Source organism: Methanoregula sp. (genome assembly GCF_050010295.1).
Classification (GTDB): domain Archaea; phylum Halobacteriota; class Methanomicrobia; order Methanomicrobiales; family Methanospirillaceae; genus Methanoregula.
The window spans coordinates 1-57,671 of the sequence record NZ_JBEKLH010000007.1; the positions used below are offsets into that span (position 1 = coordinate 1).

Annotated in this window: 49 protein-coding genes (1 of these 49 running past the window's edge); 24 read left to right on the forward strand and 25 right to left on the reverse strand. The window is 54.1% G+C overall.

Annotated elements, in window-relative coordinates; all coding sequences use genetic code 11:
- The 4 genes from ABSB80_RS09435 to ABSB80_RS09450 form a co-directional block, all read right to left on the reverse strand.
- A partial coding sequence (locus ABSB80_RS09435; RefSeq protein ID WP_428370367.1) for an ice-binding family protein occupies window positions 1-647 on the reverse strand: 647 nt, incomplete at its 3' end.
- Between the two features lie 363 nt (window positions 648-1,010).
- Window positions 1,011-2,459 (reverse strand): ice-binding family protein, encoded by a 1,449-nt coding sequence (locus tag ABSB80_RS09440; protein ID WP_428370368.1) that lies wholly within the window; start codon window positions 2,457-2,459, stop codon window positions 1,011-1,013.
- 67 nt (window positions 2,460-2,526) lie between these two features.
- Window positions 2,527-3,945: a WD40 repeat domain-containing protein gene (locus tag ABSB80_RS09445; RefSeq protein ID WP_428370369.1), complete on the reverse strand. Its 1,419-nt coding sequence runs from the start codon at window positions 3,943-3,945 to the stop codon at window positions 2,527-2,529.
- A 31-nt stretch (window positions 3,946-3,976) separates the two neighbouring features.
- Window positions 3,977-7,105, reverse strand: a complete 3,129-nt coding sequence (locus ABSB80_RS09450; protein WP_428370370.1) for a PKD domain-containing protein — start codon at window positions 7,103-7,105, stop codon at window positions 3,977-3,979.
- Between the two features lie 415 nt (window positions 7,106-7,520).
- Here ABSB80_RS09450 and ABSB80_RS09455 point away from each other — a divergent pair, with 415 nt between their 5' ends.
- Both ABSB80_RS09455 and ABSB80_RS09460 read left to right on the forward strand, forming a co-directional pair.
- On the forward strand, window positions 7,521-8,027 hold the full coding sequence (locus ABSB80_RS09455; protein WP_428370371.1) for a hypothetical protein: 507 nt from the start codon (window positions 7,521-7,523) through the stop codon (window positions 8,025-8,027).
- A gap of 641 nt (window positions 8,028-8,668) precedes the next feature.
- Window positions 8,669-10,057, forward strand: coding sequence for a COG1361 family protein (locus ABSB80_RS09460; RefSeq protein ID WP_428370372.1), 1,389 nt, complete (start codon window positions 8,669-8,671; stop codon window positions 10,055-10,057).
- A 313-nt stretch (window positions 10,058-10,370) separates the two neighbouring features.
- Here the strand turns inward: ABSB80_RS09460 and ABSB80_RS09465 are convergent, their stop codons facing one another.
- The 3 genes from ABSB80_RS09465 to ABSB80_RS09475 all read right to left on the reverse strand — a co-directional run bounded on the left by ABSB80_RS09465 (window position 10,371) and on the right by ABSB80_RS09475 (window position 16,709).
- Window positions 10,371-11,537 (reverse strand): ice-binding family protein, encoded by a 1,167-nt coding sequence (locus ABSB80_RS09465; protein ID WP_428370373.1) that lies wholly within the window; start codon window positions 11,535-11,537, stop codon window positions 10,371-10,373.
- 398 nt (window positions 11,538-11,935) lie between these two features.
- A complete protein-coding gene (gene leuS / locus ABSB80_RS09470; RefSeq protein WP_428370374.1) occupies window positions 11,936-14,716 on the reverse strand; it encodes a leucine--tRNA ligase in 2,781 nt (926 codons plus the stop codon).
- 31 nt (window positions 14,717-14,747) lie between these two features.
- A complete protein-coding gene (locus tag ABSB80_RS09475) occupies window positions 14,748-16,709 on the reverse strand; it encodes a PINc/VapC family ATPase (RefSeq protein ID WP_428370375.1) in 1,962 nt (653 codons plus the stop codon).
- Window positions 16,710-17,083: 374 nt separating this feature from the next.
- Between ABSB80_RS09475 and ABSB80_RS09480 the strand changes: the two genes are divergently transcribed.
- The 4 genes from ABSB80_RS09480 (at window position 17,084) to ABSB80_RS09495 (ending at window position 22,398) form a co-directional block, all read left to right on the forward strand.
- Window positions 17,084-19,909 (forward strand): restriction endonuclease, encoded by a 2,826-nt coding sequence (locus ABSB80_RS09480; RefSeq protein ID WP_428370376.1) that lies wholly within the window; start codon window positions 17,084-17,086, stop codon window positions 19,907-19,909.
- 474 nt (window positions 19,910-20,383) lie between these two features.
- Window positions 20,384-20,572, forward strand: coding sequence for a hypothetical protein (locus ABSB80_RS09485; protein WP_428370377.1), 189 nt, complete (start codon window positions 20,384-20,386; stop codon window positions 20,570-20,572).
- Window positions 20,569-20,898, forward strand: coding sequence for a type II toxin-antitoxin system PemK/MazF family toxin (locus ABSB80_RS09490; protein WP_428370378.1), 330 nt, complete (start codon window positions 20,569-20,571; stop codon window positions 20,896-20,898). Before ABSB80_RS09485 ends, ABSB80_RS09490 begins: the two co-directional genes overlap by 4 nt.
- A 1,212-nt stretch (window positions 20,899-22,110) precedes the next feature.
- Window positions 22,111-22,398: an AN1-type zinc finger domain-containing protein gene (locus ABSB80_RS09495; protein WP_428370379.1), complete on the forward strand. Its 288-nt coding sequence runs from the start codon at window positions 22,111-22,113 to the stop codon at window positions 22,396-22,398.
- A gap of 69 nt (window positions 22,399-22,467) precedes the next feature.
- On the opposite strand, the gene ABSB80_RS09500 is transcribed toward ABSB80_RS09495, so the two are convergent.
- Window positions 22,468-22,986 carry a hypothetical protein gene (locus ABSB80_RS09500; protein ID WP_428370380.1) on the reverse strand — a complete coding sequence of 173 codons (519 nt, stop codon included), beginning with the start codon at window positions 22,984-22,986 and terminating at the stop codon, window positions 22,468-22,470.
- A gap of 163 nt (window positions 22,987-23,149) precedes the next feature.
- Between ABSB80_RS09500 and ABSB80_RS09505 the strand changes: the two genes are divergently transcribed.
- Window positions 23,150-23,677: a HEAT repeat domain-containing protein gene (locus ABSB80_RS09505; protein WP_428370381.1), complete on the forward strand. Its 528-nt coding sequence runs from the start codon at window positions 23,150-23,152 to the stop codon at window positions 23,675-23,677.
- Between the two features lie 715 nt (window positions 23,678-24,392).
- Here ABSB80_RS09505 and ABSB80_RS09510 read toward each other — a convergent pair.
- From ABSB80_RS09510 to ABSB80_RS09530, 5 genes are all read right to left on the reverse strand, one after another.
- Window positions 24,393-25,694 (reverse strand): COG1361 S-layer family protein, encoded by a 1,302-nt coding sequence (locus tag ABSB80_RS09510; protein ID WP_428370382.1) that lies wholly within the window; start codon window positions 25,692-25,694, stop codon window positions 24,393-24,395.
- 52 nt (window positions 25,695-25,746) lie between these two features.
- Window positions 25,747-27,036, reverse strand: coding sequence for a COG1361 S-layer family protein (locus tag ABSB80_RS09515; RefSeq protein WP_428370383.1), 1,290 nt, complete (start codon window positions 27,034-27,036; stop codon window positions 25,747-25,749).
- 34 nt (window positions 27,037-27,070) lie between these two features.
- Window positions 27,071-29,392 (reverse strand): efflux RND transporter permease subunit, encoded by a 2,322-nt coding sequence (locus ABSB80_RS09520; protein ID WP_428370384.1) that lies wholly within the window; start codon window positions 29,390-29,392, stop codon window positions 27,071-27,073.
- 47 nt (window positions 29,393-29,439) lie between these two features.
- A complete protein-coding gene (locus ABSB80_RS09525) occupies window positions 29,440-30,831 on the reverse strand; it encodes a COG1361 S-layer family protein (RefSeq protein WP_428370385.1) in 1,392 nt (463 codons plus the stop codon).
- A 768-nt stretch (window positions 30,832-31,599) separates the two neighbouring features.
- On the reverse strand, window positions 31,600-32,985 hold the full coding sequence (locus ABSB80_RS09530; protein WP_428370386.1) for a PAS domain-containing protein: 1,386 nt from the start codon (window positions 32,983-32,985) through the stop codon (window positions 31,600-31,602).
- A gap of 194 nt (window positions 32,986-33,179) precedes the next feature.
- Here ABSB80_RS09530 and ABSB80_RS09535 point away from each other — a divergent pair, with 194 nt between their 5' ends.
- The 3 genes from ABSB80_RS09535 (at window position 33,180) to ABSB80_RS09545 (ending at window position 35,322) form a co-directional block, all read left to right on the forward strand.
- Window positions 33,180-33,851 carry a mechanosensitive ion channel family protein gene (locus ABSB80_RS09535; RefSeq protein ID WP_428370387.1) on the forward strand — a complete coding sequence of 224 codons (672 nt, stop codon included), beginning with the start codon at window positions 33,180-33,182 and terminating at the stop codon, window positions 33,849-33,851.
- 262 nt (window positions 33,852-34,113) lie between these two features.
- Window positions 34,114-34,371, forward strand: a complete 258-nt coding sequence (locus ABSB80_RS09540) for a hypothetical protein (RefSeq protein WP_428370388.1) — start codon at window positions 34,114-34,116, stop codon at window positions 34,369-34,371.
- A 168-nt stretch (window positions 34,372-34,539) separates the two neighbouring features.
- Window positions 34,540-35,322, forward strand: a complete 783-nt coding sequence (locus ABSB80_RS09545; protein WP_428370389.1) for a PEGA domain-containing protein — start codon at window positions 34,540-34,542, stop codon at window positions 35,320-35,322.
- 70 nt (window positions 35,323-35,392) lie between these two features.
- Here ABSB80_RS09545 and ABSB80_RS09550 read toward each other — a convergent pair whose 3' ends face one another.
- A complete protein-coding gene (locus ABSB80_RS09550) occupies window positions 35,393-36,145 on the reverse strand; it encodes an acyltransferase (protein ID WP_428370390.1) in 753 nt (250 codons plus the stop codon).
- A 236-nt stretch (window positions 36,146-36,381) separates the two neighbouring features.
- On the opposite strand from ABSB80_RS09550, the gene ABSB80_RS09555 reads away from it, so the two are divergent.
- The 3 genes from ABSB80_RS09555 (at window position 36,382) to ABSB80_RS09565 (ending at window position 37,192) form a co-directional block, all read left to right on the forward strand.
- Window positions 36,382-36,642, forward strand: coding sequence for a hypothetical protein (locus ABSB80_RS09555; protein WP_428370391.1), 261 nt, complete (start codon window positions 36,382-36,384; stop codon window positions 36,640-36,642).
- 206 nt (window positions 36,643-36,848) lie between these two features.
- Complete coding sequence (locus tag ABSB80_RS09560) at window positions 36,849-37,031, forward strand: hypothetical protein (protein WP_428370392.1); 183 nt, start codon at window positions 36,849-36,851, stop codon at window positions 37,029-37,031.
- Window positions 37,032-37,042: 11 nt separating this feature from the next.
- Window positions 37,043-37,192 carry a hypothetical protein gene (locus ABSB80_RS09565; protein WP_428370393.1) on the forward strand — a complete coding sequence of 50 codons (150 nt, stop codon included), beginning with the start codon at window positions 37,043-37,045 and terminating at the stop codon, window positions 37,190-37,192.
- Window positions 37,193-37,437: 245 nt separating this feature from the next.
- On the opposite strand, the gene ABSB80_RS09570 is transcribed toward ABSB80_RS09565, so the two are convergent.
- Window positions 37,438-37,572: a hypothetical protein gene (locus ABSB80_RS09570; RefSeq protein WP_428370394.1), complete on the reverse strand. Its 135-nt coding sequence runs from the start codon at window positions 37,570-37,572 to the stop codon at window positions 37,438-37,440.
- A 283-nt stretch (window positions 37,573-37,855) separates the two neighbouring features.
- On the opposite strand from ABSB80_RS09570, the gene ABSB80_RS09575 reads away from it, so the two are divergent.
- The gene (locus tag ABSB80_RS09575) at window positions 37,856-38,518 is read left to right on the forward strand and encodes a DUF4013 domain-containing protein (RefSeq protein WP_428370395.1); all 663 of its coding nucleotides are present in this window, start codon (window positions 37,856-37,858) and stop codon (window positions 38,516-38,518) included.
- 22 nt (window positions 38,519-38,540) lie between these two features.
- Here the strand turns inward: ABSB80_RS09575 and ABSB80_RS09580 are convergent, their stop codons facing one another.
- Window positions 38,541-39,389 (reverse strand): SdpI family protein, encoded by an 849-nt coding sequence (locus ABSB80_RS09580; RefSeq protein ID WP_428370396.1) that lies wholly within the window; start codon window positions 39,387-39,389, stop codon window positions 38,541-38,543.
- Window positions 39,390-39,414: 25 nt separating this feature from the next.
- On the opposite strand from ABSB80_RS09580, the gene ABSB80_RS09585 reads away from it, so the two are divergent.
- The gene (locus ABSB80_RS09585) at window positions 39,415-39,726 is read left to right on the forward strand and encodes a hypothetical protein (RefSeq protein WP_428370397.1); all 312 of its coding nucleotides are present in this window, start codon (window positions 39,415-39,417) and stop codon (window positions 39,724-39,726) included.
- Window positions 39,727-39,983: 257 nt separating this feature from the next.
- Here the strand turns inward: ABSB80_RS09585 and hisI are convergent, their stop codons facing one another.
- Both hisI and ABSB80_RS09595 read right to left on the reverse strand, forming a co-directional pair.
- Window positions 39,984-40,352, reverse strand: coding sequence for a phosphoribosyl-AMP cyclohydrolase (gene hisI, locus ABSB80_RS09590; protein WP_428370398.1), 369 nt, complete (start codon window positions 40,350-40,352; stop codon window positions 39,984-39,986).
- A 7-nt stretch (window positions 40,353-40,359) separates the two neighbouring features.
- Window positions 40,360-41,547 (reverse strand): A24 family peptidase C-terminal domain-containing protein, encoded by a 1,188-nt coding sequence (locus ABSB80_RS09595; protein ID WP_428370399.1) that lies wholly within the window; start codon window positions 41,545-41,547, stop codon window positions 40,360-40,362.
- Between the two features lie 168 nt (window positions 41,548-41,715).
- On the opposite strand from ABSB80_RS09595, the gene ABSB80_RS09600 reads away from it, so the two are divergent.
- From ABSB80_RS09600 to ABSB80_RS09610, 3 genes are all read left to right on the forward strand, one after another.
- Window positions 41,716-42,327 (forward strand): hypothetical protein, encoded by a 612-nt coding sequence (locus tag ABSB80_RS09600; RefSeq protein WP_428370400.1) that lies wholly within the window; start codon window positions 41,716-41,718, stop codon window positions 42,325-42,327.
- A 101-nt stretch (window positions 42,328-42,428) separates the two neighbouring features.
- The gene (locus tag ABSB80_RS09605) at window positions 42,429-43,538 is read left to right on the forward strand and encodes a V4R domain-containing protein (RefSeq protein ID WP_428370401.1); all 1,110 of its coding nucleotides are present in this window, start codon (window positions 42,429-42,431) and stop codon (window positions 43,536-43,538) included.
- Between the two features lie 54 nt (window positions 43,539-43,592).
- A complete protein-coding gene (locus tag ABSB80_RS09610; protein WP_428370402.1) occupies window positions 43,593-44,387 on the forward strand; it encodes a response regulator in 795 nt (264 codons plus the stop codon).
- 590 nt (window positions 44,388-44,977) lie between these two features.
- Here the strand turns inward: ABSB80_RS09610 and minD are convergent.
- The 3 genes from minD to ABSB80_RS09625 form a co-directional block, all read right to left on the reverse strand.
- Window positions 44,978-45,772: a cell division ATPase MinD gene (minD, locus tag ABSB80_RS09615; RefSeq protein ID WP_428370403.1), complete on the reverse strand. Its 795-nt coding sequence runs from the start codon at window positions 45,770-45,772 to the stop codon at window positions 44,978-44,980.
- Between the two features lie 70 nt (window positions 45,773-45,842).
- Window positions 45,843-46,319: a hypothetical protein gene (locus ABSB80_RS09620; RefSeq protein ID WP_428370404.1), complete on the reverse strand. Its 477-nt coding sequence runs from the start codon at window positions 46,317-46,319 to the stop codon at window positions 45,843-45,845.
- Window positions 46,320-46,448: 129 nt separating this feature from the next.
- Window positions 46,449-47,213 (reverse strand): hypothetical protein, encoded by a 765-nt coding sequence (locus ABSB80_RS09625; protein ID WP_428370405.1) that lies wholly within the window; start codon window positions 47,211-47,213, stop codon window positions 46,449-46,451.
- A 225-nt stretch (window positions 47,214-47,438) separates the two neighbouring features.
- On the opposite strand from ABSB80_RS09625, the gene ABSB80_RS09630 reads away from it, so the two are divergent.
- The 6 genes from ABSB80_RS09630 to ABSB80_RS09655 all read left to right on the forward strand — a co-directional run bounded on the left by ABSB80_RS09630 (window position 47,439) and on the right by ABSB80_RS09655 (window position 54,165).
- Window positions 47,439-47,786 (forward strand): roadblock/LC7 domain-containing protein, encoded by a 348-nt coding sequence (locus tag ABSB80_RS09630; RefSeq protein ID WP_428370406.1) that lies wholly within the window; start codon window positions 47,439-47,441, stop codon window positions 47,784-47,786.
- Window positions 47,787-47,802: 16 nt separating this feature from the next.
- Complete coding sequence (locus ABSB80_RS09635) at window positions 47,803-48,522, forward strand: roadblock/LC7 domain-containing protein (RefSeq protein WP_428370407.1); 720 nt, start codon at window positions 47,803-47,805, stop codon at window positions 48,520-48,522.
- Between the two features lie 177 nt (window positions 48,523-48,699).
- Window positions 48,700-51,114 carry a type II/IV secretion system ATPase subunit gene (locus tag ABSB80_RS09640; protein ID WP_428370408.1) on the forward strand — a complete coding sequence of 805 codons (2,415 nt, stop codon included), beginning with the start codon at window positions 48,700-48,702 and terminating at the stop codon, window positions 51,112-51,114.
- Window positions 51,107-52,030, forward strand: coding sequence for a type II secretion system F family protein (locus tag ABSB80_RS09645; protein WP_428370409.1), 924 nt, complete (start codon window positions 51,107-51,109; stop codon window positions 52,028-52,030). Before ABSB80_RS09640 ends, ABSB80_RS09645 begins: the two co-directional genes overlap by 8 nt.
- A gap of 2 nt (window positions 52,031-52,032) precedes the next feature.
- Complete coding sequence (locus tag ABSB80_RS09650; protein WP_428370410.1) at window positions 52,033-53,067, forward strand: type II secretion system F family protein; 1,035 nt, start codon at window positions 52,033-52,035, stop codon at window positions 53,065-53,067.
- 714 nt (window positions 53,068-53,781) lie between these two features.
- On the forward strand, window positions 53,782-54,165 hold the full coding sequence (locus tag ABSB80_RS09655) for a hypothetical protein (protein ID WP_428370411.1): 384 nt from the start codon (window positions 53,782-53,784) through the stop codon (window positions 54,163-54,165).
- Between the two features lie 33 nt (window positions 54,166-54,198).
- Here the strand turns inward: ABSB80_RS09655 and ABSB80_RS09660 are convergent, their stop codons facing one another.
- The 4 genes in view from ABSB80_RS09660 to ABSB80_RS09675 are tightly spaced (at most 13 nt apart) and all read right to left on the reverse strand, a layout consistent with a single transcriptional unit that may run on beyond the window.
- Window positions 54,199-54,531 (reverse strand): hypothetical protein, encoded by a 333-nt coding sequence (locus tag ABSB80_RS09660; RefSeq protein WP_428370412.1) that lies wholly within the window; start codon window positions 54,529-54,531, stop codon window positions 54,199-54,201.
- Window positions 54,532-55,734: an ABC transporter permease gene (locus tag ABSB80_RS09665; RefSeq protein WP_428370413.1), complete on the reverse strand. Its 1,203-nt coding sequence runs from the start codon at window positions 55,732-55,734 to the stop codon at window positions 54,532-54,534.
- Window positions 55,731-56,402, reverse strand: coding sequence for an ABC transporter ATP-binding protein (locus ABSB80_RS09670; protein ID WP_428370414.1), 672 nt, complete (start codon window positions 56,400-56,402; stop codon window positions 55,731-55,733). Before ABSB80_RS09670 ends, ABSB80_RS09665 begins: the two co-directional genes overlap by 4 nt.
- 13 nt (window positions 56,403-56,415) lie before the next feature.
- Window positions 56,416-57,671: the 3' portion of a COG1361 S-layer family protein gene (locus ABSB80_RS09675; RefSeq protein WP_428370415.1), read on the reverse strand. It continues 13 nt past the right edge of the window; only the last 1,256 of its 1,269 coding nucleotides appear in the window; the start codon falls outside the window, past its right edge; its stop codon occupies window positions 56,416-56,418.

Consider the following 57,671-nt stretch of genomic DNA (forward strand, 5'->3'; position numbering starts at 1 on the left):
ATGGACGTGGTGGCAATAACGGTTCCCAGGAACTGGGAGCCATCGATAGTCGCGGAGGAACCAACAGCCCAATACACGTTCGAACCGCAAGACGGACTGCCGGTGCCGGTGTTGATGGCGACGACTTTTGAATTAGCCATCGTTACCAGCGTACTGCCCGTCTGGAAAATAAACACCGCATTGGGGTTTCCCTGGAAATCAAGAGTAAGTGTTCCACCCACCTGCAAATTAGCAGCCGATGGAAAATTATAAACGCCGGGCGTCAACGTGAGTCCATCCAGCTGAATAACAGCATCCGGGTAGGTCGTAGTGGGAGCCTGGGCTAAGAGAGCATTGTACGCGGTGAGTGCATCAGTTTGAGCCTGAGCTGCGACCGTATCTCCCGCATATATCGTCCCGCTTACGAGCCCCGGCGGGAAGCCGGTGACTGCGGTACCCGGACTGACACCCAGGTCTCCGGTGATCTGTGATGCCCCGGTATTGGTGACCGTCGTCGCACCCAGGACCCCGAAATTACCGGCCGTCCCAAGATTCACGGCTGAAGCGCCCATAACGCCGGGAATTATCGCGGCGGTCATCAGGCAGATCAATGCTATGGTAAAAACCATAGAGAAACGTTTTCCTGCACTTTTTTCTGTACCTGTCATGGTATCACTCCTTGATAGTTTCCTTCATGCCGGGAGTTATCACGGCAGTCATCAGGACGATCAACGTTACGGCAACAACCCTGGAGAAAATGTTTCCTGCCTTTTTCTACGGCCATTGAAATATATTTTTCTGATTATTGCATTTATTGCAATGAAACAATGAAATTAAAATACCAGAATAATATGGTTTGAATCTCTTAACCGCAATGGATACCGGTACGGTTCTGGAGTCCGACCTCACGCCCATATGGCTCAGTTGACAAATCCTGCAATGGTGAACCGGCTCGACCAGCGTCCGGTACAGATCGTACGAACAACTTCGATAAAAAATGAAAAAAAAATACCAGAGAGAAAAATTTCCGGTCAGGACTTTTTCCCTCTCCGGCCGGAAAGGAGTGCCATGATCAGCAGTGCACTGATCGCGGCAATTACCGGCACCCAGACCGGAACGGGTGATTTTGTTGTCGGCAGAGGCGTGGGCTGGGCGGGTGTCACGGGAGATACTATGGGGGGGGACTGGCTCGGGGGTATGGCGGTCTCCACCGTAGTGACAGGTGATGTAAACTGTCCGGCGATCGCAAACTGATAGAAGCCGGGGCTTACTGCGGTGAAGTACGCCTCTCCGCCATCCGTTTTTACGAGTGTTGTCGGCAATGCCATCCACGAATGACCGTCGAGATGATAAAGTATGACATTCTGCGGGGTGATATTATTGCCATCGAGCCACGAGAGCGGGACGATGAATGAGAGCACCGCCTGATCGATAGAAGTATACTGTGCCGGCAGGAGATCGAGATACTGGTACACGGTGCCGGGAGGCTGACTGATACCCTTCCCGGGGCCGGATGCTACGATGCCGGTGACAATGAGCCCGTTATGCCCGGTGCCCGTGAGCTCCGCCCGGTAGACCCCGGAATCTCCGACGACATTCACGGTGATCGTGGTGCCGGCTGTTCCTGTGGGTGCCGTTGTCGCTGCATTTTCCCCCGGGGTTGTTGCAGCGGTTTCTGCAGTTATGGATGGTAGTGCTGTTATGGTATTTGCGTCCAGGGTAACTGCGGTCTGTGCCAGTGCCCTGCCGTTTAATCTTGCACCGGTGTTCAGCACAATCGCTGTCTGGTCCAGAATATTTCCATTGAACGTAGAGTACCGTGCGAGTGTTGTCTGGCCGGCAACCACCCAGTAGATGTTCTGTGCCTGCGCACCGCCAGTAAGGATCACGGGCTGATTCTCGCTGATATCGAGATTTTGTGCTATCTCGAATATCCATACATCATCCGGGCCGCCCGAAAGGGTGATAGCGGTTGGTATCCGCACGTTAGTTCTCCATTTGTAGACACCGGGAGCGATGGTCATCCCCCCGATATATCCGTCGCCCAGTTCAGTTACGTCGGGAGTCCGTCCGGCTGCATCGGTATAGGCTGTCTCCATGTCGCTTACAGCAGTTGTGAGGAGAGCAGGAGTGGGAAACGAATAGTCGGCTGCATATACATCTCCTGTCACCAGAGACGATTTCGAATACTGACGTGAGGGATCCAGGGTCAGTCCAAATCCCGCAATGGCCGTCGAAGCGATTGGGCTGACTCCAATATTTCCGATGATCATGGTAGTCCCTGTGGTCGTGATTCCTGATTCTGCCAGAATCGCATAATTGCCGGCCGACCCGAGATACACGGCTGAAGCGCCGTTCACTCCGGGAATTATCGCGACAGTCATCAGGCAGACCAATGCTACGGTAACAACAATGGAGAATAGTTTTCCTGCGCTTTTTTTTGTACCGCCCGGGGGATACTCCTTCATGTTCACCTTCATGTCGCCTTGGGAAATATACTTCCCGGGTTATTTCATTTTTTGCAATTCGTTCTGCAGGGCGGGATTATCACCCATTTCTCCGGATAAGAATCCCCAGCCCCGCCACCGTGCACAGCACCAGTAAGGGCTCGAGCGGGGACTTCGGGGTACCTGATGTCACCGGCGTCTCTTCAAGGGTCGGGACAACCGCGGTACCTGCCGCTGAAACGGTGGTGATCCCCCCCGCCAGCCGGGTTGTTTCCGGGACCGGGTTCAGCGGTGCGGGGCTGAAGGTCTCAATCCCGGAGATACCTGACATGTCACTGACCGCCCCGAACCCGTAGAGGTTATGCTCGTCTGCAACCACGATCCTCCTCCCGTCCCCGCTCACGGCGATAGACCGCGGCTGGATGATGGTGTCAGTCTGCTTCTGCGCCAGGAGATGTCCCCCGTGGTCGAGGACGAACAGGGTGCCGTCGATCCCTCCTGCGGCGATGACCGATGCGTCCTGCGAGGCCCCGACTGCAGTGATCCCGTGCCCGGCTGTGTACGTCCAGTGGATCTTCCCGTACCGGTCGATGGCAAGGACCGTGTCGTCCTCGCTCCCCACGAGGATGGTCGAGCAGTCGTCCGAGCAGGCGAGGTCGGTGATCGCGTTCCTGGTCACGTCAGTCTGCCATCGGAGATCGCCGCCGGCAGTGTGGGACGAGAGCCGGGTGCCCCCGGCGGTGATGATGGTGGACCCGTCGGAAGAGATCGCGATGTATTCGTCGATGCTGCCGGAGCGGTTGTCAGTCCAGACCGGATCGAGTGCGGGAGTATAGAACCTCACTCCCCCCTCAGTCGCGACGACCACGAGGTTCCCTGCCGGCGAGATGGCGATCCTTTTTACCAGGTCGGTTGTAGTCCTTCCGAAGAATCCCCCGCTGCTCCCCCAGGACATGATAGTCCCTTTGTCATCGGCAGCAACGATGAATGAACCGTTTGCCGAGATCGCGGCTGCACGGATATCCCCCCCCATCGTCTGTATCCCGAGCGTCGCATCGCTGCTGTCGACCAGGTCAAGGCTCTGCCCGGAAGTCCAGACAATCTCATTCCCGTCAGCAGTCATGGCGGTGACCATTCCCGGCGGCCCGACCCAGTGCCGGTCCCCTTCCCAGGTGCGGAAGAGCAGCAGGCTCCCCCCTCCGATGACCTTTGAGCCGTCAGCGGAGATGGCGGCACTGGAGAACGGGCTTCCCGTAGGAGAACTCTCTTTCCAGTCCGTTGTAAGGACCAGTGCCGTAGCAGGAGCGGCGAGGCATGCGGCAAGAAGAATGGCTGCAACAACAGGAGGGATCCCGATCCGGGCACTCATGAACGTTCCTGAACAGAGTTTTGTCGCCGGGCATATCTTGTTTGCGGACGGGACGCGGGGCCGGATGGCCCGTTCCCGGACGATAGAGGACCGGGAGAGGAGCTCTTCCGCGAGCACGGTCTTCCCGTTGACGAGCCTTCGACTACCCACGCGGCGGACCCGGCTTCGCCTCCTCAGACTCTCACTTTTTACCCTTTTGGGCCGGTTTCCGTGTCTGCATTCTTCGGTCTCTCCAGAGAATGCAGCCGGTTACCAGCGCGACGATGAGGATGATCAGGATCGCGATTCCTGCTATTCCGATGGTGGCGATAGTATACTTCACTGCACCCAGAACCGTCGAAAGGACCGGGTTCTCAAGTATCAGGGTCATGAATGCCGGCTGCCCTGCGCGGGCCTGAAGTGGTCCCCTGGCGGCGATGAGCCCGAACACCGAGAGTCCCGCAGGAGAATCCGCCACAAATTTCATGTTCCCGTCCGGGTCATATCCTGAAAAAGAGGTTTTCAGGACAGAGGATGTCTGATCATCGGCAATCCTTCCGATCACGACGGAAGTGGAGCCGCCGTGGGCGGTCACCCATGCAGCGGGGATGCTCATCGTTATCGTGGCAGGAAGTGTCGCAGAGATATTTGTTTTCTTGACGGTCAGCGTATAAGCAATGGCCTGAACTTCGTCTCCGTCGTTTACAACAGCCCGCTGGAACGCTTCGACCACAACCGGGTTTACCGGTTCTGCAACGGTCATCGTAAGCGCTGCATCCGGAGGCAGCGATGCGAGACCTGCGGTGAAGGATGCGGCAACCCGCCCTGCCCCTCCCGCATAGGCTTCAATCGGGGTCGTTGCAAGCAGGATGGACTGGATATTTTCTGTCTGTACGACCCCGTTCGCCTCGGTCACCGTCCCGGCAGTTATACTCAGGGTGAATGCAGGACGGATGATCTCCACGGTTTTACCGGAGACGGAGATGACGGCTCCTGACTGCTCTGCCTTGTTCCGGTCGATCGTTGCTCCCAGACTGCCGGATGAATCCGTGTACATATACTGGCTGAAGGGGGAGAGATCGATGGTCTGGGATACCAGACTGCCCTCTGCCGGGGCAAGCAGATTCTTCTCCTGCCCCACCGGAGGTGCTTGTACCGGCTGCTGTACCGGTTGAACCGGCTGGACCTGTGGCTGAGGTCCTTTTCCGGCCGCCGGAACCCCGATCCCGGTGTCAGTGCCACTCCCGGAACCTGATGATGGCGGGGACGGCGGAGGAGGTGCCGAACCCTGGAGCGAGATTATGGCGAATATGGACAATCCGTACGGTGACCGGGCGGTATAGATCGCGTTGCCGTTGGATCCGTCAAACCCGGAAAAGGTCGTGTCAAGCATCGAGACGGAACCCGTGCTGTCGAGCCGCATCACTCTCACGGTGTTTGAACCATAGGTGCTGTACCAGGATGCAGGAACTTCCATGGTGATCTCGGCATTTGCGATGGACGAAGATGGGATATTGTCTGAGACCACCAGTTCGTAGTTGGTGTTGACCACCGAAAGACCATTGGACGCTGCAAAGGTCTGGAATTTATCGTTGCTGCTCGTGTCGGTGCCCTGGATGATTGTCGAAGTGATTGCTGTTCCGGCTGAGGGGAGTGAATTTAACTGGATATTCAGCTGCGTGCCACTGACTGAGGTGGTCTGCAGTGCTACGGAACTGACCGTTCCGGAAATGTCACCGTTGGAAGTATTGGCAGAGTCCAGGTTGATCGTCATCTGGCTGAAGGGAGAACCGGCAGGATAGGTCAGGGTAAGGGCATTCCCTGACAGGGACGGGGTCCCACCGGATGTAGTAAATTGCGAGATGTTGAGCGAGACGGCTGTTGTCCCGGTCAATCCTGCCGGGGGGGTGTAGGTCAGGGTTTTCTTCGAGGCATACGCGGTGATGTACTTCTCCGATGATGCTGTGGATGTTCCTCCGGCATTGGTCACGGTCAGGTTGACGGTATAGATCCCGCTTGCATAGGTGTGCGCGGGGTTCTGGTCGGTGGAATTCGTGCCGTCACCGAAGTCCCAGAACCAGGATGTCGGCGCGCCCGTTGACTGGTCCGTAAACTGCACGGGAAGCGGCGCTGCCCCTTGCGTTACATTGGCGGTGAACAGGACGACAGGGGGGGGCTGCGAGACAAACGCGGTGATATAGTTCCCGGATACTTTTGTGGAATTTCCTGCTGCATTGGATACGGTCAGGGTGACGGTATAGATCCCGCTTGCATAGGTGTGCGCGGGGTTCTGGTCGGTGGAATTCGCGCCGTCACCGAAGTCCCAGAACCAGGATGTCGGCCCACCCGTTGACTGGTCCGTAAACTGCACGGGAAGCGGCGCTGCTCCTTGCGTTACATTGGCGGTGAACAGGGCGACAGGGGGGTTCTGCGAAGCGAAGGCGGTGATGTAGTTCCCGGATACTTTTGTGGAATTTCCTGCTGCATTGGATACGGTCAGGTTGACGGTATAGATCCCGCTTGCATAGGTGTGCGCGGGGTTCTGGTCGGTGGAATTCGCGCCGTCACCGAAGTCCCAGAACCAGGATGTCGGCGTGCCTGTTGACTGGTCCGTAAACTGCACGGGAAGCGGCGCTGCTCCTTGCGTTACATTGGCGGTGAACAGGGCAACAGGGGGGTTCTGCGAAGCGAAGGCGGTGATGTAGTTCCCGGATACTTTTGTGGAATTTCCTGCTGCACTGGATACGGTCAGGTTGACGGTATAGATCCCGCTTGCATAGGTGTGCACGGGGTTCTGGTTGGTGGAATTCGTGCCGTCACCGAAATCCCAGAACCAGGATGTCGGCGTGCCTGTTGACTGGTCCGTAAACTGCACGGGAAGCGGTGCCACTCCTTGCGTTACGTTGGCGGTGAACAGGGCAACAGGGGGAAGCTGCGGGACAAACGCGGTGATGTAGTTCCCGGATACTTTTGTGGAATTTCCTAAGGCATTGGATACGGTCAGGGTGACGGTATAGATCCCGCTTGCATAGGTATGCGCGGGGTTCTGGTTGGTGGAATTCGCGCCATCACCGAAGTTCCAGAACCATGATGTCGGCCCGCCCGTTGACTGGTCCGTAAACTGCACGGGAAGCGGCGCTGCTCCTTGCGTCACATTGGCGGTGAACAGGGCGGTGGGATTTTGGATAATTCGTGCGCTGAGGACGATCTCCGCGTTCGAGTTCCCGCTACCCGGGTGAGGTAAAATAAGAAGAGCACAGAGAATAATGAGAATACCTACGGCGAAGGATCTCCGGCCGCGCATTCTGGTTATTATCGTATCCGGGTGCATAACGTATGACCAATTACCCCGACAACGTGCGGGATTCGTGAGCAAAATCAACCTGTGCTAACCTTCTCTTCAACTCAATATATTGTCGTTCGGAATTTGTATATAATATGTTATAATGTTTTGGACAAATGAAAAATCCTGGCAAAATCACCCCGTATGCTCCCTTTCTTGTACGCAGGACATTATCCTCCAGGATTTATATATACACTATCTTATAGTACTACTTTTACAAATAATCCGGGAACAACCACGCTTCATTTTCCTTTTCTTTTATATAATATAATCGCATTCAGGATATTCATTTATCCTTTCTTATAGCAGTTTTTGAAATAAATGGAAACTCTTATATTGTCCCAAATATACCTAAGTCTGTCCCGAGGTGTGGATTATGATAAAAAAAACATGGTTAATGGTAATGGTATTCCTTGTGTGCTTCCTTGCATTTGCACAGGGAGCCCTTGCAGCAACTTCTGCAACGTCAGCGACCCTGACTGCATCACAGACTGATACTATACAAATTACCGTCACTGGAACAGAAGCTCCATGGACGCTGGTACCCGGCACTACTTTTACGCATTCTCCGTCATCATTGAGTGTCGTCGTTAACAGTACGGCAGACTGGAGTGTAGCCGCCAGTGATACGAACACAACCACGGCCGGTTTCATGACATCCTACGCTCCCGATACCTACACTCCCGCCACACATCTGACGAACGCGTTAACTGTTGAGGCTACTTCAGGAACGGGTTCAGGAAGCTATAAAACATTACCGACTGGCGGAAATATCGTAACCGGGGACGCAGGTACGAATCAGGTTTCGTATGGACTCGGATTCCAGCAGGTGGTATCCTATGCCGACCCGGTTCTCTCCAATCCGAATGTGTATCGTATTGTCGTGACACTAACCGGTACATCGGTTTGATCACTTCTCTTTTTTTAACCTCTTCCTCTGAAAAAACCGGATGAAATATCTGCGTATGTTATATCGGTATACATTGAGGAGATCGGGTATGTCCTTCGCGACCGATACTCGTCCGGTAAAATCAGAAGTATTTGCCTAATTCGTGAGTATGTTTCCCTTTCTGGGCACTAAACCCTCCCCATGATTTGGAGATAGCACCCTTAGTCTGAATACAACCCCCGATAGTACTTGGCAGTTGACTGCAGCGGACCGCGACGTCTCGAATGGTAAACCCAACAACGGCTGCCTGTCCGACTGGTCTCCGGGAACTGGAAATGAGACGGTACCGGATTAGCTACCCATTTGCATCGTTCTCTCAAGGATCAGGTTGGATCCGGCTCGCAAGTTCAGGATTTTACGACATCGCCTCAAGTCCTCACTGGTATCGGAGATTCGCCGGGGAATACGATAACCTTCACGCAGCCGGTATCCTGTCATGATCCCGTCCTCCCGTCAGGGTATTCGTATCCCATGAATGTCACCTTTACCGCGACTACCATTTGACCTCTTCATCTGCTTTTTTTTACTCTGGGGACGCGGCTTAAAAATCTGTATATATTTTATAGTATGAACAGAGTAGTATACAACGAGGAAAAGTGTATATGAAATCCCGGTATGATAATCGTCTGGCAATTTGTCTGGTCATTGCGATCCTGGCCGGTCTCATCCTGCTGCCTGCCCCGGTTGGCGCCCTGAAAGTCATCGGCTCCATCTATAAAGGGACGGCCTCGCCAGGGCAGACCATCGTCTTCCCGATAACCATCAGCACGGATGCAACGGATCCTCCCATGGATATGGTCGTTGACGTCCTGGGATTCGGGCAGAACCCGGATATGAGTTATATAGGTCTCGCCCCGTCTTCTGATACCAGCCCCTACTCGGCGCGGGGCTACATCTCAATCAATACCCCGACACTCCATCTTGACCCCGGTGCGTCGAAGACGATTAACGCGACGATCTCAGTGCCGAGTAATGCCGGTGCCGGCGGGGGATACGCAATTATTTCCATCCACAGCCAGCCGCAAGGTACGGGATCCGCGCTGGTCGTTACCGCGGTAAATGTCCCGGTGATGCTGACCATCGGCGGCTCCGGCCTGACGCAAACGGGGATGATCACGGGTCTGACTACGGGAGAGATTGTTGCCGGCCAACCAATTACCATCACAACAGGATTCAAAAATACCGGCAATAACCGTTATACAGAAACCTTCAACAACGTAACGGTAACTGACAGCGGCGGGAAGCAGATTGCCCAGTTGTCAACCAGTCCCACGCCATTCTCCATCATCCCCGGCAACACGGTCGATTACGTGGTGAATCTCAACACTCCTCTGTCCCCGGGGACCTATACGATGCAGTCCATTGTATCCATAAATAACGGAGCAGTCCTCGACTCAAAAACCTCTACGTTTGAAGTGAAGAGTGCCTACGTAGCCGCTCCGCAGGAAGCGAGTATCACCCTGACCCCCCAGAATTCCGCGGTTCTGGCATCGTCCGACGGGAGGATATCCGTCAGTTTCCCGGCCGGAGCGGTACTGTCGGATGTCGCGGTTACCCTCAAACCTTTCGAACTGAACCAGCTTCCACCCCTCCCGGAGGGTTCAAAAGCCGGCGGCACCTGTTTCGAGATAGACGGGCTGTCAGGTCTCCTCTCGAAGGACGCGAAGATCAGCGTCACCTATTCCGGTGCAGATCTCAATGCTGCCGGCGGGGATGCATCGAAACTTGTCCTCGCACGTTACGACCAGCCTGACGGCAAATGGATCCTGCTCCAGACGAGCGTGGACACGGGCACGACGACCCTCACTGCCACATCGAACCAGTTCAGTACCTGGGCCGTCCTGGCCTCGTCCGGGCAGCCTTCACAGGCCGCTGCTGGCAAAACCGGAGGTTTCCTCGGAGGCATCCTTGCCCTGGATGGAACTACGGTCCTCCTCTCGCTTGGCCTGGTGGTCGTGATCTTCGGGATATGGAAGAGAAAGAAAGAGTAAATCCCTTTTTTGAATCTTTGTTAACCTGTGGGTCTGAGGAAAAATCTTCCGAACCACTAGTAACGGAGGCCGATACCCGCACTCCCGGAAACCATGACTCCGTACCGGTCCTGCAGGATGATCCTTGCTCCGGTACCGGCACGGGAATCTGCAGGGTGCCCGCGAGAACAGAAAAACCATAAAATGTTACCTGGCCCTTGCATGAGTTGAGGTACACAGGTGCATATAGTCGGTAACACTCCATTCTCCGGACGATAAAATATATACCGTTTTTTATCCGATTACCCGAGAAGAATCTCAAAAAGAGGGGATATCAACCAATATTCGTGGCAGTCAGTGCCACCGTGATGCGGTAGACATTAGTCCCGGGAAGGATCGGATCTGCATATTTGGAGCGCTGACTGATGCCAAGGTTATAGGTAGTGCTCGACACTTCTGCCTCACCGGTCATTAACGTTTGACTTGTAGTCAAATTCGCATATGCCGAATTCGCCAGCTGTACCCGGAATGGCAGGGAAAGGTGATCCGATTGAAAACCGTTAACATTCGAATAGTTGTACATATAACCCGGTGTTGGGTTTCCGCCCCCATCCGATGCCGTGACTTGCCAGTTGGATGAGCTGTTGATAAAGTATTGGGTTGCAGAATTCGTCGTGGCTGTATCCGGATTAAGCGACAAAGCATCAGCGGGCACATTTGCGACAGTAATTTCAATTGCTGATGCTGGTGCTGTTACGGTATTCGCCCCGTCGAGGGTAACCGCTGATTGCGCCAATGCTCGTCCATTTAATGTTGCGCCATTATCCAGCGTAATCGCTGCGGAATCCAGAATAGTTCCATTGAAACCAGATCCCGTTCCGAGTGTCGTTGCGCCACCGACCACCCAGAAGACGTTCTGTGCCTGTGCACCGTCAAGGAGGATAACGTTTGTACCAGAGCCGGAAGTGAGAGCTGAAGTTCCTGGTATCTGGAATATCCATACATCATTTGAGTTTCCACTGAGGTTGACATCGCCGGATATCGTCACGGCAGTATTAAACCTATAAAGACCAGGACCGAGTGTCAGCCCACCAATCTCTCCACTACTACCAACGTCAATATAATTCGGACTAGATAGGCCCATAGCAGTATTGTTCGCTGCTTGCATGTCGCTTACCGCTGCGGCCAGTAAGCCCGAGTTTTCCACAGTGCAACCAGAAGGACCCCCAGCACCAGGACCGACCGTGTAAATTGTCCCAGTCACTTCCGGGCAGGTTAATGTGGAAATAGTTCCACTGGTTCCAACATTTCCCATAATATCAGATCCAGTGGCGCCGGTGATTGCTGTTTCTGCCAGAATCGCGAAATAATTGGCCGAACCAAGATCCACGGCTGAAGCGCCCTTCACGCCGGGAATTAGCGCGGCAGTTATCAGGCAGATCAACGCGAGGGTAAAAACAACGGAAAAAAGTTTTCCTGTATTTTTTTTCGTACCGGTCATGGGACACTCCTTGATGGTCATCCTTTATGTTGGAGAATATATTTCCCGGATTATTTCATCCTTTGCAATAACGAAACCCTCCCATCAGAATACTTAAAGACGGACTACTCCCCGATTTAAAAACCTCTCCTTTTAACGTGAAAAGCAGCTGCGTTGCCCTTCCGCAGGAAACCCGTGTTACCCGGACTCTCCAGAATTCCGCGGTACTGGCATCGTCCGCCGGGGGGATATCCGTCAGTTTCCCGGCCGGTGCGGTACCGGAAATACGAACGAACATGCAGCTACCCGGAAAAATACATGAACCGGAGATCCGGGGAATACAAGAAAAGCTCCCTGCCGGGACAGAGCTGGTTCTCAAGAAAACCCGGCGTTAAAACCAGAACGCCCGGAAAAAAGGATTATTCGATGATGATCGCCGGCTTGAACGGCAGGGCCGTCAGCGCTTTGACATGCCCGCTCGACTCGGCCTCCGTGACGTGGACCGGGACCCCGAACTCCTGCTCGAGGAAGGTCCGGGCGGACTCGAAGACGGCCTGCTCGCTGATGGGCTCCCGTACGAGCGGCCCGACCACTTGCGGGGGGAGGCGGTGGATGAGCGTGGTGCACTGCTTTGCGGCATCGGTCGCGTCCTTCCCGCGCTTCCGCATGGCCTCGTCCTTCATGATCTCCCTGATCACGGTGTTCCTGTCGCTGGCCTTGGCGATCGTGCGGAAGACCTCGTGCTTCCACTCCGGGGCAAGGGCGATGGTGATCGACTTGGGCGTGATCTGGATCAGCTTCTGGATGGACTCGATATCCTCCACGGTGCGGGAGAGGAGCTCCTCCGCGAGCTCGATCTTTTCGTTGACGAGTTTTTCATCCGCGACCGGCCAAGGGGCGAACGAGACGAGCCCCTCGCCCGCCAGTTCCTTCCAGAGGTGCTCGCCCGTGAACGGGATGAACGGGGCGAGGAGCCGGACCCAGGCCGAGCAGAGCGTATGCAGTTCCCTGCTCCCGTCGTTCCCTTCCGGGAGCCTGCGGCGGTACCACTTCAGGTCGGTCTCGATCCCGAAGTAGGCCTCCTGCAGGGCCTGCCGGGTCTGGAAGTTCATGAGGGCCTCGGTGGTCTTCGCGACGTGCGACTGGAGCCGGCTGATCAGCCAGCGGTCGATGTCGTGCGGTTCCCCGCCCGCGTCCTTCACGTCCATGACGGTGTTGTAGAACCGCTCGATCTGCTTCTTCGTGGAGAGGACGAGTTCGTTCCTCCAGTCAAAGTCCTGCCAGGGCTCGGCGCTGCCCATGAGGAACATCCGGACGGTGTCGGCCCCGAACTCCTTCACCGCGTCCTCCAGCAGGAAGACGTTGCCCTTCGAGGAGGACATCTTGGCGCCGTTCAGGAGGCCCATGCCGAAGACGACCATGCCCTTCGGAAGCTTGTCTTTCGGGAAGATGGTGACATGGTGGAAGAGCTGGAAGGTGAGGTGGTTGGAGATCAGGTCCTTTGCCGAGAACCGGAAGTCGTAGGGGTACCAGTAGAGGAACTCCTTCCTCATGGCCTCGAGCTTCTTCCTCTCGGGGAGTTCCTTGTTCTCTTTCCCGAGGAAGATGTACTCGAAGATCTCCGGGGTGAGGAGCTTTGAGTCGATCTCCCGGATCCGGTGGGCGATGGTGTAGTAGGCCATGTAGATGGTCGAGTCCGAGAGCGGCTCGATCAGCTGGGCCGGGTCCCACGGGAAGCGGGTGCCGAGGCCGACCCGCCGGGTGCAGGCCCAGTCCTTGAGCCAGTCGACCGTGCGGTCGAACTCGAGCCGGACCTCGGGGGGTACAAGCGTCATGTCCTTCAGGTGGTCGGAGACCTGCTGCTTCCATGCAGGGTCGGAATATCTCAGGAACCACTGGTCGTGGAGGATCTTGACTTTTACCTTGTTGCCGCAGCGGCAGACGACCGGGCGGACGTCGAACTCGTACATGACTTCGGAGTCGTACTTCGCAGTCATCAGGTCCGCGACCTCGTCGCGGGCCACCCGCACCGGCTTGCCGCCGTACTTGTCGAAGAGTTTCCCTTTCGAGAACTCGGCCGAGTAGATCTCCTGGGTGAGCGCGTCCATCCGGCTGTCCATCTGGTTCTTGATGCCTGCCTTCTCGACCGCAGACTGGGCGGGGACCTCGCCGTAGCCTTCGACCCTGATGAGGGGAATCGGCCTGATCTCCGTGTATTTCCCTGCCTGCTGGAGGTCACGGAGGGCGATGTAGTCGAACGGGGCGTGGGCGGGGACGCTCATGACGAGGCCGCTCGCCATGTCCGGGTCGACAAAGCCGGCCGGCAGGATGGATATCTCGCCGCAGAGCGGGTGAGAGACCTTTTTGTCTACGAGCTCTCTTCCCGGGACCTCTTCCTGTACCTCGACCGTGTGGTCCTGGAGGGCGAGCTTCTCGGCTGCCTCCTTCGAGACGATCCAGGGCCTGCCGTCCACGAGTGCCTTCACGTAGGTGACCTCCGGGTTGGCCCAGAGGTTGGTGACGCCATGGATGGTCTCGGGGCGGAGGGTCGCGGTCGGGATGAAGGCGTCCCCGAACCGGAACATGACCAGCGTGAATTTGATCACTTCGGCCTTGTCGCCTTCGAGCAGGTCGTGGTCGCCGACCGGGTTGTCGTCCACGGTGCAGTAGCGCACGGGGTGGACGCCCTTGATGACGTGCCCGGCCTCGTAGAGGTGCTTCCACTGCCACTCGATGAATTTGCTGTACGTGGGGTCGACGGTGGTGAACCGCCGCCGCCAGTCGATCGAGAGCCCGCACGCAGTCATGACCCGCTGGTACTCGCTCGCGAAGTGGCGGACGATGGTCAGCGGCTCGACAAACCCGTCGAGCACGTCCTGTGGGACCTTGTACAGGTCGCGGTAGAGCCGGATCGTTTTCTCGTCCCTCCGGGCGATCCGTTTCGAGATGCCGATGACGGGGGCGCCGGTGACGTGGAATGCCATCGGGTAGAGCACCTGCCTGCCCCGCATCCGCCAGAACCGTGCGATGACGTCGGGGACGATGTAGGTCCTGCCATGCCCCACGTGCATTGCACCGCTCGGGTACGGGTAGGCAACGTTCAGGTAGAATTTCTCGAGGTTGCCGGGATTGGACTCGAACGCGTGGAGCCATCTCTCGTGGGCCTCTTCCTCGAACTTCAAGAGATCGAATTCGCTCAATCTGATTCACCTTCCAAAGAGAGGGTTGTCCTTATACCGGCCTCAGCTTGATGACCTCGTTGTTGGCATGGCGCCGGATCATCTCCTGGGCGATGCTCGAGTTCTTCGCGAGGTGGATCTCGCCGCTCTCGTTGACGGTGGCCGTGAAGAGGTACTCCTTGCCGGCAAAGACGTCCACGATCCTGCCGCTCTCACCGGGGGCGATGATCGTGAGCTGTTTCTTGTCGGTCTGGATCTTGATGCCGCCGCCGAGGCTGAACTCCTCATCCGCCCTGGGCTGTGCCTGCTGGCGGTCGAACTCCGTGCGGGGCTTGATGTCGATCCCGATCCCGAGCTTGTTGACGATCGCCGAGACGTTCTTGCCGCCCTTGCCGATGGCAGCAGGTACGTCCTTGTCGTCGATGTAGACCACGGCCTTGGTGTCGCTGATCATCTGGACATCGACGAATCCTTCGGTGTACCTGCCGATCTCCCGCTGGATCTCCTTCTCGGTGAGTTTCCAGCCGGTCCGCTCCTCGGGTTCCTTCTTTGCCGCATCCGGGGCCTGCGATGGCATCCTGACCGGCTGGGAAGAAAGTACCGGCTGCCCGACGTGCTGCACCTGGATCTGGGCGGAGCGGGGAGCCGGGGCTGATGCAGGGGCCGCTGCCATGACCGGCATCACGATGGTCTCGCCGTCGTACCGGAAGACGTCGAGGACGAGCTCGCCCGTCTCGTGGTCGGTGATCGTCGTGACCGGGCGGAGGTGCATCTCGCTCGCCATCCCCTCGGGGACCTTGATGGTGAACCCGACATCGTAGACCTTGGTGATGATGCCCTGCCTGACGAATATGACCGTGTTGAAGATCTGCGAGAGGACCGAGAAGTCGGCCCGGTCGGAGAAGCGCTGGATCGCGTCCTGCACGCCGTTCGCGTGGATGACCCCGACCATGCCGAGGCCCGCGAGGCGCATGTCGGCAAAGACGTTGAAGTCCTCGTTCTTCCGGAGCTCGTCGAAGATGACGAAGTCGGGCCGCACAAGCAGGAGCACGTCCGCGGTGTTGGCCATGCTCCCGTCCAGCATCGTGTACTGGGTGATCTGGTCGGGGACCTGGAGCTCGCGGGGGGCTTCCATGGTCTTGACCACGAAGCCGCTGTCCGAGAGGTAGGTCGCGAGGCTCTGGGCGAGCGTGGTCTTGCCGGAACCGGGGGCGCCGATGATGAGCATGCCCCGCTTCTCGCTCGTGATCCGTTTTGTAATAATATCGGACTTGGCATAGTCCTTCAGGGTCACGTCCACGATCGGGCGGACAGCGGTGATCTCCATGCCGTCGCTGAAGGGGCGGCGGGCGATCGCGATCCGCATCGAGCCGATCTGGACCACGGTGATGCCGCGTTTCTCGACTTCGATGAACCCGTCGGGGTCGCGCTTCGCCCGCTCAAGGATCTCCTGCGCCATCATCCTGAGCTCGTACTCGCTCGTGGGCTGGTCCCGGATCTTCACGAGTTTCATGTCGCTGATGGTGCCCTTCTTGCCCATCGGCTGGACCCGCTCCTTGAGGTACACCGCGATGGTGTGCTCGTCGAAGAACTGGTCGATTGCCAGCGGGACAAAATCGGTTATCTGGGGTTTTAAGTAGATGACATCGAGCCCCTTTGCCCGTGCCACCTCGGCCTGCACGTTGTCGCTCGTGATGAACCGTGCAGCATTCTCAATCGCGATGTTCCGTATCATCGCGTCGATCTCGCCGCCGCTCGCGAGCTTCACCTGCTCGAGGGACGGCCTGATACCGGAGAACTTGAGCTCTATCGTCTTCTCTTCCGCCATCCTGCACAGCGACTGCAGCTCGTTCAGACCCGAGAACCCGATCTCGCGCCCGTTGTTTGCCTGGGCCTCCAGTTCTGCGATCACTGCTTCCGGAACGATTATTGTCGCACCCTTGTATTCACCGGCCTTTATCATCGAGGTTATGCGCCCGTCAATAAGGACGCTCGTATCTGGTACTAAAATCATATGATATCCTCTTGTATGGTCTTTTATCGTATGCTATACCTATGGTATGCTATACTATTCTCTTGACTTTGTATCGGGGAACCTGCGGGTGCCCGCCGTTTCCCGCAACCGGCCACGAGCGCCCTGCAGGCCGCCCGTGCCGGACAGTATGCAACGACCTGAAGATCGTTGATGAGTAGATATTATTCCGCAGGGTTTATAAGGGTGAGGGCACGCACGGAGAAGACTCATCAGAGTCTTCGTAGTGCGGGCACGAACGCGAGAAGAACGCAAAGCGTTCTTCGAAAGGTGAGGGGAAGGGGGGGAGAGGGTTGTGGAAAAGAATCGAATATATTAATATCTGAACCTAGGAATGGTATTATTTAGAGAGAATTATGGGAAAAATAAAAATTTTTTCTGAGGGTGATTCGCTTGGTGCTCAAGCGAATGCTCGCGGTCATCTTTTTGAAAATCTAATGACAGATGTCTTAGGTCATTCAGGATATATTATTGAAAAAAAACCTAATGTGAATTATGCTGGAATGGAAATTGACATCGAAGGAAAGTCTCTGATAAATGATGTAAAGCTTTATGCAGAATGTAAATGCTACGATAAAGAAATAGATTCGACAAAGTTCCAAGCGTTTTTTGGAAAATATATGTCAATGTGGGTTAATGATTCTCATTGTCAAGGTCTTTTTATTGCGATCCCGGGAATAAATAGTCATGCAAGAGGTTTTTACAATACTTATTGTAAGGATAATTCACAATTCAATGTTAGAGTTCTGGATGAGAATGACGTTTTAAAAACAATTATTGATGCCAAGTTAACTGTCTCTCATGATATTATTGCCGATTTTATTGACAAATCAATTTTTGACATCGGTGATTGGAGCATAATGTATACAAATATTGGATTATTCTGGGTTCAGTATATTTTACGAAAGGGTGAGGGAACTCCTTCCTCGATAATCATTTTTGATTCAAAAGGGAATTTGATAAACGATTTAAAAACAATTGAATATTTAAAAAATTTAAACTCTGAGTTATCAAACTTTCAAATAATACAAACGTCAGGCAAAAAACCCGGATCGATTCCAATAATTCAAGAATTACATGATGAACAAATTGTAAAGGTGCGAGGGAGTTCATCTTGTTTTGAATATCAATTCCCTGCGTCACCAGATTTTCTTGTGGGTCGAAAAAAAGAAAAAATCGAAATTTTGTCTTTTATTAATCAAGTGATTAATAATGAAGTAACTTCGAGGGGATTACTTTTCGAAGGAAATTCAGGTTGGGGAAAAAGCTCGTTGGCTCTTACCACTGTAGACATGCTTGAAGGTATGGGACATTTTGGGATAACGATAGATTCTCGAACAGCTTCCTCTTCCCAATTTGTGCTGAAGGCGATTGAATACAGTTTAAACTCATTTAAAGATTTTAATGGAATTATTGATAGACCAAATGAACCTTATGTGATTTCTGGATTTGATGGTGGAGTTTCTGAATTAATAAAGATAGGAAGCAAATTAGAAAAACATGGAAAACTGCTAGTCATAATTTTTGATCAATTTGAAAATATTTTTTATATCCCTGATATATTAAATCGCATTCGAGATTTATTTGTGCAAATCACTGATGCACAATCTAACGTTATCCTAGGATTTTCTTGGAAAACTGATTTAATCGGGTCTACAAATGAATTTCCCTATGAAATTCGTGATTTCATCAGAAATTCCAGCAAGCAAATCATATTACGTCCTTTTAATGATCAAGATACTACCGAATTATTAAACCGTCTAGAATCAGAATTTAAGCCAAAAAGAAAATTAACAAAAGATCTAATTTTTTTCCTTTCAGATTTCTCTCAAGGTTTTCCGTGGAGATTGAAAAAATTATGCTCTCATGTGAAATCTCAAATAGAAAGTGGCTTAACTCAAGAAGAAATTGCCACCCGGCTTTTAAACATTGAAGACTTGTTCCACGATGATATCGAAGGTCTTAGTCAAAAAGAATTGGATACACTGCATAGGATTGCAAAAGTCGCCCCTATAAGTTATCAGGAATTAAGCAGTGAAGATTTTGATCCGGATATTGTGCAAAATCTTGTAAATTCGAGATTGTTAATCAAAATTGGACCTAAATTTGATATTTACATGGATAATTTCAGAGATTATCTTAACACCGGTCATTTACCTTTCCAAGAAAATTATCTTTTAAGAATGTCCCCTGGAAGCGTAATCAAAATGATTCAAATTTTGAACGAAAATGCTGGAAAAATTTCTGTATCTGAGTTTATGAAAAGGGCGAATCTAAAACAATATTCATATTATAATGTGGCCAGAGATATTAGATTACTTGGATTAGTACAGATCGAAAATAACGAAATCACTTTGAATGTAAAATTGCCTGATGATGCAATTAATCTTAACATTGAGTTAAAACCTCTTATAAAAGAAAAAATAAAAACTAATCGTTTAGTTACACAAATATTGGATCAGATAAGCCAAAAAGCACAGTTATCACTTCGTGAAGTTTCTAATCTACTTATAAAATTATGTCCTTATATTGTTGCAAGTTCTACCACTTGGGATAAGTATAGTACAATTTTATTAACATGGATCGATTTTGCAGATCTTGCAATATACACTAAAAATGATAAAATCGTTCGCCCCTTATTGGCAGATAGAGAAATTAAAAGACAAAATATTATTATCCCTCGAAGACGGACCGGTTTTCGCACGCCCACAATTCAGATATCTGTAATTGAAAAATTAGCAATTCGAATCTTTGAAGCGGTTAAGACGAATACTCCTTTAAATACCGAAGGATTCAAAAAAAGTACTCGTAATAAAGCAATAAACATGATGGAAGATCTCGGATTTATTCAAAAGAAAGCTTCTACAATAGAAATAAAACAACCGCTCATCGATTTTGTAACAAATGAGAATGAACGGTCAAAAATATTTTCCGAATGTGCCAATAACTTTGAATCCTACCGAATTGTTGTGAATCTATTTAGAGAAAAACCTGATATTACTTTTAAAGAATTATGTCTTGAATTTGAACTAAAAGTACCTATTAAACTTTCAAAACCAACGATAAAGTGGAGTTTAAAGATATTATTAAACTGGGCCAGGTACGCAAAAGTTACTAGCAATAATTACTCGCGTGGTTTTAAATTATTAAATATTGATAAAAAACAACAAAAAATTATTTGATCATATCATTTTTATATCAATGAATTTTTTCAAATCATTCTATCAGATAACCTTTTGAAAGCGTTGAATCCCATTTGTAGTAAAATCTCGTAATAAAGTTCGAAAATCCTCAATAATTCTATAGGGGGATTCACACTTCCTATCTTTCTCTCCTTTCATTTGATCTGAAAATTGCAGTTTCAAATCTCCCAAATATGGCGATCACTCCTCCCCCTCACCGTGTAACGCCCTTCTCTTACAGGCAAGGAAATCCCTTTTCGAATAAGAAATGCCTATGCCCCCGAGACCGCTCTCCGCCCCCAGTGCACCACCTTCGGAACCTCTACGACCGGGAACCCTTCAATGAACCGGGTGGGGGGGTCACGGCCTTTCCCATCGTCAGGGCGTCGCACCGGGCCGGCATAGGTGACGGTGACCCCCTTCCGCTACGCCAGTACCACAACCCTTATGGAGCCGGACGGCGAGAAGACTAGTATGACTGCAGAGGCCGCCCCCCAGGTGCCAAAGGATCATCACGGGAAAAAAACCTCCGGCAAATCGGCGAACGCGAAGGAAAAAAAGAAGGACACGCTCTATGCAGTCTCTGAGCAATCCCTGTCAGGGTTCCTTGAAGATGAACCGGATCTCTATTCTGTCGCAGACCTGAAAGTCAGGTACCGATGAAGGGAAAAGTTGTCCTGGTCCATTTCCCGTTTACGGACCTGACCGCTGCCAAACTCCGCCCCGCTCTTGTCATTCACGAAACCGAGCGGGATGTAATCGTCGCGTTCATCTCATCCCGGTTTCCGGCGCATCTGACCGGCTCCGATCTTCCCGTGCCGGAAGATCATCCTGCATTCCCGGATACCGGGCTCAAGGTCTCTTCGGTAATAAAATTCGATAAGATTGCAACCGTCTCAAAGGATCTCGTTGAAGGAGAGATCGGGATGGTCCCCCCGATCCTTGCCGAAGAATGCAATACAATTATGAGAGGTCTTTTCCATCTCTGATTTCTTGGCGTCATGGTAATTTCTGCCCGGTAATTTTCGTGTCTTTGGGTCACGGCCTTCCCAATCACCCAAGGCGTCGCACCGGGCTGGCATGGGTGGCGGTGACCCCCCCCTTCGGGTACCTCATCCCCACAGTAGAAGAACCGGATAATCGCTGTTCTTCTCCATGGGAGGATACCCTCTCATCCCCCACTCTCCGTCGGAGACCCCGCAGCCGGAACCCCAACTTTCCGGAAAACCGTGTCAGTTTCGCGAAAAAGCGTGTCAATTACCGTGTCTTAATGGGGCAGTTATGGCCATTTTTACGTCGGAAAAGGGCCGTGTCAGTTACCGTGTTAATATGGGTGAGTTAGGGAGGCGAAATGAGAGTGCCGGGGGGTTTAGTATAGGTACGATAAAAATCCCTTGCTGGAATGCACCCAAATAGCGTCTCCGGGCTACCGACGTGAAAATGAGCAAATCTTATCAAATTAATGTCTCATTTTACCGAAATACCTCCTCTGGAATGGAAAGTTGGGAGAATCCGGGGCAAATGCGGGCCCGGATGGATGCATGTCATGATCGGGGGTCAACCACTTACTTTGCCGGCTATGGCAATGCCCCCTCCCATATCAGCCCAAGCAATCCCCCTATCTCCCCCTCATTTGCCATTGAGGTACCCCACCCCCCTACCCCACCGGCAACAGAAGGGGTACCCCCACCCACCCTGAGAGAGGGGTAGCTACCCCCCCTTATGGTAACCGCAGCACCGACGCCTCCTATGGAAACTCCGACGGCAGAGATACATCTGGCCGTCCCGGATAACCGGGGGAGGGGGGTACCCACCCCACGTGTGTTCAGAGGGGTACCCCCATCCTTTGGCGAGAAGGGGGGGGCCTCCCCCCACCTCTCCTTGATCAGGACCACCCCCCTCCTCCCCCACCCCTACCTGAGTGAGAGGGGTACCCACCCCCCTCCGGTTGCAGGAACGTGACCTGAAGTTCGCCTGGAATCCTCGTCAGAGAACTCCGGTTCCGGCCCGGAGCCGGGCAGGGGGAGTACCCACCCCTCTTGTGCCCGGAGGGGTACCTCCCCCTCCCTCAGTGGAGGTGCTACCCCCCTCCTCCCTCGCTCAGGAGGAGGGGTGGGTACCCCTATGCCGGCCAATCCCGGCCCCTTTCAACGCACTTCCGTATCGAAACCTATTTCGTCCCCTGCCCCGATTCAGGCATAATGCACCGTTGCCACGTTTGCAGGAAAATTCTCGGCGAACTCCCGTTCACGTGCCAGTGGTGCGGACACATTTTTTGCTTTGATCACTTCATGCCGGATAACCACCAGTGCTCCCGGCCCCGCCAGTACGATCAGAATCTCCACCTCAAAGTATGCCGTAACTGCGGACGCGAGCTGAAAGGGAAGCTTGTCCCGTGTCACTGGTGCGGCAGGGTCCTGTGCGATTACTGCCGGTCGGCGGAAAACCACATCTGCCGGAATAAATTCCGGTGGCTCACGCCTCCGTAATCCCCCGGCCCCGGCGATGCCCGTACATAACGCAGCCTGGCAATTCCCTGATGATGGCCCGGCGAATGGTTACGGTTTTTTTGTTTTATTGAACAGCTGCTCAGCCGGACAACCGATCTCCCTCTGCTTACAATACCGGCAGGCCAGGTGTCCTCTCACCAGAGCGTTACCCAGGAAACCCAGGAGGAAGAGAGCGATGGTGAGAATGAGGACCGTCCAGGTAAATTCCAGTATCAGGAGCAGTATTCCTGCGAGAACGGGGACCATGAACGCCAGAAAATCCGGGAGAATATCTTTCCATGTCAGTTTCATCCGGCTGAACTTCTCCGGGTCGCCCCTCCGGAAAAACAGGGAACTCAACCGCCCTTTACCAAAAGCACAGGTTTTACCGTAATAGTAACAGTCTACGCAATGTCCGCTCAATAGCCGGAACTCTAAGAGAAGAATAAAAATTACATAACAGATGACCCAGATGATGCTGAACTGGAAGAGGATTATTGCACCAATTACGTAGATCAGGAGCGATAAAAGATTTGATCCGATAACAATCGCGATTGGATAATTTTCTTTGCAGCCCGGTTCCTGCATACCGGAACTGACGAGTTAAAATTATAATAAAATTCCGCATATTCTTCTTCTCTGCTGGTACACTCATTGCCCCCCCCTACCTGTGATGTAAAATGACATCGTGCCCCTTGAAGATGATTTAATCACTCCGTAATGATATTGATCATTTGATGGTGACACAATTATGAAAGGTGAAAAAAATAAATGGGATTGGAAAGATCAAAATCTTCCCATTTCGGAAATTATTCGGCAATTAGATACACTCCCAACAGAAGCTGCATATGCATTAGGCTCTCGTGGGGCAGTTGAAGCTGTAAAACCTCTTATTAATAAATTGGTATATCCACCTGATGACACAGTCTGGAATAATCTAAATAATTTGGCAATTGCGTGGGCATTAGGAAAAATCAAAGATAAAATGGCTATTGAACCATTGATCAAGTTATTAAAATCCAAGTCCGATGACGTTCGCAAAGTATCTGCCTGGGCATTGGGGCAAATTGGTGATAAATCTGCAATACCCGCACTCGTTGAAGCATTAAAAACAGATGAACACAATTCAAGGAAAGAGGATTCGACACTCTGTGAAATTCCTGATCTTGATAATCCGGAAATCAAATCAATAATACCCTATATCGTATCAACATGCACGTTAAGTAGAAAAGGCTCGTCAATTAAACAAGCACTGAAGGAATTGGGGTATTTTAGTTAGATTTGGTATAAAAATTAAATCGTGTCTGTTTTGATGGAACCAAAGAAACTATCTTTCTGACTTATCATTCCTTTTTTCAATCCAATCCTCGATCCAATTTAAACATCCGGCGATCGCAATAACAAGCAAGACGGAACCGGCTACAATTATAATGCCGCCAGTCCAACCGAAAAATCGCGGGAATGCCGAGCCTATTGCAATCACTATTACACCTAAGATCATTAACCAGAAACATGATTTTCCAGACGGTATATCAGGTATTTTTAACATATCGTATCACTTGAAGAAAGGTTGGGTTATTAGACGATAAAATGAGGGCATCGGATTTTGGGGCCTCGCTGAGAATGTGCCGCCAGCCCGCCATTCTTCCAATTTTAGAGAGGAGCGATATCAAAAGCAGTGGTATTGAATCTGCAGGAAGCCTATAACCTGAAATAGCGATGCGGAGTAATCAGATGAGAGGTTGATGCATGGCAGGAAAATCTGAAAAACAACCGAAAGAGAAAGCAAAACCGGTATCCCCCTGTGGAAGCGGCTGTCAGTATTTTGTGCAAAAAACCTGTCCCGGCGAAGATGCCAGGTGTGCATTATACTGGCGTTTTTCGCAAGGTCTCCGGTAACAAAAAACCGGGAGAGGATACCGCGGCGGTCTCAACCCGCACGCGGCTTATACCAGGTCATCTCCTCCGGGTCCCGTCAACGCACCGGCACCCGTTCATCTCCGCTTTTTCCTGAAGTACCAGACTGCATAGACAATGCCGATGAGGGCGGCAACGATGATGGACAGGGCGACGTTGTTGGACAGGATGCCCGCGACACCGGTGCGGTTTTTCACATCGACTGCCACCTTCAGGGGGTCGGAGATGTAAGTATCGTCGAGGGCGTCGCGGTACCGGATCTCGGAATCGATGCCGTAGAGCTTGGTGACCGCGTCGCTCGCCACCCCGATCTGGTAGGTAGCGACAGCAGACTGGCCCGGGGCAAGGTCCCCGAGGTCTGCCACGCCGTCAGAGCTCGTGAAGGGGGTGACTGCGCTGATCCGGGCCTGGGCGCTCCTGATCATGGAGCTGCCGGTATTTTTGTACACCACCTGGATCGTCCCCCTGCTGCCCGGGCTCATCGTGATCGTTGGCGAGGTGATCGCAAAATCCACTTTGCTGCCCACGTTGACCCCGGCAGTCTCGGTCCGGGAATCGACAAAGTCGCCTTCGTTATTCTGGTAGACTACGACCACGTCGACCGGGTAGGACTTGTTGATCGCCGTGCTGTCGACCGACACCTTGAACGGGCAGGTCACAGTACTGCCGACCGGGAAATCGCCGATATACACGCTGCTGTCGACCGGAACGATCGGGCTTTCGTCATCCCGGAGGATGTTGACCGTCGCTTTTGCACCATCCAGCGACCCGGTATTTTTCAGCGTGATGTTGATGTACCCGTCCGCGCCGGCGACCAGGTGATCCGGCACCGCCGAGATCACCTGCGGGATCACTTCCGCCTTTATGACCAGCGGCACCACCAGGGTCACGTCGTTCTGCTGGTAGTAGTTCTTGACCGTTGGCACAAAAGTGAACTCACCGACCGCCGACAGGGTGGTGTACCTGATCTCAACCGGGAGCATATACGTCCCGGCCGGGGCATCGGCATTGACCGTGGCCGAGAAGACCACCGTTTCCGTGGCCTGGCCCGGCATGTCGCCGATCATCTGGGGATCGGATTTTATCTCGATCGGTGCGTCCCCGGCAGACAGGCTGACCGTGACGAACTTTGCCGTATTGGGAAGGTCTTCGGGTGCGACGGTGTTCTGATCGACCTGCATGTACTGGTTGAGGCCGGTGTTCTTCAGGACAACCGGGATCGATATATCGCTCCCGGCCGTGAACTCATTTATCCCGGCGATATATGCACTCAGGTTCGGGCTCCCCCCCGTATATTTCGTATCGGCAAGCGCCGGCGCAGCGATGCAGCAGGCCATGATGAGCAGCAGGAGGACTGCACGGGTCCGGACTGGCCTCATCAGCACACCCGGTGCATCGGGTGCCAAAAGCATATTTCTCGTCATTGCCATCTCACTTCTTCCTCCTCATCGCAAACACATAGTAACCTGCGCCGATAAGGACTACCGCGGCCAGGATTGCTGCGGCGGGCAGCAGCAGACTTCCGGATCCGGGTGGGACAACCTCGACCGGAGCACTGACGGTGTCTGAGGTGAGGCTGTTATCGAGAGAATCGCGGTACCTCACGTTGGTGTCGAGCTCGTAGAGAGCAGGGGCAGCCTTGCTGTCGGCAGAGATCGCGTACCGGGCGGTGACGCTCTGGCCCGGGGCAACATCGCCGAGGTATGCCTGGGTGTCGGAGCTGCTGAACGGTTCTACAGTCGTCAGCCGGGCCTGCGCGTGATAGGCGGTGATCGACCCGGTGTTCCGGTATTCCACCTCTATCACCCCGGACTCTCCCGGGTAAAGGGACGCGGGGGCGGAGGTGACCGCGAAGCCGAGTTTTCCTCCCACCGGCACGCCCACGGTATCGGTTGCCGAGTTCACCGTAAAGCCTTCGGAGTTGGTGTAGGTGACCATCACGTCGATCGGGTAGGACTGCTGTTGTGCATCGTCAGAGACCGAGACCTTGTACAGGCAGCTGACCGCCTGGTCCTGCGGGAAATCCCCGATGTAGACGCTGCTGTCGTCAGGGATCAACACGCTGTTGCCGTGCCTGATGAGTATGACGGATGCTCTGGTTCCGGCCTCCGGCCCGGTGTTCTCGATCGTCAGGTTGACGTAGCCTTCCGTTCCCACGATCAGGTTCCCGGGGACGGCATCGAGGACGTCGATCCTGACTTCCGGTTTGATCCTGATCGTGAGCGGGATGACCGTGGCCACATCAGTATACTGCGACTGGACCGTGTCGCTGGACGGCTGGGGGGTGTTGCTGTTTGCGAGATACCGGTAGCTGAGCGTGAGCGGGAGCTGGTAGTCCCCGAGCGTTGCATCGGACGTGATCTTTGCCGCGAACGTGGCGGTGACGATCCCCGGGCTGGCAATATCGCCGAGGTCCTGGGGGTCGGTCTTGACGATGATCGGTGCACCGTCTGCGGACAGGCCGGCCGTCACCAGCTTTGCGGTCGTCGGCAGGTCATTCTGGGCCAGCATGCCGTGACCGACGAACTTCACGGCGTTCGTCCCGCTGTTCTGGATCACCACCGTGATGGTTGCGTCCTGCCCGGGAGAAAATTCGTTGACGCCGGAGATGTATGCCGTCATCTGCGGACTTCCCCCGAGGTATTGGTCTATTCCCGTAACCGGCACGGCGAAGCATGCTGCCATGAGGATCAGGAAGATCAGTGCTGTATTCTGTTTCATCGGGATCACCTTTTTTCTGTCTCTGTTCGTGGATTCATTCGCCGCTCTCCGGGAGAAGAGCCAGGGGTTCTCTCTGTATCTCTGTCCGTGCATGTCTCGTCTCCCACCATTCGGTGAACCTGCCCATGAGGGAGAGGATAGCGGGCATGATGAATATGGCCCCGCAGAGGGAGAAGCCCACAGCGATGAGGGTAGAGACGCCGAAGTTGCTGGTGATGGGGAAATTGGAGAGGCAGAGGGCCGAGAAGCCAAAGAAGGTGGCGAGCCCCGAGACCGTGATGGCGGTCCCGATCCTGTTCACGCTCTCCTGGATAGCAGCGATATGGTCATGGAGCCGCTCCTCCTCCTCGCTGTACCGTTCCATCACGAGAATGGTGTACTCGGAAGCAACGCCGATGGTCATCGACCCGAGCGTAGCCGTAAGCGGGGTGTACGCAATGCCCAGCACGTACATCGCCACCGAGTTCCATCCCACGATCAGGATGATGGGGACAAGGGGCGAGATGGCGTGGACATGCCGGTAGACCAGCACCAGGAAGACGAAGATGAGGGCAAACCCCAGGCCGGTCATCTCCTCTTTTGAAGAGGTCAGGCCGCCGATGAGCGCGGTCATGATATCGAAGCTCCCCACGGGCTGGACCGTGATACCCTGCGGGGGCTGGAGGAACGCGACGTCACCGACCATCTCTTCCTTGAGGTCTTCCTCCTGGGGGATCTGGAGGCTGACCGTCCCGAAGTGTATGACGCCCCGCATCGACCCGCTGAGGTACTGGTCTTTCACGCCCTGGGGTATCCTGTCAAGGATGGCATCGAGCTGGCTCTGGGTCCCGGGCATCACGCCGCCATTGTAGTCCAGGATATAGGTCACGATACTGGTGGCGGAGGTAAGGTCGGGGTTGGTGGCAAGCTCGTGGTCCTGGAACTGTTTGATCCATCTCACCGTATCGAGGTCCGTGACCCGTGCGCCCTCGACATAGAAGTCTGCCGTACTCGCTGCCCCGATGACCCGTGTCACCTTGTCCATCAGGATCTTTGCCGGCATGTCGCTCGGGACAAAGTTGTTCTGGTCTGCCTGGATGGGGATAATCGGGTCGAGCTGGAACCCGATCACGGCGATGAGAATTGCGACCACCAGGATTGGGATCGGGTTCTTTGCGATCCTGACCGAGGTTTCCGTCAGGAACTGGCCATAGGACCAGCCCTTCTTCTTTGGCGCAGGGAGGGTGCTGCAGGCATCCTCGCCGACCGCATAGCAGACCTCGGGGGCCTGCGGTTTGGGCTTGTAGTTTATGACGTGGGCGACTGCCGGTATGCCCACGAGCGAGATGCAGTAGCAGCTCATGATGCCGATCATGGCCACCAGCCCGAAGGACTGGATCATGGGGACGGCGGAGATGAACATGGCAGAGAATCCCAGCGAGGTGGCAAGCATCGCGTACATCACGGCCGGCCCGGTCCGGGTGATGGTCGTGAAGACAGCATCGTCGAGCGACCCTTTCCGGGACTCCTCGTCCAGCCGGGCGTGGAACTGGATCGCGTAATCGATCCCGAGGCCGATCATGACCGGGAATGCCCCGAGTACCGCCATATTGAGCTGGATACCGGCAAGCCCCATCAGGCCGAGGGCGGTTGTCAGGCCGAGTCCCACAAACACGACCGGCAGGAACCGGTAGCTGACATAGGAGAACAACAGTCCCATGACAATGATCATCAGCACCATGGCGCCGCCGATCAGCACCCCCATCGAAGAGCTCATTGCCGCTCTCATCTGCGTCGTGAATGCGGGAGTGCCGGAGATGGAGACGGTCACACCGGTCGGTGGATCGGACTGGTCGACCAGCTGCTGCACAGTGCTCAGGACCGCGGCTTCCGTGCTGTCCGTCAGGCCGTTATCGAGTCGTACCCGCACGAGGGTCAGGACATTCGACGGTACCGCGGTTGCACGGGTTGCGGGCGGGATCTCGTTCACCAGCGAATCGATCTCCCCTTTTGACTGGGGCAGGACCCCGCCGTTCTCGCTTTTCAGGATATCGACGACACTTTCGGCACCGGCAATGTGCTGCTGCTGCCGGATGTCACCCTCGAGCCGGTCGATGTATTTGAGCACGGCCGGGTTGAGCGGGTCGCTCGTGTCGACGATCAGGATGATGGAGTCCGCGTTGAACGTCTGGGTATACTGGTTATCGACGATACCCTCCGGAGAGTTCCTGTTCAGGTAGGTATCGTTACCGGTCTGCATGGTGATCATCGTCATGCCCACCAGGGCAATGAGAATGACCAGGCCGATGATGCCGACTACCAGTCTGGGCCGGTGGTTTACAAACCGCGCGATTGAACTGAAGATCTGATCGATCATGGTAATCCTTTATCGCAGGCAGGCGCTGCCCGGGAACAACGGGGGGTTCACTGGTTCCGGACCCGCCGTGAATAGACGAAGTATCCGAGAGACGCAAGAATACCGATGACTACGATCAGCCCCAGCAGGCCGGGGAGGCCCAGCACATTGACAATGGTCCTGGACGGTACGACCTGGACATTGACCTTGAGCGGATCGGAGGTGATCTCGTTGTCGAGGGAATCACGGTACATGACCTCGGAATCGAGGCCGTATTCCTTGACCGTGGCACCGGAATCCAGCGCGACCTCGTAGGATGCCTGCCGGATATCGCCCGGGGCCATGGTACCGAGGAAGGCAGTATCATCGTTGCTGGTGAAGGGATCGACCGCGCTGATCCGTGCCTGGGCGTTATACGCCGTTGCACTGCCGGTGTTCCGGAACGTGACCGTGATCACGGACTTCGCCCCCGGCGACATGGTGGCCGTTACCGGTGTCACGATGAACTGGATCTTTCCGCCGACCGGTACCCCGATGGTCTCGGACGCGGAATTGACATAAACGCCGTCGGAATTCTTGTAATTGACCAGCACGTCAAGCGGGTAGGTCTTCTGCTGGGCGTCGTCCGAGACCATGAGCCGGAACGTGCAGTTTGCCACCGCACCGACCGGGAAATCGCCGATAAAGAAGCTCCCCTCCGTGGGCGAGAGCGGGCTCTGGGCGGGCTGCTGGATCATCATGACCGCGTTCCGGCCGTCCTCGTACCCGGTATTCCTGAGGCTCAGGGTGACATAGCCTTCATTTCCCACGTTGAGATCCTGCGTGTTGACCGACATCACCGTGATCTGGACATCGGATTTGATCTCTATCGGGACCGTCACGTTCTGGTTGACCGTCTTGTACGTATACGAGAGGGTATCCGTCCCGTACTGGTTGGCGGCGTAGAGGTACGTGTAGTTCAGCGAGACCGGCAGGTTGTAGGTGCCTGCCGGGGCATCCTGGTTGATCGTGATGTGGAACGTCGCCGTCACGCTCGAACTGGCGCCAAGATCCCCCACCAGCTGCGGGTCCGACTTGACAAGGAGAGGGGCATCGGCGGCTCCCAGGCTTACGGTGAGCTGCTTGGCCGTATTGGAAAGGTCCCCGGGATCGATTATCGTTGATTTGACGATCTTGAACTGGTTGGTCCCGCTGTTCTCGATGGCGATCGGTACATTGAGATCATCCCCGGGTGAAAACTGGTTGGTCCCGGCGATATGCGCTGAAAGTTCCGGGCTTCCGGCCATGTACCGGCTTCCGGTATCGTCAGCGAGTGCTGGCGCGGCCAGCAGGATCACTGCCACCGCTGCAAGGCACAGGCAGACATATCCCCTCCTGCTGCCCGCTGCACAGGTCCCCTGTACTTTGCAGGTGGGCACCGACCTTAGTTTCTCTGCTTTTTCTCCGATTATTTCGCTCATGCTGGTCCTCAGTTATGGTTCAAACATCTGAACTGCAGGTTTCAGCGTTCCTTAACAGAACACATCTTCTCACTTATTGCGTATCCTGACCAAAAAAAATAATCGTTCCGAAAATTTTTCCGGCTTCCTTTTGGGATTACGTCTTCTTTTTCATCAGTCTCTACTCTGGCCCGGGATGATCCTCCTACCCTTCGGAGTGAGCCGGACAAAAATTGCGATCATTGTACCGGGCCTGATATCCGACGCAATGGAGGGAACAGGGTCCTGCATGATCATCTGATGCTGAAAAATCATTCATATATTTCACCATTTTTCATTAACTCATTTCCCTATTTTATGTACTGGCTTACCGGTTATCATTTTTAATATTTAAAGAATTCTTTAATGAACCATACACATAATTTATATATAACGATTATAAATAGCTCATCCCCCTCTTGGTCTTCGTGCCCGCCATCCCGGTGCAGACCGGTATGATGCAGGACTTCCGGAACGAACTGACGCTCATCAAAAAGGCGGTCAGAAAAATTTCGTGGAATGCACCGGGATCGCAAAAGATTTTGGCAGGAACAAGAACACGATCGGTATCTTGAAATCCTGCTCATTACAGGAGAGCCAGGGATGCGGGCGTACGGGATGGCAAAGGCATGACGATCATCCTCGAAGAAGTGACGGAGCACGTACCTGACGAGCGCAGGATCCGGGAGAACGAGGAACGGCAGTGGATAGAGAAGAAAAATGGGATGTAATTCCCGTGAACGAGAAAAGTCAGTGGACCAGATCCTGGAGCGCATCAATACGCTCGCGCAGGATCTTCTCCCGCTCTGCAAAGTCCGTGATATCTGATATCGTTATGTAGGAGCTGATGATATTCCCGTTTTTTGCAGCAGTGATTTTTCCGTGAATATAGCGATGCATGCCATCTTTCCGTGGTAGCCAGATCTTGAATTCACCCGGGGTAGGCGAATCGGGCTTGACGCTTCTGAAGATCTCCTCAATCCTGTTCATATCCGTCACCGGGACAATTCCTGAATCAGCTGCTGCCTTTTCATGCTGTGCCAACAGGGTGCCGTGAAGGCCCATCTCGGCCATCTCATCAGCGGAATAGCCAGTGATCTCCTTGATGCGACGGTTGGAGAAGACAATTTTATCATTTTCTACAATGATGAGTCCGTCCTGGATGTTATCAGCCATCGTCCTGAACCGCTGTTCGCTTTCACGCACCCTGGACCCCTGGGTCTTGAGCTCCGTCATATCCGTCAGGATGATAAAATTATAGTAGGTATCATGGTGCCGTACTCCGCTGATACGGGCATAGACAAAACGCCGCTCTTTATCCTTCCTGATAATCCATATCTGGAGATCCCCGGGCTTGTCGGGGTGGGCCTCAAAATCCTGGATCTGTTCTGCTGCTTTCTCGTGAGATTCCGGTGCGATGATCGTAAGAGGGTCCATGGCCCACATTTCGTCGTGGGAATACCCGGTGATTTCAGCGATACGGTTATTTGCATATATCGTTTTACCTTTTTCCATAATGATGAGTCCGTCCCGGATGTTATCAGCCATCATCCGGAACCGCTCCTCGCTTTCCCGTATTTCTCTCTCGGCAAGAATATGTTCCGTAACATCTTCGAGGATCAGCGTGATGCCGTTTCTCCCATCCTCAAAAACCGTCGGGACGTACTTCTGATGGAAGATCCTCTCCCCCTTGTCTTTGACATGGAAGGTGACCGTGCTCTCTTGCTCTCCCCAGTTGGTTGTAATAGTATCGAGAAGCTCATGGACATCCACTTCTGGTGACTGCAGGTGCGAAATATTTTTTCCAAGAGTATCTTCACGCGATAGCTGCAGGAGGTGCAGAAAATGGTCGTTGGTATCGATGATCCGTGACTCGTTGTCCAGCACCATGATGAGTTCTTTTGAGTAACTGAGCATCGCCGAAAGGGGCACCCGCTGGGTGATCGTATAGACTTTTGCCATACCATAGGCCCGCATATCCACCTGTCCGGAAATGAGCAGGATATCGAGGTACCTCCCGATGGTGTTCTTGTTCTTCTTCAATGCTTTTGAGATGTCGGTTACACTCATCCCGTTGGGATTTCTCTTGAGAAGATCTTTTATGGCTATGAGTTCCTTCTGGTAATCCTGCATCATAATGGTGTGGGACCCCGAATCCCGCGCAGATGATTAGTATGAACACGGAGATTATAATTGTTATGAATAATCAAAATGTATAATCAATATAGATTGATTTTAAATAGTATAAAATCCTTCTTCTATTGTATAGGGTACGAATATGTGGCAGCCCTATTGGAGAGACATACGATGAAAATCTGGAGATTTACACTATGGTAACTGAATCAATCGACATAATTTCCCGTGGTCTGGACAATACAATGGCGGTACTTCCTGCCATTGTCGGTGCTCTGATCGTTCTTCTTATAGGATGGATTGCCGGACGCCTCCTCGGAAAGGGAGTACGTATCCTCCTGGATAAAGTGACTGCTGCCCCGGTTATCGGGGATTCAGATTTCGGTAAATCGGTCACGAAATCCGGAATCACCATAGGATATCTTGGAGATATTGCCGTTCGGTGCATTGTCTACCTGATTGCCATTCTTGCCGCAGTCAATATCCTCAACCTTGACTATCTCAGCCAGTTTATGATGAAGGTCATCGAGTATATTCCCCACGTTCTCGCCTTCATAATCATTCTCGTGGTCGGTGTGATCCTGACAGATTACTTTATCGACATGTTCCAGGTTTACTCCCGGAATTCGAAGATAGAGCTGTTCAGCCCGGTACTGGTCCTGATCCGCCTGTTCCTGTACTTTGTCGTTATCATACTGGCACTTTCCCAGCTGATGCTGGATCTCACCATCATCTATACATTCGTTACGCCAATTGCATGGGGCATTGGCATCGGCCTCGGGGCCTCGATCGCTATTATCGTCTGGTTCGGTATGAAGAACCGGAGCGAGGAGATCATGAACAAATTCATAGAGGCAATAACAAAATAGGTGGAGTAACCCCCTCAGTATCTCTCGGTCGTTAACGGGATGAAACCGGTAAAATGATTATCCAGGGGTGGTAAAGAAGGGCTCATCTGCCCTCATCGTCATCACCCCTCTTCCGGTGAAAATTATCAAAATACACCGGATCAGGATTTTTGAGTTCTCCTCAGAACGCAGTTTGCCCTCGTATGAATGAAATTTGAAAGGAGAGTCAGGCTGACCGGGAAATTACCGAACTGGAGGAACGGCATTGGCCAACGATATTATCATGAATGGACTTGTGGCAACATACCTTGCATCCCCTCAGGGAAAGACAATGATCTCTAGCTATCTCTCATCAGCTGAGGGACAGGTATCGGTCAGAGAGTATCTCGCTACTCCAGAGGGGAAACGAACCGCCAAGATGATTCTCCCCCTGTTAATGGAGGAAGTTGATGTACCGGACAGCGTCAGGATCTCGGTTTATGATGCAATCAACAGGAAATCGCGAACTGACTGGAACACGCATCAATTGCCTGAATCATGATCTCTCTGCCGTCGGCACTCTTGCGAGGACAGGATATGACTCTCCCGGAAAAGAATCCCGCGAAACCTCGGGTTCAGTAAGTCAGATCACGATGAGACACTCCCGATCGGACAACCTGTCTTGAGTAGAGGATCACCGAACAAAAAAGTAAACAACGGAGATCGCAGAATGAAAAAGACCTGTATGCAGCTCATCTTTCTTGCCATGGTTGCGCTTATTTTGTCCCCCTTTTCTGTCACTGGCCAGAGTACAACGAATTCTACTGTCGTTCCGATAACTAGCGGGGCAAGTGCAGAATCATCCCCGGCCACTCAGGGAACTCCAAATACGACCGCAACAAATCAGTCAACTCCGGCCATCACTGCAACAACTCAGGGAATTCTGAACATGACCGCAACAACTGAGGTAAATATCACGCAGACGATTCCGGTAACGACAACTTTACTGCCCGCTCCAACGACTGAACTGGTGCCTGCAACGACACCGGTGACCCCGGTTCCCACCGCATCTCCGATCACGCAGGCATCTGTCGGAAACATCACGGTCGCATCATCACCTTTGGGTGCGAGCATCCTCATTGATGCGGTATATTATGGTACTACTCCAGGAAACATTACCGGTATTCCCGCAGGAAACCATATAATCAGACTGACACTGAGCGGGTACTATGATTATGAAGGAACGTTTTCCGCTCTGCCCGGCCAGGTCACCAATGTATTCGGCACGCTTCCCCCCTTGACCGGGTCTTATATCCAGCCTTCGGCAACTCCTGGAACCCCCGCCCCGGTAACCACAACCGTGCCGGCTGCGACGGTGCAGCCCACCCAGACATCTTCGGGAGGTGTACTTGAGAACCCTTCGGTTATTGCGGCGATTATCGGGATTATTACGGCAGGCATTGGGGCAGGAGCGACGATCTTCACGCATATCTCGAAAACGAAAAAGGAGTGATGCGTCTACGGCTTCACAGGGTTACTCTAGAATGAGAAGGGTGGGGGTACTGCCACGTAGGGGGCCCCTCCTACTCGTCCTGGAATGCGCCATCGTGGAGCCAGATATGGTTGAGCTGTTCCCTGAACAGCCCCTCATTTTTCCGCGGGCGGATGATCTTTGCAGGTATTCCTGCAACGACCGCATTGGGAGGAACATCTTTTGTCACGATGGCACCCCCGGCTACGATGGCGCCTTCGCCGATGGTCACGCCCGGAAAGATCATCGCTCCGGTGTAGATCTTCGCATAATCTCCAATAACAACCGGGGCATAGGTACGTTCTGCATGGTTGGATTCTGAGTGCGTATGGGTGAAGATCCGGACGAATTCCCCGATCCCTGCTGCATCCCCGATCGTGACACCCCCTTTTGAATCAATAAATGTCCCTGCATTGATGAACACATCGTCACCCGCGGATATGAGCTGCCCGAAATTGAACCGGATGGCTGCCTCTGCACAGAAATTTTTTCCGCAGTGCAGGAAGAGCTTTTTTGCAAGTATGCGGCGGAAAGGAATTGCGAAGTTCGCAGCAAGAGAATGGGGCGTGCGTTCAGATGCATCCCAGAGGAAATGAAGGAACCGTTGTTCATCGGAGATCGTGACCTCGCCGGGTTTCGGGAGGTAGTCACTGTACAATCTCATACGGGTGAGGAATTGTTCATCGACATTGGCCAGTCCGATCATACCAAGGATGGTAAGCGTCCCGGCACGGTCGGGACCCGTATTCACAATCTCATCAATGGTATCGAGCTGACGGGGGATGGTATCGCAGGACTCTGGCATACTCACCATTCATCCATGGGTCACATAAACCACACCGTTGGTTCTACAAAAATCATCAGACACCGGGGGTGCGCCATTTTTACAACGGAGATCGTTCCCATAAACGTGCGGTACGATGAGACGATCTCACCGGGAAATTATCGTCAGGAAACCGGTAATTCAGATCATTTTATCGTAAAAGATGATCCATTGTCAGCACGTGAAAGCATATAACGTGATGTAACGTATAACGTACAATGTCACTCGTTATGTATCATGCACACATGTATCATGCCCTCCCGTTCGCAGGGCCGGTCCTGATGATCGCTGTCTGGATAGTACAACTGGTCATCGCTTTTTTCATCTACCGGGATGCAAAAGAACAGAAGATGCTTGTACCGGTCTGGGTCATTCTCGCGATCCTGCCTGTGTTCGGGTATCTTGTCGACGTGCTCTACCTGATAATCCGGGAGCTCCGCACTGCCCGGAAGACCGTAAATCCCCCTGTCTCTCCATAACCTGAATGAGCCGCGAGGATTTCATCGTACAAAATTTTTCATTGTTCACCATGGGATCGTGGTAAGATACGAAACTGTACTCATCCCCTTTAACCATGAGAGTATTGTACCGGGTACGACCTGTTCTGATCCACCGGTGAACTAACCGGTTATGATCCCGTGTGTCGAACCTGCGTATGACCGGTTTCAGCGTATCCGGTGGTACCATGTCCACCCGTCCCTCGGCCGGAAGGAAACTGTTCAGGGCGCAGGAAGGCAACAAACCCCGCCTGCCGGGAAAATTCAACCGGAAGATCGGGATCGCTCCGCTATGTCCGCTCATTCCGGGCAACAGGGCCGGAAATCCCGTGATTTTAACACATCTCTTTATCGTGTCTCCAGCCAAGTAAGCATCCTCCTTATGCAATCTCCTGAAAAAAAGATACGAATAATCCGTGACAAGTTGAGCAGGATCGGCATCGGGGAAAAGGGCCTCGACGATACAGCCATCCTCGCATTGTACAGCATCAACACCTGCGGCAACCTGTGTGCAGCTCCCAGGATCCCGTAACCACGGTCCTCACTCCGGGCGGAACAGCCGGCCTTTGAGAGGATAGATCATCATCATCTTTCCCTCGATCTCGCAGGAAAATAGGATCCAATAAGAAAACAAAAGGTCTGTTACCGGCACCCCGGCCATGGATGGCACACCCGTCACGGGCACGGGCGTCATGACTGTTTTTAAGCCTGATCTCAATATGGTACACAGGAAAACTGGGGGCTGATCCTCAACAAAACGCCCGGTACCCCCGGCAGTTACTCCCGCACCTGCATCTTCCTGCCGCATACCGTGCACTGGTAGACGGCGTCCCCACGCCCGTCTGCCCATACCCGCCGCATCGGCGTCTCGTCATGGTTATGGTTACACGTAGGTGTCCTGGGTTCTGACATGGTTACACTCTCCAGATAAAAATGGATTGCTGTCTACCGGGATTTATTCGTATTGTACAGTCCTGCACCCGTTTAATAAATTCCTGTTCCGTGTATTTCCGTCCTGCTCTCCCGGCACCCCCTGCCGGTGCCGGGAGTGATCCGGGGAAGAAAATCACTCGTTTTCAGCCTGGAAAAACAGCGTGCCTGTCAGCCCGGCCGGTAAATACGGGAGAAGATCATATCGTGCTGGTTTTTATATTACTCCACCGCAACGTGAAAAGCACAGATTCAGGTGTTTTGAATGGAGTATGGAACCATGGTTTGTGAGTCCTTTGCCTACGCGAAGGACGCAGTGATCGGAAAATGGAAGCAGTGGCTGTTGCTCATCGTCGCAACGATCCTCCTCTGCCTCCCGCTTCTGGGATATACCGTAAAAGTCCTCCGCGGCGAGAGACCGGCACCGGGGGTCAGCGGCTGGGGCGCGCTCTTCATCGACGGGATCAAGTACCTGGTCATCTCCCTCATCTACGCCATCCCGGCCCTCGTCATCCTGTTCGTCACGATCGGTTCGGGTGCCATTGCAGCGGCAGTCAGCAACCCCGCTGCATCGATGAACATCCTCGGCGGTGTTCTCTTCGGTCTCCTGATCTTCATTGTCGTGGCGTTCATCTGCTCCCTCTACGGGACCATCGGCCTGATCCGGTTCGCCCGCACGGGAAGCATGGGCGAGGGGTTCAACTTCGCCGCAATCCAGGAGACGATCGGGAAGATCGGGTGGGGTGCGTACGTCGTCGCGCTCATCATCATGGGTATCATCCAGATGATCATCGCGCTCATCTTTTCATCCATCACCTCGGTCGTCATGCCGGTCGGCCTCCTGATCGAGCTGGTCTTCCTTGCGCCGGTGACGCTCTTCGAGGCACGCTACCTCAGCCTGCTCTACGACGCTGCCGGGACAGTGTAACTTTTTTTTTAGAAAAAAATTCTCAGTCCGGTCTTCCGGACTTCTTCATCTCGTCCTGGTACAGGATATAGGAATACACAACGGTATATGCGGCGACCGCAAGGACCGGTACGAGGATGAACCAGAGTGCGTAGCGCCCGGCCAGCACTCCCGCAAGGCAGATGAGACCGGCAATTTTGAAGAGTTTTCCCCCGGCCTCGTGCGTCTTTTTCCAGACCGTTTCGCTGCTCAGTGTCCACGGCGTGCGGATGCCGACGAACCAGTTTGGTTCCGCGTGCCCGATGAGAAAACCGACATAGATGACGAGTATCCCGGTAAGGAGGGGGAATGTCAGGTTCGGGCTCACCGGGTATCCCGTATTCCAGAGGATGATCTGGAGCTGGACCACCAGCATGTACAAGGTGAACAGGAGGACAAAACCATCGTAATACCGCTGGAATTTTTCATAGTTCTTCCGGAGCGGGTCGATGCGGGGGATCAGGGCGAACAGCCCGGCAAAACCCGCCATGATAAGGGGGACGATGGCAAGGCCCCATGACTTTGCCGCATGGCCGTTGACCTGCCCGGCACTATCCCAGTGGGAGGCCATCGTATCCGGGACAGCGGGATACAAGGCGATCGTAATACCGAACGTGACAAGGATCACGGCGATGACGGCGAACCCGGTGAGTTTCATCACATCCAATGGGAACTGATCCCCCAATAAGGTAATGCCGGCAGCCCTGCCGGAAGAGAGGCGGGAAAGGTCCGGGCTCGCTGCCGGGTAACGGGAGGCCGGGGCCCGGGTAATCCCTGCTTCCCGCCACGGGTGCTGCCGGTACCCGCGGCCTGCACTTTCACCCCCTGCCTGCCTGATCCTTATCCCCTGCACCGGCCCACGGGTGTACGGTGACAGTATGCGGACTATGGAACTGGACGGGGTCATCCGAAGGTGGAAGAAGACCACCCGGGCGCTGAAGATCCATGAGAAGGAATACGGGAAGTATCTCACGGACATCCTTGAGAAACGGACGGATGCAGAACTGGCACTGTTCAACGACCCGGTCGAAGCCGCGGCATTCTTCTGCCTGCTTGATATTGCACGGCGGACGTTCGAAACGGGACCACGTCCTGCATACAGGAACCTCTCCAGCGGTTGTGTGTCCGGTCCTGTTACCCAAGAGCGTGACGCACCTGCCCCGGACACGTGCTGCCCAGGCCAGCGGTAAAGGAATAAGAAAAAGTGCTCCCCGGAGGAATGCTCAAAGAAATACTACGACGCTCCCGGGGGCTCCGGCACTTCATGCTCCCGCCCCCGTCGCTGTGGTATCCCCCCTAGGAGGATAGTTCCTCAGAATGTTCGCGAAAAAAATCCTGAGAAAAAAGAGAGATAAAAGGGGGGTCAAGGGGGTGCTCCCCTTGGGTTGCTTCCCCCTCTGGGGGAGAGAGGGGGTCACCCTCATTAAGATGAGAAGAAATGGGCTCCCTACCGGCCCGGCTTTTTGTAGACCTTCTCCGGGTCAAACACTTTCGTCCCCACGACATTCCCGTCAAGCGTGCGGTAGAAGCAGGATGCGTAGCCCATGTGGCAGGCGGCGCCCGTCTGCACCACCTCGTAGATCAGGCAGTCGTCGTCGCAGTCGGTGAGGATCCTCTCCACCTTCTGGAAGTGGCCGCTCTCCTCGCCCTTCTTCCAGAGTTTCTTCCTGCTCCGGCTGTAGTAGTGGGCAAAGCCGGTCTCCCGTGTGAGCCGTACGGCCTTTTCGCTGGCATAGGCCATCATCAGCACCTCGCGGCTTTTCGCATCCTGCACGATCACCGGGATGAGCCCGTCCTGGAATTTCAGGTCCGGCATGCCGTCTTCAGGCCCCCGTGAAGATCTTCATGATCGCAAAGAGGAAGTCCCCGAAGACGACCGCCGTCACAAAACCCGCGGTGATGGGGATGATGAACGGGACCGCGTACGAGATCCAGACGCTCCCGGCTTTCCGGTACATGTCCAGCTCCTTCCCGAATTTTTCGGGATGCTCCCTGAGGTCCTTAGTGTAGACCCTGTCCGTCCCGGCATACATCCTCCGGACGGAGTCCCAGAAACCGATGAACTTCCTCCGGACGGTTCCCTCCTTCTCCTCAAAGTCTTCCATCACGAAGCCCCACGATTCCTGGATCTTCCCCCCGCTGACAGGGAAGCCGAAGAACAGGTACATCAGCGGTGCCCGGTTTCTTCGGGCGAGGTTGATGGCAAGGATAGCGAGCGGTGTCACGAGGTTGAGCAGCAGGGCATTGATCAGGACCGAGAACGAGAGGAATCCGATCGGCGGGCTCCCGAGGATCGGCACGAAGGGAAAGACCGGGACGCAGAACGAGATGAAGATGAGCGCCCACGCGTCCGCCCCTCCAAAGAAGTGCATCCTGCCGAAGACATAGAAGACCCCGCAGAAAATTGCCGGCAGGAGGATGAGGAGTGCCGGGGCCCCCCATCCGTTGGTGCCATAGAACATCATGACTGACGTGATGGCATAGATGATAACGATCAGCACAAAATACCAGCGGCTGAGCACGTCCTCGACATTGGACTCAGCGACATTGCGTTTCGGTTTTTTCTTCCCTGCAGGCCGGTCCCTGTACTCCGTATACGTCATATAGCCGAAGATCCCGGCAAACATTGCGAACCACGGAATGATCTGGACGTTCAGGGCGGGTGCAAGGACAAACCACGAGATGACGGGAAGAACGAGGACGAGGGCGAAGTACCAGAAGAGCGATGACTTCCGGTAGTAGAGCGTGAGGCCCGGCGAGTCCGTCCTGCCCCGGTTATCGAGGTAATCTGCATACAGGAAACTTGCGACAAGGGAGAGGAACCCGGCCACCAGGCTCCCGTTGGAGGTTCTCTCCCACAGGAGGAAACAGGTGCAGACAATACCTACCGCGAGCATCGGCATCCAGGTGATGAATGGCACGCGCCGGTCCCTGATATCGAGATACGAGGCATAGACCAGGGTGGCAAGGACCGCAACCGCCGAGATCGCCATGGGGTAGAATACTTCCATAAATCCATACTGATCTCTTTTCCCGAGCACTTATGCATGGCGATGGAGAGGCGGCCGGCACCGGCCGCCCACCGCACTTATATAATATCCGCTCGCGAATACTCCCTTGAACCAGGATCGCACGGCTGAAAAACCGGCCCCCCTGCTCCATACGACGGTAAATTTTGCATGAGAATCCAGGACCTGATCGAAAGTATTCTTAAAGGCTCACAATCTCTCGGTACGTTCACGCTCCCCGATCTGCTCAGGTTCTCAGGTGACGGGAGTGTGAGCGGTCTTGCCGTTGCAAAGGAGACGGAATATGAACTCTACCTTGCGCTTATCCGGGGGGAACCCGAAGGGGCTATCTATATCGACGGGAAGGGGGAACTGTACGGGGACAAGGCGCTCATACGGATCACCGGCCATGAAAAATTTGTACTCTACGACATCAAGCCGGATATTGTCGATGCCGTGGTCATGGGGTGCAGGATCTTCGAGAAGACGCACCTGGGGAAAAGCATCGCGTACGTTATACCCGAGATCGGGAAGAAGAGTTCGGGTATCGGGCTGCTTTCCTTGACCGTCCTCCGTGGCAGGGAATCCCAGAACGGCCTGCGGGTCTCGATACGGAAGGACGGCCAGATTGTCGGCAGCGATATCACCACGCAGGATGGCAGCGCCGGCTTCAGGGTCATGTACGGCGGGTATGACTGCATCGTCCAGGACCGCAACCAGGTGATCACTTCATTCCATATCACGTTCGATGAGACGGAAACGCATTTTGCCCTTGAACTTTAGCCTTCATTTCTGCTCCCGTTTCCTTTTTTATCCCGTTTCCGCAGGGCTGCCCCGCAGGATAAGAGAAATCCTTTAATTGGATTATGACAGAACACTCCACCATGAAGATCGGACGTGAAGACTTCGAGGCGCTTATGAGGGGTGAAAAGACCATCACCCCGTATATCGAGCTTGACCCTCTCGCCGGCGCTTATTCTGTTTTCGGCGTAAAAACCGCAAGCAACCCGAACTATCTCGTAAAAGCCATTTACGAAATGTACGAGACAAACCTCAACAGGAAACTTGCCGTGAAGGCGGTGCGCAAACTCTTCCGTTCGGTCGGGATGGGATCGGTAGGCCTGAATAACCTGCTGAAAAAACTCGGCATGGACTTACCACCGGCCGAGTTCCTGATGCTCGTCTTCAAGCTCCAGCACCAGCAGGGATGGGGTGCCCCGTTCGAGCTCCTCGAAGCCGGTGAGAAACGGGTCGTCCTCCGCACGAAGCACACCTTCGAGTCCGAAGTCTTAAAGGACTGGAACATGCCGGTCTGCGGGATCCACCAGGGCTGGATCGAAGGTGTCCTGAAAGCGGTGACCGGGAAAACGTGGTTCTGTCTTGAGAAGGCCTGCCATGCAAAAGGCGACGAGTACTGCGAGTTTGTCGCCGACCAGGTGGAGCCGAGCTGGAAGTTCAAGGCGGAGGCTGTTGTCCGGGGCGATTCGGCTATCACCGAGTTCATCGAGCACAAGCCGCTCGAAGGCAAGATCCAGCTGATCGACGAGCCGGTGGTTATGATGCCGAGGTTCATCTTCACGTCGATGACGACCTCGCTCAAGAAGACCATGGGCGAGGCTCCTGCAAGCGGCGTCAACTACCGGGCCTACATGGACATGGGGAAGGAAAACGTGGAGCATTACAAGAAGATGGGCATAACCAACCCCAAGACGCTCTCCGATATGGCATTCACGTTCTACTCCCAGATGGGCTGGTTCAACGTGGTCAGGGAGGAATGGGACGAGAAGGCCAAGACCAAGACGATCACCCTCTCCCACACGGTCGAGTCGGAATCGTTTGGCAACACCGGCAGGAACGTCTGCTTCTGCACCGCCGGCCTCCTCGCGGGGATCATCGAGGGCTCGTTCGGGATACGGGTCCAGGCAAAAGAGGTAAAGTGCAAGTCCAGGGGAGACGAACACTGCGTCTTCTCGATCACCAACAAACCGGAATAAACTTTTTAAATACCTCCTCCGCACATTTTTATTTACGCGAAAAACGGATTCTCCATGGCGCCAATCCCACGCATCCTGATTGTGGAAGATGATGAGATTATCAGTAATTTGATCGCCATAATGCTGGAACACAAGGGGTACAGCATTGTTGGCAGGATCGGTTCCGGGGAAGAGGCGATCATCAAAGCCGCAGAGCTGGAGCCCGATCTCATCCTGATGGACATCAGCCTCAGCGGGAAGATGGACGGGATTACGGCAGCCCAGTATATCTTCCAGCTCTTCCAGATGCCGATTGTGTTCCTGACTGCCCACTGCGATGACAACCTGCTCGATCGTGCAAAGACTGCCCGGCCTCTGAGGTATATCCTCAAGCCCTTCACGGACAAGGAGCTCGGCTCGAACGTTGAACTCGCACTGCATAACCACCGGATCCGGAAGAAATATCTGGATGCCTACCCGATCGGCGAGCCCAGGAAGATCATGGCGATCCTCGCCGTTGTCCTCGTCCTCGACCCCAGGGGCAGGATCATCTTTTACAACCCCTATACTGCCAGGTTCCTCGACATCCCCGAAAAGGAGATCCTGACGAAGCACTGGCGTGAGGTCATGATGCTGACCAATGACCAGAGCGGCGAGGAGATTCCGGACCCGGTCCCTGAAGTCGTCAGGCAGATGCTCGTCGTAACCCACGAGTTCAATACTTCCGTAGTGACAAAATCCGGCAAGAGCAGGAATGTCGGGGTCACGGTCCGCCCGGTCAAGGATGAAAACCACGAGCTGATCGCGGTCCTGATGCATATCAAGGAAAAAACCCCGGGCCAGATCAAGATGGCGGCAGCCACGAAGTGAATGCCGGGGATCGTTTCCGGTGTACGATATCACTGTTCTGAAGGTAGTAAAAATCCCGTCCGGCATCTCATTTCCCGGCGCTCGCGGAGTTGGCTGTCAGCCCCGTTCAGGCCCCGGGCAGCAGGGATGTACCCGTGAATCTTCATGGCACGTATCAGGACCCCCCATAGAGAATAACCTGCCTCATTCCCGATTGCGGTATCATCACGGCTACCCGGGGGGGCGGGATGAGACACCGCCAGCAGGAAGTATATGCCTTCAACAATATACCGGACAGACAGAAACGAAGATGAATAAAATTCACCCAAGGACCATGAAAATCGTTCAGGTACGAGAGCTCCCCGCCTCAGGGCCTCTCCGAGGACAGCCCGCAGGGCTGTGGAGAAGTGCAACTTCGACTTATGAGTGGTTTGTCAGAACCGCGAAGTGTGAGAAGTTTGCAGGAACTTCGAGCACGGCGGGGCAAGGAAGTTGAACCGCCGCTGGGGCACCCCTTCGGGGCGTCGTCGTTCATTGCAATGGTAAAAGAGGGACCACCGCCCGTGATATCTGAATAATACGCTTTTCATAGGAACGGCAAAAAACAAAGATTATTTTTCGGATCTCTTCTTGAAGAGTGCTTTGCTGAACCTGTCGATGAACCCTTCCTTTACTTCGGCAGTCTTCTCTTCTTTGTAGGCAACTCCGACGAGATCGGATGCGATCCTCCGGATTGCCTTCGAAGCGGGAGACATCGGGAACTTTATGACGATAGGGGTCTTTGCGGACGATGACCGCCGGATATTGGGGTCTTCAGGGATGATCCCGAGGACCTTCACGCCGAGGACTTTCTCCATCTTCCTGGTTATGATATCGGTCTTGTCCTGGTCGATACGGTTGATGATGGAACCGAGGACATGCCCCCCGACAACTTCGGTCAGGATCTTGGTCTTGAGGGCGTCAACAATGGAGGAAAGTTCAGGGTTCACCACAAGGATCACTTCATCGGCAACGGCAAGGGGGACGACACCGTCCTTGCTGATACCGGCGGGGGCATCGATCAGGAGGAACTCGCAGCGTTTCACGAGCTCGGTCATGACATCCCGGATCTTGTCCGGGTCCGCCTGCTGGAACCCCTGGAGGGAGATGCCGCTCGGAATAACCTTGAGCCCTGCCGGACCATCGTAAATTGCATCGTTGATGTTTCCTTTTCCGGCAAGGATCTCATGGAGGGTGACCGGTGCGTCGTGCAGGCCCAGTAAGAGGCCCACGTTCGCCATGCCGATATCGGCATCCATCAGGTAGGTCTCCTTGCCGAGCTGTGCGAGCATGGTACCAAGGTTCACGGCCACGGTGGTCTTCCCAGTACCTCCTTTTCCGGAAGCAATCGTGTAGACCTTGACCATTAAACCCCCTGCCGTGATGAGTATTTCTATTGAATTTATATAAGATTACTGGAGTCCGGGCATCTTTTTCTCATATCCACCGGTGTATGATCTCGTCTGCGTCTCTTTCGATCTTCTTCCTGGTCTCCTCCGATACCGGGTGGTCAGACCGGATGATGCCGACAAGCTCGGAGCCCTCGTGAGACAACCCGAACATTACGACACCGGGGGTTTCTGAGAGGGGGTCGTTCCGGAAGATCCCGCTGTAACGTGCAGCGTCCGCTCCGGTATCATCTCCCCCGCTCGAAGCAAACACGAGCCCGTCGGAGGTGGCGATGGTGAACCGGTCGAGCGAATATTTCGCGACGACTGCACCGAGGCTCTGGGTGATGTCTGCGGTTCCCTCCGTGACACTGGTCTCTTCCGGCACCGGAGTAATTTTTGGTACCTGACTGGCTGCAGTCCTGGGCCTTACCAGCGGGACGGGCCTTGCTTCCGGCTGGTACCCGAAACGGTTGGGTCCGGGTGCAGCAGGAACCGCCGCCCGCCGGCTATATGGTAGTTTCACCCGGCGTCTTCTCCAGTACACCACGGCGAGGATGATCCCGGCAATAACGAGAATGCCGATGATAATGAACGGAAGAATGGAATCAGAAACGGGGATCAGACCGGTCGTGATGGATCAACTCCTGCCCGGTCAGCGTTCCATGAGGTGCTCGAGATTGAGCTGCCTGATCATGGTCTTGCAGTCATTGCGGATCTTATCCGTGACGTTTTCCAGGTCCTGGATGTCAAGGGTATCGAGATCCCGGTCGGAAGAACCGGCGCTCTCATCCGGGGACCGCCCTCCCTCCCCGCCGCTCTTCTCCTCTCCTGTAACCTGTACCGATTCCAGGAGGGGGGGAGGAACCTTTGATCTGGGAGGATGACCGGCCGATGGACGGGCCCCAGAGAGAACAGGAACCTGCAGTGGTTGTCGCCCGGATGCATGCGATGTATTTTCCGGAGAAACCTTCGCTGTGGAAGGCGATGCTGCAGGAGAGGATCTTGGCAGGACCCGTACCGGTGCAGCAGTCCGGTGAGCGTCTTCCGTCATTTTCGCAGGCCCGCGGGAGGGAACATGAGCAGGGGATTTCCGCGACAGCCCGCTCTTTCCAGCCTTCACAAGCCTGCAGGCCTTGTTGAACTCGAGGGAGAGCTGGACCTGTGCCTCGTCAAGCGTTGAGAGGGCGGCGTCCACTTCCCCCCCGCATTTCTGGAGTTCCTCCCACCCGGGATCGCCGGGTTTGCCATGGAATTTAACGAGAATGCACGTGCCTGACTGGTACACGAGTGTCCCGTTACCACGATCGGATGAGAGGCTGCAGATCCCGGAAAATGTTGTACGCTCCAGTTCCTTCAGAACAACCCCAACCGTTGTATTTTTCCGTATTTCCCGGAATGTGCCCCTCGGAAGCTGCATCATGGTTACTATGACGGTGTTCACCTATAAAGTTTCTTTATGGGTGGACGACGATCGTGCTGCATAAGCACAGCCCGGGCCCGTACGCAGGTCCTGCAGGAATCAATGCCGGATCGGCGGTATTTTCACCTCACGACCCCCTCTACCGTTAACAGAAAGCAAGGATAAAGACCAACATTTTAATAGATACAGAGTAAGAAGATACATTTATAACGTGGTGCAGAGATGCTGAAACCATTGCTCGAGGAATTTCTGAAGGTGGAAGGGATATCAGCTGCGGTCGTCGTGGGGAGGGACGGTTTTGTGATAGAAAGTGCAGTTTCCGGCAAAGTTGATATCGAAGCTCTTGGAGCCATGGCGTCAACCGGCCTTGGGACTTCCGAGGCGATGGGCAGTACTCTGGGGAAAGGCGAGCTCCTGCAGATGCTCGTCGAACTGGAAAAAGGGCCGATCATCCTCTCTCCGCTTTCAACGGACGAACTCATCGCCATTGTAGCGGATACGACGTCAAATGTCGGAAGGATCCGATACGAGCTGAAGAAGAACAAAGAACGGATTGTTGCTGCACTTTGATCACCTTTCTTCTTCTATGAAATTCCCTGCAGGAACCGATGGAGGGACCATTTCCAACCCCCAGGACGAGGGGTTCATCCAGGAACTGACGACCTTCCGTGGCGCTATCGAGATCGAGACCGGTGCGGGTCACGGCCTGATCCTGACGGATAACGGGACGCTCGTCTCCGCCTACTTCCGGACCGGGGAGGGAGCATTTAAAGGAAATGATGCCCTTTCCCGCATGAACGCGGAACAGGGGGAAGATGAAGCACCCCAGACGTTCTCCCTGCGAAAATACGATGAACAGGAATTCTCCCAGGCAGTACGGATCTCCCGGGACGAAGACCTGCTGCTCCCGGGTTCAGGGTATGACACGCCCCCGGCAAAAAGGGGCGCCGTGGAACCCGGGGCCCCTCCGGAACTCCTGGACGAGGGCAAGCTCAGGAAGATTGCGAGCCAGCCCGGGGTCATTGCGGTCTCGGCATTTTTTGAAGGGTTCCCGGTACAGTCGATAGGTGATGCAGATTTTGAGCATGTCGCCGCTTCGGCCGAGGATCTCATGCGGGCAGGGAGCAGGATAGCAGAGGATATGAAGATCGGCGACCTGGACCAGTTGATCCTCGAAACAGCCCGGAACAAGATCATCATCGCCCCGTGCGGGGACCTTTCCCTGTGCATCTTCACGACTGCCGATGCCCAGCTCGGGCTCATCAGGGTCATGTTAAGAAGCATCCAGAAGGAGACAGCCGGGTAAACGGGGGAAGATCATTCCTGTACGCGGGTTTTGCAGGTCGCCGGTGGTAATCCGGGGACATTTGCGCCTCCAGAGGGTAGATATACTCATACACAAATTATCTTTTACCAGTCTTCCGGAAAACCATCTGAAACAACCGGTACCGCGATTTCACGATCCAACGTGGGGAGGTCCAGCATGAGCAGAGGAGACGACGATACGCCTGACGATATGAACTCAATCGCGGATATGATCCGTGGCTCAAAGAAGAAGGAAGCGGTACCAGAGCAGCCTGATGAGGCCCCGGCTGCACCCGCTGCACCCCGGTCAGGACCTGCACCCGATTCCGGTGATTTTTCGATCCTCATGAAAAAACTGGGGATGGCTGCCACGGCAGAAGCTCCTGCACCGGAAACCTCTCCAGGGCAGTCATCCTCCAGTCCCGGAGAAGAGCAGGTCAGCAGCCTCGATGACCTGCTCGAAGATGCAGAGACCCCTGCTGAAGAAACGGCTGTTGAGGCAAAACCGGATCCGGGTTCCATGAATGCAGGGGTCGGGGGTTCCGGAACTCGGGCGGACACCCAACGGGCGCCCGCATCTGCACATGAAGGGGTTTCCTCCCCCACGTCACCGGAACCTGCGGCTCCCCGGGAACCCGCACACGAAGAAGTGATCGAGATCATCGACGAGGACCCGAAAGCTGCGATGAGGAAACCGAAGGCCGCAAAAAGGGTGGCGGCAGCCGCTGAAGCAGCACCTACCCCGAAAGAGACAGAGACCGATGAAAAAATTATCTCGGTCGACCAGATATCCGATATCTCCGGCCTGATCCTTCCCAAAGGGGCGACTTTCAAGATCGAGGAGATCAAACTGCACGGGAGGATCAATGCGTTTGAAGGTTCAACGGGCAGTTCCCTCCCGCCGGAATTTGCCGAGATCTGGAAACGGGAGTTTTCAACGGCCGGTTTCAAGGACCTTGACATTGACGAAGATAGCGCCGAAAGCGGAGCCAGGCTGAAGGCAGGACCGAAGAGGTTCGGGTTGTCGGCCCTGTTCAGCGCGATCCGCACCGAGCAGGAGGAATACAGCCCGAAAAAACACGGCCCTCTCGTGGATACCGTCTTCATCCCGCAGCCCGGTATCGAGGAGATGGAGATGTACCCGGTCAACGAGCCGTATGCCTATGTCCGCATCATCTACGACCACTCCACCCACGAATACACGTACCAGGTTCTCGAACCTGTGCTCACCGACCCGGAGAAGGAGCTGCTGAAGGAGCTCAAGGAACGCCTCTTCGAGACGCTGGACATCAACACCAAGGACATCTCCAGGGATGATGCACGGCTGAAGCTCCGGATTGCGACCAACGAGATCATGCAGGACTACGGGATCAGGCTCCCGCCGATCCAGCGGGAGAAGATCCATTACAACATGCACAAGGACTTCCTCGGCGACGGCCTGATCGATGCGATCATGCATGACAAGTACATCGAGGATATCTCGTGCGACGGTGTCAACACACCCATCTTCGCGTTCCACTCGAGCTACGAATCGATGAAGACCACGCTCGCATACCATACCGCGGAAGATCTCGACTCGTTCGTGACCAAGCTTGCCCAGCGTGCAGGCAAGTACATCTCGATCGCCGAACCGATCCTCGACGCGACGATGCAGGACGGTTCCCGTATCCAGATGACGCTCGGCCAGGAAGTCACTGCCCACGGTTCCACGTTCACCATCCGTAAGTTCAAGGACGAACCCATCACTCCCACGGACCTCATCGAGTGGCACACGTTCGCCCCGCTCTCCATCGCTTACATCTGGCTCGCGGTGGAGAACGGCAAATCCGCGATCTTCGCCGGGGGGACGGCATCGGGAAAGACCACGGCCCTGAACGCCATCTCGCTCTTCATCCCCCCCATGGCGAAGATCGTCTCGCTTGAAGATACCCGCGAAGTGAAACTCCCCCACCCCAACTGGATCCCCAGCGTCACCCGGGACTCGTTCGACACGGCCGGGAGGGGGGAGATCAACATGTACGAACTCCTGCGTGCCGCGATGCGGCAGCGTCCCGAGTACATCATCGTGGGCGAGGTACGGGGCAAGGAATGCCAGACGCTCTTCCAGGCGATGAGCACCGGCCACGTCACCTATTCCACTACGCACGCCGACTCGGTCGCCAGCGTCGTCCACCGTATCGAGAACCCCCCGATGGATGTGCCCCGCAACATGCTCTCCGCCCTTGACTTCATCTGCGTCCAGGTGCAGGCCCGGGTAGGCGGCAAGCGGATCAGGAGGAACAAGCAGATCGTCGAGATCCTCGATATCGACCCGAGGACGAACGAACTGATAACGAACGAGGTCTTCAAATGGCGCTCTGCCACCGACGAGCACAACTATTCCGGGAAGTCCTACCTGCTCGAAGAGATCATGGAGGCGAAGGGGTGGAGCGAGAACCGGATGCGCGAGGAGCTCAAGCGCCGCCAGGAGGTGCTCGAATGGATGAGGATCAAGAAGATACGGCACTACAAGGACGTAGCGAAGATCCTCATCTCCTATCACCGCGACCCGGAAGCGGTCATCGAGAGGGTGAGGAAGGACCTCTATGAATAGTTACGAGCGGTTCTGCTTCAACCTCTTCGGCAAGCGGATGAAAGGGAAGCGCGACGAGTACTCCCAACTCCGGAACGACCTCCTCTCGGCCCGGTTCAAGACCCCGTTCGAAGTCTATCTCTCGACGGCGTTCGTCAGTTCAATCATTGTCGGGCTCTGTGCGGCAACCGTCATCGGCCTGTTCAGCTGGATCCTGAAGATCCCCGCCCTCATCAAGTACCGCGGGGCCGTTCCCGGCCCGCTCGTTGCCCTTTCCGTCCACAGCCTCCTGATCGGGACGATCGCCATCACCATCTTCTCCCTCCTCGTATTCGGGGGGCTGACCTATGCAGCCTTCATCATGTACCCGGGCCTCGAGGCCGGTAACCGGCGGCGGAACATCGACGCGAGCCTCCCGTACGCTATCAACTATGTGACCTCAATGTCAACGGCAGGCATCACCCCGGCCGAAGTGTTCCGCCTCCTTGGCGACAGCCCGATCTATGGGGAAAGCTCGGTGGAGGCCCGGTATATCGCCCGCGAGATCGATATCTTCGGACGCGACCTGATCGATGCCCTGCGGCTGGTGTCCGCGAGTACCCCGAGCAAGCGCATGAAAGAGTTCCTGCAGGGTGCGATGGCGAGTATCTCCAGCGGCGGCAACCTCACCGAGTATTTCCGCACGAAGGCAGACCAGTACGCGCTCGAGAACCGCCAGACCCAGAAGCAGTTCCTCGAGATGCTCGGGCTGATCGCGGAGTCCTACGTGACGGCGATGGTGGCCGGCACCCTCTTCCTGATCATTCTGCAGTCCATCATGTCGGTGCTTTCAGGAGACAACCGCCCCCTCTTCCTCTATGCCATCATCTACATCATGATACCTCTCGGGAGTATTGCGTTCGTGATCATGATCAGTTCCATGACGCCGGAGTCCTGACTATGGGATTTTCCGATATTTTCAGCAACCTGCTCAACAAGGGCCCCCACAGCCGCGAGCCGATCAGGACCGATGAGCTCGGGCCCGTGGAAGACGAATTTGCCGAGATCACGAAGAAGCTCGAGCACGAACGGCAGAGCAGGGAAGGGGTTGGAAAGTTCCTGAGACACCCGTTCCAGGTCCTGACCGAGCGCCCGGAGAACATCCTCATCGTCTGCATCCCGCTCTCCCTGCTGGTCTTCATCGGGGGTTTCCTCTTCATGGTGAGGACCTATGGCATGGGAGTACTCTTCGATTCAACGTCTGTCGATGATTTTGCGGTCTTTGCCGTCCTGATCGCTATCATCCCGGTCGCGCTCCTGGACTTACGGGAACAGGTCCGGGTCAAAAACCTTGAGAATGCGCTGCCCAACTTCTTCCGGGATCTCGCGGGGATGAACGATTCCGGCATGACCCTCCCGACGGCTGTCCACCTCGTTGCCGGCGCGGAATACGGGACCCTCACCCCGCACATACGGAAACTCGACAACGAGATGTCCTGGGGTGTCAATTTTGTCGAAGCCCTGTACCGCTTCGGAAGGGGCCTTGGGACAACGCTTGCCGACCGGAGTGTCGACCTGATCGCCAAGGCAAGCAGGGCAGGTGGCGACGTGAGCGAGGTCCTGAGGGCTGCTGCGAAGGATACGTTCGAAGTGGTGAACCTCCAGAACGAACGCAGCAACAACATGCTCATCTACGTCATCATCGTACTCGTCTCGTTCGCGGTGTTCCTGTTCGTCATCGCCATCCTTGTCTCATCGTTCCTCTCGACGATGGCCACAGCAGGGGCAGCCGCTGCCGCTGCCGGTGCGCACGGGTTTATGGGGAAGATCGATCTTTTCGTGTACAAGCGGCTCTTCTCCCATGCCGCCATGCTCCAAGGGTTCTTCTCGGGCCTCGTGGCAGGCCAGATGGGCGAGGGGCGCTTCATCGCGGGGCTGAAGTATTCGGCTATCATGCTTCTGATCGCGTGGATCACCTTCCGGTTCTTCATATGAGACGGGGAAATGTTTGGGGAATCTTTTTTTTAAAGAAAGTCACAATCTATCTATTGTTAACTATTTTTATTGATGTTTCTTGAATCTTCTTAAAATTCTATTCTCCTTTTGTTGTATCAGGCAATATTTTCTGTGATCCGGCCGGTCTGATCCGTGGATCGGATTGGATGATCCGGCCCGGAGAGATCTTCCGGTGGTAAGATCTTTTTGCCATCCGAAAGCGTTTCGGTTAGTCTTACACAAACCGAAATAAAGTATTAAATCATGCTTTATTTTAATCGACAATCTTAAAAGATATAGAAGATCACTTTGATTTTGCTTAAAGTTTTAGCTTTGAGGTTCTGATGCGTATTTGGGTCTGTGATATTTCCTTCCAAAAATAGTTCTTAATAACGCCTTGAATTATCTGAAAGCACTAAACAGCAAATTCTCTATGTTTCATAATGAAGCCACGACAACGCACCAGAACCCGCCGGTCCGCCCGGTCCTTCCCCAAAGAACTCAAGGAAAGAACACCGGATCAGCGCCCTTCCCGGGCAGGGAAAAAACGATTCCGAAGATTCAGGAATTTCGCCCCCGGAAGACAGATACTAGGGAACGGGTACTTCACGATGATCAGGAAAGCACGGTATTGCTTTTCCTCCCTTCTTGTGCCCAGAAAGTGGGAAACAGGGTAAAGAGGGCCCGGAGAGGGTATCGGGGTTTTTATACTCTTTGACCAGCATCCCCCGGATTCCCCCGTTACCGCATACTTTTTTCGAGCAGGGTCATCGCACCACATTCCCAGGAAACAGCCCGCTCTTTTTCGAGCGTTTGTTACCGGGTCTGACGTTCCAGAATCCTTTTTTGTTTTTTAGCGGTGTTGTTTCATGCGCATCCTCCCTTGATGTTTTGACCAGACAGGTCTGGTTTTTTTCAAGCGGTATTCGATCATTGCAGGTGTCGTTCAACGAAAATGAGGATTCCGGCAATCGCGCCGACACTGTCCCGGCATTTTTTGGATCCCCCCACCTCAAGAACACGCAGGTGCCTGCGTATTTCGGCAATTTCCTCCAACGTGATGAGAACCCACGGGTTTTTATGAGACATGCTGGTTAGCTCCTGCCCGATCTGTTCACCAATATGCCGATGTCATTGACCGGCCACCTGTTTTGATATGGCCAGCTCTTCCCCGCTCTGGCTATTCAGTCGTGAAAGGTATACACGCGCCCACGGAAAGGCAAACAGTCCCCCTACAATTTCACCCACAACCATGCCCCACCAGATCCCGGTCTCCCCCATCCTGAAGATGAACGTAAACGCGTATGCAAAGAGAATGGCAAATACAAGGCTTTGCATAATGGTCAGGATCGCTTTTTTCGGGTCGCCGGTCAGGAGTGCGACTCCCTCTGTCGTGTCCGTACGGCATCCGGTCCTGGAATCTTTTTTAGTCGGTTGAAAAAAGGGAATGCGCATATATGCCACTTATTCGTGCCTGAGCGCATCGATCGGGTTGAGGTTTGCCGCCTGCCACGCCGGATATAACCCGCATGCAATACAGATGACGATCCCAAATCCGACTCCCTCGACAACTGACGTCATGCTTGACACGGTGAAGAGGTACTTGGTGGTGCCGAGCATCAGGGCACTTACCGCGTACCCGGCAAGGATACAGAAAATCCCCCCGATCAGGCTTCCAATGACGCCGATAATGGTGGCCTCGTAGATGAACATGCTCATCACCTCTTTTTTCTGGGTGCCGATGCTGCGCATGATCCCGATCTCCTTGATCCGCTCGTTCACGGACATCATCATGATGTTGAAGATCGAGACCCCGGCGACAACCATCGAGATCCCACCGATGGCGGTGACGAATGTCGTGACCGTGCCAAAGGTTGCATAGATGGTCGAGAGTGTAGCCTTGCTGTCTGTCACGGAAACGGTCTTTTCTTTGGTGTTTCGGTTGAGCTGCTTTTCTATAGTTGTCTTTACATCGGCAGTGTCGCCGCTGGTAACTTTTACGACCACTTCATTGTATTCATCAATCGTGTTGTAGGTATTCTCAAACCACTCTTTTGTCACGACGAGGGCACTATCGGTACTGATATCGAAGCTCATTCCCCGTTCCTTAATAATACCGGTAACCCTGAGCGCACCATATTTCCCATCGGATCCAATGGAAATCCGTGACCCGACCTTGAGGTTGTGATCCTTTGCAAATGTCGATCCCACGAGGCAGCCGGAGTTTCCGTTGTTATAATCCCCGGCTTCAAGTTCAGGGAGCAGATCTTTCTCCTGATCCGTCGGAATTCCATAAATGCTTGCCACAATGTCGTCGCTTCCGACACCCACTTTCATGTGTTCGGATGTTGAATAGACGGGAATTGCCACGTTCGGGGCGACCGCACGTTTAATCTGCTGGTAATTCTGATCGGTGAGCTTTAAGTCTGCCGAGCTCCCGCCACCCCCTCCCATGCCCATACCGCCGCCACCGGCGTAGGGGGTGACAATTACCGAGTCCCCGACCGAAGAAAGACTCGAGCTGATCTCTTGCGTCAAACTGTTTCCCAGGACACCCATGGCACCAATAGCGACGACACCGATGATGATCCCAAGCATCGCCAGGGTCGAGCGCAGCATATGGATCCGGATGTTTCGTTTGGAGATCTCCCAGAATATGGTGCTCATGTTGCAATTCTCCCGTCAACGATCCGGATCGTCCGGTTCGTATAACTGGCAACATGGGGGTCATGGGTCACTACGATGATGGTCGAGCCTTTCCTGTTCAGTTCCGTCATGAGTTCCATGATGCTTGCCCCTGTTTTTGAATCGAGATTACCCGTTGGTTCATCGCAAAGCAGGATGTCTGGATCGTTAATGAGCGCCCGTGCGACAGCAACCCTCTGCTGCTGACCTCCCGAGAGTTCAAGGGGTGTGTGGGTATAGAGATATTCTTCGAGCTGGACGGCATGGAGTACTTCGGTGGCTTTTTTCGGGTCAACACTTTTTTGCGATTTGAGCATCTGGGGGAAACTGACATTCTCGATGACGTTTAACAGCGGGAAGAGGTTGAAGTACTGGAAGATGAACCCGATGCGATCCCGTCGCAGGTTCGTGAGTTCGACATCGCTCATGTCGCGCACACCAATCCCGCTCATAAAGATATCCCCGGTAGTCGGTGTATCAAGGCATCCCATCAGGTTCAACAGCGTTGACTTGCCGGAACCTGAGGGCCCCATAATCGAGATGAACTCCCCGCGTTCCACTTCAAATGAGATGTGGTTAAGTGCCATCACATCTCCGGCCTTGAGCGGGTAGATCTTTACCACATCGGAAAACTGGATGACCGGCTGCATGACGTGCCATCCCTTATTGGTTCTTTCGTTTCTTCATGTAGAGATACCCGCCCACGCCAAGCACAATAATAATGACAACGGCCAGTGCCGGGAGCATGCTTGACTGTGAGTCAGTCTGTGTTGTATTCTGGGCCCGGGTCAGATCGATGTTCTGGACGGAGGTGATCACATTGCCGTCACTGTCTTTGTAGGACTGCTGGAGGGGAACGCTTGTCGTGCCGTTAGGAACGGTAAAGGTGACCTCGAAACTGCCGAAGTCGTCAGATTTGAGTGCACCGATCACGTAATTCCTGTACGGGTCCTGCGTCAAGGCAGGAGAGAGCGATGTGACCGTGACACCATTTGCGGTCGAGAGACCGGCGTTTGTTATATCACCGGTGACATCGTAGGTCCCCTGTTTGAGTGTGACAACGATGTTGCTCATGACCGGGTCAGCCCGCTGTTTGTCAATGGTAAACTGGATCGGCAGGGTCGTGTTGATGGTGTGGATATTATCCCCATTATCGTAATCGACATGCATGAAGAGTGATGTGGGCTCGTCAGCTGTTGAAGTAAAATTAACCATCGTACTGGTTCCAGCAGTCAGATCACCAATGTATGTCTTTGAAGGTGTAAGGGTGACACCGTTCCCGGTGACTTCAAAGATGACATTTTTTACATCGTTGTCGCGGGGGTTAGAGATCTGTACACTGATAGTTTCCTTTTTCCCTTGGGTGAATGCATCCGGCTTCTCAGCAACGGTCATAACAAGGGGCGTATTGTCCACCTTGACCGGAGTACGGTAATACAGGCCGTTGCCAGCGCTGAAGCTTAATGAGAAGGTGGGGTAATACGTACCCGCATTCTTGTCGGTTCCAATCGAGAATACGAACGACCGGGTCTGGAGAGGCCCGATATTGGCAGAGGCGTCGTACGAGCCGCTGGTGAGAAGGATATCATTGTCACCAAAAGTCGCATGGTTGACCATGACGCTCTGGTTTGCATTCCCGTTGGTGACGTAAAACGTTGCCGTGGCGGTATCCCCGGTAAAGAGGACTGCCGGATCTATGGTATAGTTGGATACGTATACGTTACCTGCAGCCTGAATGGCGTCGTTCGTGCTGTAACCACTTGCCGGAAGAACCAGAAATCCTATGGTTACGAGAAGGAACAGGAGCGTCCCGTACGCTGGACGGGGGATTCGGGGGAACGTTCTTTTCCCGGCACCTGAATGAGTCGGTCTTCGGTCTGCTGTAAAATCCCGGGTATCCGGATATGCTGAAGGGTATG

Bases quoted from the DNA above. Each gene is read 5' to 3' on its own strand.
- ABSB80_RS09440 (WP_428370368.1), bottom strand. From the start codon at position 2,459: ATGAAGGTGAACATGAAGGAGTATCCCCCGGGCGGTACAAAAAAAAGC.
- ABSB80_RS09665 (WP_428370413.1), bottom strand. From the start codon at position 55,734: ATGAGCACCATATTCTGGGAGATCTCCAAACGAAACATCCGGATCCAT.
- ABSB80_RS09640 (WP_428370408.1), top strand. From the start codon at position 48,700: ATGAGCAGAGGAGACGACGATACGCCTGACGATATGAACTCAATCGCG.
- ABSB80_RS09600 (WP_428370400.1), top strand. From the start codon at position 41,716: ATGAGAATCCAGGACCTGATCGAAAGTATTCTTAAAGGCTCACAATCT.
- ABSB80_RS09670 (WP_428370414.1), bottom strand. From the start codon at position 56,402: ATGCAGCCGGTCATCCAGTTTTCCGATGTGGTAAAGATCTACCCGCTC.
- ABSB80_RS09475 (WP_428370375.1), bottom strand. From the start codon at position 16,709: ATGATTTTAGTACCAGATACGAGCGTCCTTATTGACGGGCGCATAACC.
- ABSB80_RS09520 (WP_428370384.1), bottom strand. From the start codon at position 29,392: ATGATCGATCAGATCTTCAGTTCAATCGCGCGGTTTGTAAACCACCGG.
- ABSB80_RS09650 (WP_428370410.1), top strand. From the start codon at position 52,033: ATGGGATTTTCCGATATTTTCAGCAACCTGCTCAACAAGGGCCCCCAC.
- ABSB80_RS09515 (WP_428370383.1), bottom strand. From the start codon at position 27,036: ATGAAACAGAATACAGCACTGATCTTCCTGATCCTCATGGCAGCATGC.
- ABSB80_RS09545 (WP_428370389.1), top strand. From the start codon at position 34,540: ATGAAAAAGACCTGTATGCAGCTCATCTTTCTTGCCATGGTTGCGCTT.
- ABSB80_RS09575 (WP_428370395.1), top strand. From the start codon at position 37,856: ATGGAGTATGGAACCATGGTTTGTGAGTCCTTTGCCTACGCGAAGGAC.
- ABSB80_RS09560 (WP_428370392.1), top strand. From the start codon at position 36,849: ATGTCCACCCGTCCCTCGGCCGGAAGGAAACTGTTCAGGGCGCAGGAA.
- minD (WP_428370403.1), bottom strand. From the start codon at position 45,772: ATGGTCAAGGTCTACACGATTGCTTCCGGAAAAGGAGGTACTGGGAAG.
- ABSB80_RS09485 (WP_428370377.1), top strand. From the start codon at position 20,384: ATGACTGCAGAGGCCGCCCCCCAGGTGCCAAAGGATCATCACGGGAAA.
- ABSB80_RS09635 (WP_428370407.1), top strand. From the start codon at position 47,803: ATGAAATTCCCTGCAGGAACCGATGGAGGGACCATTTCCAACCCCCAG.
- ABSB80_RS09490 (WP_428370378.1), top strand. From the start codon at position 20,569: ATGAAGGGAAAAGTTGTCCTGGTCCATTTCCCGTTTACGGACCTGACC.
- ABSB80_RS09495 (WP_428370379.1), top strand. From the start codon at position 22,111: ATGCACCGTTGCCACGTTTGCAGGAAAATTCTCGGCGAACTCCCGTTC.
- ABSB80_RS09525 (WP_428370385.1), bottom strand. From the start codon at position 30,831: ATGAGCGAAATAATCGGAGAAAAAGCAGAGAAACTAAGGTCGGTGCCC.
- ABSB80_RS09540 (WP_428370388.1), top strand. From the start codon at position 34,114: ATGAATGGACTTGTGGCAACATACCTTGCATCCCCTCAGGGAAAGACA.
- ABSB80_RS09605 (WP_428370401.1), top strand. From the start codon at position 42,429: ATGAAGATCGGACGTGAAGACTTCGAGGCGCTTATGAGGGGTGAAAAG.
- ABSB80_RS09610 (WP_428370402.1), top strand. From the start codon at position 43,593: ATGGCGCCAATCCCACGCATCCTGATTGTGGAAGATGATGAGATTATC.
- hisI (WP_428370398.1), bottom strand. From the start codon at position 40,352: ATGCCGGACCTGAAATTCCAGGACGGGCTCATCCCGGTGATCGTGCAG.
- ABSB80_RS09465 (WP_428370373.1), bottom strand. From the start codon at position 11,537: ATGACCGGTACGAAAAAAAATACAGGAAAACTTTTTTCCGTTGTTTTT.
- ABSB80_RS09645 (WP_428370409.1), top strand. From the start codon at position 51,107: ATGAATAGTTACGAGCGGTTCTGCTTCAACCTCTTCGGCAAGCGGATG.
- ABSB80_RS09455 (WP_428370371.1), top strand. From the start codon at position 7,521: ATGGTATTCCTTGTGTGCTTCCTTGCATTTGCACAGGGAGCCCTTGCA.
- ABSB80_RS09535 (WP_428370387.1), top strand. From the start codon at position 33,180: ATGGTAACTGAATCAATCGACATAATTTCCCGTGGTCTGGACAATACA.
- ABSB80_RS09555 (WP_428370391.1), top strand. From the start codon at position 36,382: ATGTCACTCGTTATGTATCATGCACACATGTATCATGCCCTCCCGTTC.
- ABSB80_RS09625 (WP_428370405.1), bottom strand. From the start codon at position 47,213: ATGCAGCTTCCGAGGGGCACATTCCGGGAAATACGGAAAAATACAACG.
- ABSB80_RS09570 (WP_428370394.1), bottom strand. From the start codon at position 37,572: ATGTCAGAACCCAGGACACCTACGTGTAACCATAACCATGACGAGACG.
- ABSB80_RS09505 (WP_428370381.1), top strand. From the start codon at position 23,150: ATGAAAGGTGAAAAAAATAAATGGGATTGGAAAGATCAAAATCTTCCC.
- ABSB80_RS09595 (WP_428370399.1), bottom strand. From the start codon at position 41,547: ATGGAAGTATTCTACCCCATGGCGATCTCGGCGGTTGCGGTCCTTGCC.
- ABSB80_RS09510 (WP_428370382.1), bottom strand. From the start codon at position 25,694: ATGAGGCCAGTCCGGACCCGTGCAGTCCTCCTGCTGCTCATCATGGCC.
- ABSB80_RS09585 (WP_428370397.1), top strand. From the start codon at position 39,415: ATGCGGACTATGGAACTGGACGGGGTCATCCGAAGGTGGAAGAAGACC.
- ABSB80_RS09530 (WP_428370386.1), bottom strand. From the start codon at position 32,985: ATGATGCAGGATTACCAGAAGGAACTCATAGCCATAAAAGATCTTCTC.
- ABSB80_RS09460 (WP_428370372.1), top strand. From the start codon at position 8,669: ATGAAATCCCGGTATGATAATCGTCTGGCAATTTGTCTGGTCATTGCG.
- ABSB80_RS09480 (WP_428370376.1), top strand. From the start codon at position 17,084: ATGGGAAAAATAAAAATTTTTTCTGAGGGTGATTCGCTTGGTGCTCAA.
- ABSB80_RS09565 (WP_428370393.1), top strand. From the start codon at position 37,043: ATGCAATCTCCTGAAAAAAAGATACGAATAATCCGTGACAAGTTGAGC.
- ABSB80_RS09550 (WP_428370390.1), bottom strand. From the start codon at position 36,145: ATGCCAGAGTCCTGCGATACCATCCCCCGTCAGCTCGATACCATTGAT.
- ABSB80_RS09450 (WP_428370370.1), bottom strand. From the start codon at position 7,105: ATGCACCCGGATACGATAATAACCAGAATGCGCGGCCGGAGATCCTTC.
- ABSB80_RS09500 (WP_428370380.1), bottom strand. From the start codon at position 22,986: ATGCAGGAACCGGGCTGCAAAGAAAATTATCCAATCGCGATTGTTATC.
- ABSB80_RS09630 (WP_428370406.1), top strand. From the start codon at position 47,439: ATGCTGAAACCATTGCTCGAGGAATTTCTGAAGGTGGAAGGGATATCA.